Source organism: Shewanella sp. GutCb (genome assembly GCF_002836135.1).
Lineage (GTDB): Bacteria > Pseudomonadota > Gammaproteobacteria > Enterobacterales > Shewanellaceae > Shewanella.
The window spans coordinates 1-55,339 of record NZ_PJBL01000009.1; the positions used below are offsets into that span (position 1 = coordinate 1).

Sequence of the window (55,339 nt, forward strand, 5' to 3'; positions counted from 1 at the left end):
CTTCATTTATTTCAAAACCTAATACGTTAGAAGATACTATTTTGTCCTGTTTGGGATCGTATACGGATAAACCTTTATCAGTTCCAATGTACATGGATCCTGACTTGCTAATGTAGAGGCTGCGAATGAAAGTGCTGGCTAACTGGTTGCTATCTGAAGGAAAGTAATGGCGGAAGGTTTTACCATCGTATCTGTTTAGCCCATTAAGGGTACCAACCCAAACATAACCATCAGCATCCTCAACGATGGATGTAACGTTACTTTGAGATAGTCCTTCAGGTACACCTAGAGAGACAGAGTTTAGCGTGAATGCTAAAGAAGACTGCATCGACGAGAAGAGCAGGAACAAAAATAGTGTAACTTTTAGCAGTGTCTTAGGCATATTTATTATTTTATTTTTAACCAATGTCTTAAGGCAACAGTATCTAATGCTCACTTTTTCAGAAAGTGACGTCATTGTCAAAAGTCTTCGTGCATTTCGTAGCTAATTATCATTACTCACATCCTTTCAGTATGATATATGTCCACTTTGTGTTTTTTTATTGTCTAAACGGGTTAACTTTAATGTTTATCCGTTTAGACATTCCGTTTCTCATCGTTTCACTGTTTACCCAATATGCCGCGCTTTAGTAATCAAATTGTTCAGCTTTGAGTTTGAATGCACGGAGATCTAGGATCATATTATCGGACTTTAGCTGCGCTTGATCTTGATGGGACTCACCCGTGCTAAAGAGGACCAGTCGGTCACAATGTTTAGTCCGCATCTTCTTCATTATAAACTTGATTAAATCAGAGCGAGTTAACGTCTTTATTTGCTCTACAACATTTTCCCTTTGGTTAAAGGCATAGTCTTTGTTACCTATGCTAGACCAGTAACGTTGACTGCGCGTTTTAAGATTCGCATCATGTTCCATGACTTGGTTCACAAGGCCGGTTTTAGTTGATTCCCATTGCTCATTGGTGATTTGTAATATTGCATAGGTAAAATCTGCAATGAACTCGTCTATCGCCTGCAATAGAACCTGTGGTCCAGAGTTCGGTGATTGAATATAAAAAATAATACCAGGGTATCGATTCAGAGGCAGATAACCCGTTCCGACCATATAACCCAACTGTTTTTGCGTTCTTAACTCATGAAAAAACGTAGATGACATCGTGTGGTTTAGCAAGCTAAACAGCGCCATATTTTCTGGTGTCGCAGTATCAGATTGGTAGTAGACAATAATGCCACTGTCTTGATGAGAGGCTGAAACTTCTCTCAACAATGTGCCTTTATTTGAGAGGTCGATAAGCTCCCTTGAAGACTCTGAACTTGGGGAGGTGACCAAGGATAAAATTCTATTAAGCTTACAACCTAAGGCCTTAGCTTCACTTTCCAGCCAGTCGCCATAAACCAAACCTTCTAAATGTATTTTTTCATAGAAACTTTTAACATGTGCATGTAAGTCTTCTAACGTGATCTCTTCAAGTAACTCAGCCATCCGAGCGGGTTCAAAACTGCGCTTTTGCAGCGTCACCGTTAAACTGGTAAATAGCTGGGATATTGGCTTAGCTTGAGTATGATTATACCAGCTGCGTAAGATCTGCTTTTTTATCAATTCAAAGCGGTTCTGAGTAAACTTGCGCTCGCGTGCTTTTTCAATAACAAGTGAGAGCAGTGCTTCTTGTTTGCCAGAAAAACCGGTCAAATGTAAGGTGATCCCACCTTGATGAGGATAAATGTTGTAGCTCAGGCCTGCGACCTCTGCTTGATAGGTATACTCGGTGAGGTAATCAAGCAGCATTTCTACATACAGTCGTGTTAATGCAGCATGTTTGGGTGATGCAGCAGTTTGAGCTGAGTCCAAGGAAAGATAGAGATGCCCTTTGGGCACGTTAAATTCATCATCTTTTTTATGCCAAATTCGATAGCCAGGTTCTTGTGATACCACTAGTGGTACTGGCCCGTTACTTTTATCTGTTCTTGCGACGCAATGGTCAATAATGAACGGGTTAGGCGAGGGTAAGGTGAGTTCGGAGCGCACTTTAGGTGCTAACCAACGAGTGATATCTTCCGTGGAAATTTTACGGATCTGATACGGTGAGTGATACCAAGCGGCTTGTTTATCGGTCTCTAACTCAGGAGCAATAAGTTGTAAGCGCATATTAGCCGGAGTCATCATCGCTAATAACTGCTGGGTTTCGATAACATCAAGACCATCCATGCGGTAATCACCAAAAACCACATCTTCAACATCATAATGATGCATGTTGATGCTCAGATGACTTGCCAAATCCAGTGCCTTAACTTGTTCCTGATATTGAAAAGCAACTTTGAGTAAAGCAGCCCTTTCTTTGTATCGCCAGTCGCTTAACCCTGTCTCTCTGATTAAAGTAATGTACTCAAAAGTACAATCAATAACGTCTTTAAGCTTGTTCAACCCTAGATCTGTAAGTTGGATACTAATATTATAATCTTTGAAATTGTAACCGTTTACACCACCGCCAGCCGATAAGTTGTTGGCTAGTCCTCGTTCTTTTAAATAGGAGAGCAAGCTACCTTTGCCTTCGTAACCTAGAAGGTGACTAATAAATGTCAAAGGCTTACGCTTATAAAAGCGTTCAAGCGCAGGCAAAGCAAACGTAATCGCAATTCGTCGCTGTTCTTTGAGAGGAACGATGTTGATTTTTGCTTGTAATTGTTCTGCTAGATAAATTGGGGTATCTGGATATTGAGTAGGTTCTGGATGGTGGGTAATCGCAGCAAAATAAGTGTGAGCAAGCTTGGCCAAATCATCCAAAGAGGTGGGAGCCACAATGCATAATGTCATAATGTTAGCACTGTACTTTTCGTTATAAAAAGCGATTAACTCCTCTCTCAAGTTTTGTTGTTCGCCAGCCAATGTTTCTAGGTTACCCACTGAAAACTTGGAAAAGGGATGAGCCGGGTTAACCGTTTCTTTTTGCACCTGATAGACGCGTCGAATATCGTCTTTTAACTTCATACTGAATTCAGATTCGATAGCATGACGCTCGCGATCAACTAACGCTACATCAAATAATGGTGCGATGAAAAATTGACTAAAACGGTCGAGCGAAGCTTCAAATTGTGCGGCGTTGATGCTATAAAAAAAGTTGGTGTGCTCAGTGCCAGTCCAAGCGTTATTACTTCCGCCATGCTGGTTGATAAAGGCTGAGTATTCTCCTGAGTCAGGGAATTTTTCAGTACCAAGAAAAAGCATATGTTCAAGAAAATGTGCCATACCAGGACGAGCAACCGGGTCGTCAAAATGACCTACGGCCACAGCCATTGATGCTGCCGCTTCTGTTGACTGCAGATCTTCAACCAATAATACCGACAACCCATTTTCTAAGGTGATATTACGGTACTTGCGATGGTCATTTGGACTGGTGATAACTTTTTTGTTTTTTGGCAAAAGCATGGCTCCAATTGATCGAACAGCATCTAACCTAGATACTTACTTTAGTAATCACTTGTCGATAAAGCACGTAAAAAAACCAATTTACATCTCTTGGTCGGCTTGTGGGATTGAGTCGATAGGCTAGCGATGTAAATGATTCTAGGTTGCTGTAATAATGTAACTTGCCATTATTTCTACTTATCTTCAAACACAAGATCTCCAAACGGTAAAATAATCTGTCGTTTGGCTGATTTTGGTTCAATTTGATGTTCAATTAACCTTTTGACTCTTTTATGGTTAGTATCTTAAAACCACCACAAGTTATATTCGACTAATTAATAACTAAAAAACGGTATGTTGCTGTTAAGATTCAGACTACAATTAGTTAATAAGAATAAAAAGTTGGGAGTAGCAAAGCGGTATGCAGCTATTTTTAATGCGACATGGTGAAGCGGGCTTTAATGCCCATTCAGATCGAGAACGCACATTAACGGATACTGGTCGCCAGCACACAGGCTTGATGAGTAATTGGCTAGGACAGAGCGTTACTGAGTTTGATTTAGTGCTTGTCAGTCCGTATCTGCGAGCGCAACAAAGTTGGCAAGAAATGCATCAGCATTTTCCTGAACCTCGTCAATGGTTAACATTAGATGAACTGGTACCTTCGGGAGACCCTGCGACAGTTGCGGAAACCGTCCTTGCTTATGCTGAACATTATAAAGCTGAAAATGTATTGGTTTTGGCACATATGCCACTGTTAGGCTATTTGGTGAGTGAGTTGGTACCAGGCTTTGAGCCGCCATTGTTTGCCACTTCAGGTGTTACGCTTATTAATAAGCAAACGACGCAAGCTTCTGTAGAATGGCAATATGCACCTCATATGATCTGCTAGCATCGTTTAGGGTTTAGGGTTTAGGGTTTAGGAAGGAGTGAGTCCCAAAAGACTCACTTTTTTTGTGTGCGCAGCCTTAGTCTGTATTAATTGCACTGCAAGACTACACTTAACGTCGGTACGGTTGGTCGCCAATATCAATTAACACCAGTAATGCCGCGTCGCCGCCCCATTCTTTAGTCGCTTGATGAAAGGCCTTTATGTGAGGGTGCTGCGCTAACCACATTGGAATATTCTGTTTCAACACCCCCGTACCATGGCCATGCATAATGCAGCAGCAATGGCTTTGCTGTTTAATGCAGGCTTGGATCAAAGCGGCTAGCTCAAGTTTTGCCTCTGATTGGCGTAGACCATGCAAATCCAACAATAGATCTGGCACGTAATCTCCGCGGCGCAGACGTTTTACTTCATAGCTATCAACGTCATCTCTTGCCCACTTCATCGGACCAATTTCGGGCAGTAGTGGTTGATAAGTATCAGAGAAGAAGCTGTCAGCATGTAGCTGTTGCTCTTTTTCCTCAATCACTTTGCGGTCTTTAGGGGCTGATTTAAAGTGGCGTTTGTTTTGCTCAAAAGGTTTCATTCCTTTTGTTTGCTCTGCAAATAGTGCCAAATCATCTTTATCGGTTCTTTTATTCATAAGGGTATTTTATTGAATCCGATGCCATATGAATAGAGTTCAGTTACAATGAGTCGGAATTAAAATGTTGGAGTGAATTTTGGATAAGATTTTTGTTGATGAAGCCGTTACTGAATTAAGAACAATTGGTGATATGTTACGCTGGGGTGTCAGTCGTTTTAATGATGCAAATATTTATTACGGACACGGTACCGACAATGCGTGGGACGAAGCCATTGCTTTGGTTTTTCATGCGTTGCATTTACCAGAAGAGCTCGGCCAACAAGTCATTCACTCTAATCTGACTATTAGCGAAAAACATAAAATTGTTGAACTCATTATTCGCCGTGTCAAAGAGCGTTTACCTGTTCCATATCTAACAAATAAAGTGATGTTTGCGGGTCTAGAATTTTATGTTGATGAGCGGGTATTAGTTCCTCGTTCGCCAATTGCTGAGTTAATCGCTAACCGTTTCAGCCCTTGGTTATATAACAAACAAGTTAATCGCGTAATGGACTTGTGTACAGGCAGTGCGTGCATCGCCATCGCTTGTGCTTACGAATTTGAAAATGCTGAAGTCGATGCGTTAGACATCAGCGAAGATGCCTTAGACGTGGCGCAGATTAATATTGAAACTCTTGGGGTTATGGACCGGGTGTTCCCAATGGAATCTGATCTGTTTTCTGCCATCCCTAAAGGCCCACACTACGACTTAATCGTCTCTAATCCTCCTTATGTTGATGCCGAAGATATCGGTGATATGCCGGATGAATATCATCATGAGCCTGAAATTGGTCTTGCTTCTGGTCGTGACGGTTTAGATCTCACCAAGCGTATCCTTGCCAATGCAGCTGATTATTTGACTGAAGATGGCCTGCTGGTGGTTGAAGTGGGTAATTCAATGGTGCATTTAATCGCGCTATTCCCGGATGTGCCATTCACATGGGTAAGTTTTGAAAATGGCGGAGACGGTGTTTTCATTTTAACGCGTGATCAACTTGTTGAGAATGAATCATTATTTGTTATCTATAAAGATAGTGAATAATAGAAACTAGCCACAATGCTGGTTGTATTGAGGCCATTTAATTTGTGTATCTACTTTTTAGTTGTAGATGCTCGTTTAATTTGCGTAATTGAGGTGTAGAAAGCGGATGTCGGGAAACAGTATTGGTCAAAATTTTGTAGTCACTACATTTGGTGAGAGCCACGGAGTTGCCTTAGGTTGTATTATTGATGGTTGCCCTCCTGGGATTGAGTTAAATGAAGCGGATATGCAGCATGATCTAGACCGCCGTCGCCCAGGGACCTCTCGATATACCACCGCTCGTCGTGAGGCGGATGAAGTGCGCATTTTATCTGGCGTGTTTGAAGGTCAAACAACGGGGACTTCAATCGGTCTGTTGATTGAAAACACTGATCAGCGCAGTAAAGATTACTCGAATATTAAAGACTTGTTTCGTCCTGGGCACGCCGATTATACCTATCAACAAAAGTATGGTTTAAGAGATTACCGTGGTGGTGGTCGCTCTTCTGCGCGTGAAACAGCAATGCGAGTCGCTGCTGGTGCTGTGGCCAAAAAATACCTAAAGAAAGTTCATGGTATTGAGATAAATGGCTATTTGTCACAACTGGGTCCAATCAAAGCAGAGTCTGTTGATTTTGCCGAAATTGAGAAAAACGCATTCTTCTTCCCTGATGCGTCGAAGCTTGTGGCTTTAGACGAATACATGCGCGATCTTAAAAAAAGTGGTGATTCAATAGGCGCTAAAGTGACGGTGGTCGCCACGGGCGTTCCTGTTGGCTTGGGTGAACCTGTATTTGACCGATTAGACGCTGAAATTGCCCATGCACTCATGGGAATAAATGCTGTCAAAGGTGTTGAGATTGGTGATGGCTTTGAAGTTATCAATCAAAAAGGTTCTGAGCATCGTGATTTAATGTCGCCAGAAGGTTTTGCTTCTAACCATGCGGGTGGCATTTTAGGCGGGATTTCTTCCGGCCAACCTATCGTCGCTCATATTGCGATGAAGCCGACATCAAGCATCAGTGTGCCGGGCGAGAGTATGACTGCCCAAGGTGACATTGCTGAAGTAGTGACCAAAGGTCGACATGATCCTTGTGTGGGCATTCGTGCAGTACCCATCGCAGAAGCAATGTTAGCGATTGTATTAATGGATCACTTACTGCGTCACCGCGCACAAAATATGGATGTGAATAGCAGTACACCTGTCATTGGAATGCGTTAATGTTTCAGCCTAAAAACACAGAGCAGCAATTACGCTGGCTCTGTGCTTGTTATTTCTTTTTCTTCTCTATTCTTGGCGTCATGGTACCTTATTTAGGTGTCTTTTTTGATAGCCGCGGTTTTAATGCTCAAGAGATTGGTTTTTTATTAGCCATCCTCATGGGGACTCGCATTATCGCCCCAAATTTGTGGGCAATAGTGGCTGATAGAACCGGAATGCGCTCTGAGCTAATCAAGATAGGCGCAGGCGCTGCTGCAGTCTCTTACCTCAGTTTTTTCTATGATGGTAGCTTGATGTATCTTGCTATCAGTCTGGCGGTATATACCTTTTTTTGGAACGCTATCCTTGCCCAGTTAGAAGTGATAACACTTGAAACACTGGGGGAGAATACCACCCGTTATGGCGCAATACGGAGTTGGGGCAGTGTTGGCTATATCGTTCTTGTGGTGGGTGGTGGTTTTGCCATCGGTCATTGGGGACCACAGATCCTGCCCTATATTGGTATGGCATTATTTGTCGGTATGCTGGTCAGCGCACTCCCACTACCCGCTAACAGAGCTAAGGTGCAGCGGGATGTTAAACGTCCACCGTTAGTGTTTAATAAAGCCGTTATTTGGTTTCTTATCTCAGCGATGTTATTGCAAATGAGCGCAGGACCTTTCTATGGTTTCTTTGTTCTATATCTCAAGCAAGCGGGATATACCGAAGCCGTTGCGGGTATTTTTGTTGCCTTAGGCGTGGCGGCAGAGATCATTATGTTTATGTATGCGCCGCGACTCCTTGGACGTTTTGGGGTGAAATTTTTACTCTTTATCAGTATTGCGTTAACCGCTGTTCGTTGGTTATTACTTGCGTTTGGGGTCGACAGCTTATTGTGGCTCAGCCTAAGTCAAATATTACATGCGTTCACTTTTGGGTTAACCCACGCCGCTTCAATTCAGTTTGTACATAAGCATTTTGATATCAGTCGTCGTAGCCAAGGGCAGGCGCTCTATGCCAGCTTGAGCTTTGGTGTTGGCGGTGCATTGGGTACTTGGTTATGTGGAATAATATGGGGTGACGGCTCAGGCGCAGTAACAACGTGGATTTTTGCTGCATTCTGCGCCGTGCTTTCAATGATTGCAGTGTTATTTATTCCGTCATCGCAGCGCCCGCCGGCTAGATCGGTCACTACGGCCTAAACAGCTAATGAGTCCGTCTCTAACTGCTTTTAAATGGAGTCAATGAAGTGAGCAGGTTTCGTCTTGGTTTAATTATTAATCCACTTGCGGGTTTAGGTGGCAGTGTTGCTTTAAAAGGCAGCGATGGTGTGGCTGACTTAGCTATCGCTAAAGGCGCAGTCCCTAAATCACAGTTGCGAATGCAACAAGCTCTGCAAGTCATTTTACCCTATAAAAATCAGCTTGAGATCATCACCGCATCAGGTGATATGGGCGAATCGTTAGCCCGTAAAATGGGGTTTAATGTGCGTGTTGTCTATCATGCGCCCGCGCTCACAGCGGCGCAAGATACTCAATTGGTCGTTGAGAAGCTGCTGAGTGAAACACTCGATTTGCTTTTATTTGCAGGGGGGGACGGCACTGCAAGGGATATTTTTGCCATCGCTGACGATAATATCCCAGTGTTAGGTGTGCCCGCTGGGGTGAAGATTCATTCAGGGGTTTACGGGATAACGCCCCATGCATCAGGCGTGGTGGTCAAGATGTTGTTAGAGGGTGAATTAGTCAGCCTGATGTGCGCTGATGTGATGGATATCGATGAAGTTGCCTTTAGAACCGGCGTAGTCAAAGCCAAGCGATTTGGTGAAATGCTGGTTCCCGCTGAGCCGCGTTATGTTCAAGCGGTAAAAATGGGTGGCATAGAAACCGACGAACTCGTGCTGGCCGATATTGCTGCTGAAGCGATTGAACTCATGGAAGATGATGTCATTGTTATAGGCTCTGGCAGCACCGTTGCGGCTGTGATGGAAGAGCTTGGACTCGACAATACCTTATTGGGTGTCGATCTCGTTCAAGCGCGACAATTAGTCGCCAGTGATTTGTCGGCTGATGAATTACTAAAATTAACCGAAAACCAATCAGTTAAGCTATACATTACCCTTATCGGCGGCCAAGGCCACATTTTAGGTCGAGGTAACCAGCAGTTATCCCCCGAGCTAGTAAGACGGGTGGGTAAGAACAATATTGTTATTTTAGCGACAAAAACAAAGTTAAAAGCACTTGAAGGACGACCACTAATTGTGGATAGTGGCGACCCAGAATTAGATAAAGAACTTACAGGCTATTACAAAGTGGTGACCGGCTATCATGATTATGTGATGTATCAGGTTGCGAATCCAGATTTAGTCGAGTAATCACGACTGCAACTACTGAGTCTGTTAACTGTTATTAATTAAATGTTGGAATGATTCCAATAGTTTTGAGTATGTGGAGCCCTCAATGTTAGAGAAGTATGAGCAAACACTTCAGGATTGGATTGAAAGTATTGTTGCTGACGGTGATGATGACGCCTTATTCGCAAGCGGATATCTTCAAGGCCATTTTGCCGTTGTGTTATCGAAGTTAGAAGCCGAACATGATCAAGGTGCACAAGCACTCGAATCTAAAATGGCTGATTGTCTAGCACTTGCTAGAGAAGAGCTCGATGATAACGACTATGCATTGGTTAACGATGCTTGGTTACAGCTAAGCTGCAAGTTAGCGGCTTAACGAGTTAGGTGTTATGCCGTGGTCTTATTGCGGCAGTTAGTTTTTCGATTGAGTGATTAAGTATGAGTAGCAAACGATATAGCGCAATAGGGTTAGTGAATCCTAAAAGTCCAACCAATGTCGGTGGCGTAATGCGCGCAGCGGGATGTTATGAAGCCGAGGATGTGTTTTATACCGGCAAACGCTACGCATTGGCAGCCAGCAACGGCAATTCACAATATAATACTGATACGCAAGCCGCTAGCGAAATCATAGCGCTAACAGGCGTAGAGTCTTTAATTGATGCAGTAGAGCCTGATGTCAGCATTGTGTGCGTTGATCTTGTAGAGGGGGCAATACCACTGCCTTCATTTGAACATCCAGAAAAAGCGCTTTATATTTTTGGGCCAGAAGACGGCACTATTAATCAGCAACTTATCAATAGAGCTGACGCAGTAGTGTATGTGCCGACTGTCGGCTGCATGAACCTAGCGGCTTCAGTTAACGTGCTGCTTTATGACCGACTATCAAAGTCGAAAGCGATGATCATCGGTGATGATTTGATCCGCTCTAGTCGTGACAAAAATAATCGTATTAAAGTTAAGCGTAGTTTCAATTTCCCCAAGTGATTAACGCTTTGAAGCTTACGCGCGCTGCTAAAGGTGCGTAGGTTACAAGACTGCGTCAATTAAAGGCCACTTTAAAAAGTGGCCTTTTTTATTTAGTCAATTGCAGCTTTAGTAAATGTTAATGAGCGTATATAAGCGTTGCAGGCTGTTTTGGTGAAGTGCTTGCTCTGAAAATAAAAAATTGTGCCGATTATTTAATTGACGTATAGACCATCGCTACTCATATTTACTAGGACCATTTTAATTAAAGGATTGATTCAATGCGACTATTAAGACAACAACAAACCGTATTGCTGGCGCTATTGATAGGACTAGTAGGCTGCTCCTCAGCGCCTCCTTCAATGCAATCGGGGCCTGATGCACAAGTGACTAAAGAGGGCTTGGTTAAAATTGACAACTCGGTGTTAGATATCTCTTTCGCTAGGCCAAATGTCGATTGGAGTCAATATCGAACACTGTATTTTAAACCCGCCACGGTGACTAATGATCATCCGACTGATTATACACAGCCACGTATCGACCGAAGAGCTGATGGGCTTAATGCAACCTACGATCTGCCTGATGAAGCCCTCAAAAGAATGTCCGCTGAATTTGCGACAATGGTTGTCAGTGTGTTCAATGAAGATCAGCCGTTTGAGCTTGTTGATAAAGCAGGACCAGATACCTTAGTCATTGAAGTTGCGGTAACCGATATTCGGCTGAGTGCACCGATAGAGTCTTCAAGACGAAGCTATAACTCAATGGGAAAAACCTATACTCAAAACTCAGGCTCCATGATGTTACTGGCAATGATTAAAGACGGTCAGACCGGCGAAGTGTTAGCAAAAGCGGCTGATCGGGCTGAGGGTTTTGACCAGTGGCAACTAAACACCCAAGTATTTAACTGGGGGGATGTTAAAACGGTTTATCGTCGCTGGGTCAATGACTTTAAAAATGCTTTGATGGCAGCAGGGGCTAACTAGCATCGCAACACTGGCAGAGGCTAAATGACATTATTAGAGCCACTGCAGTAGTTTGACCGCAGGTCATTGGAACCATTTAGTCTGAGGGTAACTCACTTTAGCCGCTTTCTTTGTTAGAGCTGTTACTCTTAGCATTCCTGATATGGGTCATTTACTCATTTTTATTAATGCTCTAATTAAATGTCGGCTAATTTAGTGGATCTTCGGTAAAAAATACATCGTTTTTCAGTGCCTTTATTTTTTCCACAAACCAGGCTAGTGCCTTGCCTTTATTCTCTTTTCGCCATGCTGCACACATGTCATGATTTCTGTTGTCAGGTTTTTCCAGCGTTAACGCCACCAATTGTCCGCTCTTTAATTGTTGCTGTATACGATGAACAGGCAAATAGCCGACTCCTAAGCCAAGTAGCTGAACTTCTATTTTTTGGTCAATACTGGGCACCGTAATACGCGGCTGGCCATCGAGTAAGCCTGCTGAACGTGCTGCTAGCTCTCTTGAACTATCTGCAACCACCACTGAGGGATATTTTTTAATCACTGTATTACTTAAAGGTTGTTGCTCTTGGCAAAGAGGGTGATCTTTAGCGACTGCAAAAATAAACTCAATGTCACCTATCGGATGAATATTAAAACTGTTGTCACGAGCAGTGCCCGCAGCACCAATAACGAGATCACATCGCCCCGCACTTAGCGCATCCCAGGTACCACCAAATACCTCTTCAGTGACTTTAATATCTATCCATGGGTGCGAAATCTGAAATTGTGCAATCAGTGAATAGATCGGCTGAAAGTGTAAAATACTATCGACAGCGATGCGTAACTCTAACTCCCAACCACTGGCACTCTGTTTAGCCATGTAGGTGAGTTCATCGGTGGCCTGTAAAATAAGTCGGCCCTGTTCAACAATTAAGTTGCCTACGGCAGTTAATTCCGCCTTGCGTTTACTGCGATCAAACAGCGCAATATCTAAATCCTCTTCAAGCTTATTGACGGTATAAGAGATCGCTGAAGGCACACGAAATAATTCATCGGCGGCAGCTGCAAAACTTTTTTTACGTTCAATGGCATCAAGCACCTTTAATGCATCTAGTGTGATAGGAGAATTCATTAGTTCAATCCTTTTGAATTGGTTGGTCAGTTATTACCGTTATTCATTCTTTTGGCTATTAAATATAATAGCTCCAACATTCAAAAACAATGAACTGAAGAGAATAAAATGTCTACATTACTACTGAATAAATTAACTACATCTAACCCGCACTGGTCATCGTTAGTATTGCGAATTCCAGTCGGTCTTATCTTTATGGCTCACGGTGCACAAAAATTATTCGCTTGGTTTGGTGGATATGGCCTAGAGGGTACGGGTCAGTGGATGGAATCAATTGGATTAGGCCCTGGTTATTTAATGGCATTAATGGCTGGCAGCGCAGAATTTTTTGGTGGGTTACTCCTCATTATCGGCTTGCTAACGCGGCCTACTGCACTTGTTTTAGCGTTTACCATGATCGTTGCTATTTTGACAGTGCATTTAGAAAACGGTTTATTTATGAGCAACAACGGTTACGAATTCGGCTTATCGTTAATTATCATTAGTCTTGCATTAATGTTGCAAGGTGGCGGACGTTTATCACTCGATAATATTATTGCCGACCGCACTCAATAGTATTGCTAACTAATACATCATTATTATACGCCCGGCACAGGGCTCTTTATAAACAGTGGAGTAAATCATGGGTTTAATCGTCAATGGTAAGTGGGTCGATCAATGGTATGACACAGAAAGTAGTAAAGGTGAATTTCAGCGTCAGGAGAGTCGCTTTAGACACACTATTTCAGCTGACGGCCCTTTTAAGCCTGAAGCCGGACGCTATCATCTGTATGTATCGCTGGCATGTCCTTGGGCACACCGCACGCTTATTTTCCGTCAATTAAAACAACTACAAGATATTATTACTGTCAGCGTGGTTAGGCCTGAAATGAGAGAAAATGGTTGGGAGTTTGGCGATGCGGATAGTGAATATACGGATTCACTGTTTGAAAGTGAATTTATGTATGAACTCTATTTAAAAGCTGCACCCGATTATCAAGGCCGCGTAACAGTGCCTGTTTTATGGGACAAACAAACTAATAAAATCGTTAACAACGAATCAAGTGAGATCATACGCATCTTTAATACTGCTTTTAACGACTTAACAGGTAATACAGATGATTATTACCCAGCAGCGTTACATAGTGAAATTGATACGATTAATGAGCGAATTTATCACCAAATAAATAATGGTGTATACCGTGCCGGTTTTGCAACCACTCAAGCGGCTTATGAAGCAGCTTACGATGAACTTTTTACAAGTTTAGACTGGCTCGAGGGGCACCTTGGTGAACACCGTTATTTGGTGGGCGAGTCTTTAACTGAAGCTGATTGGCGTTTATTTACTACCTTGCTTCGTTTTGATGCAGTTTACCATGGCCATTTTAAATGTAACCGTAACCGATTAAGTGAATTTCATAATATTAGCAATTACGTACGAGAGCTTTACCAGTTTGGGTCTGTGGCAGAAACAGTGGATTTGCCTTATACAAAAATTCATTACTACGCGAGCCATGACACCATTAACCCAACGTTGATTGTGCCAAAAGGGCCAGAGTTAGACTTCACTGTCAAGCATGATAGAGAAGCGCTTTCAACAAATAGTCAACGAGGATAACAACATGATCAAACATTACCCTTTTGATGAACTAGGTAAAGCGAGTCATGGTTGGTTAACCTCTAGCCACCACTTTAGTTTTGCAGATTATTACAATCCTGCGCGTATGGGGTTTGGTACGCTGAGAGTGATTAATGATGATTGGGTTAAACCAAACACAGGCTTCCCAACACATGCACACCGTAATATGGAAATTATTAGCTTTATTCGCAGTGGCGCCATCACACATAAAGATAGTAAAGGTAATAAGGGGCTAACACCTGTAGGTGAAGTTCAGGTGATGAGTGCTGGGACTGGCATCAGTCATTCTGAATATAACTTAAGCAAAGAGCCACTGACTTTTTACCAGATTTGGATTGAGCCTAATAAACATAATGTAGAACCTCGATGGGAAAGTAACCTCTATTCTAAGGACGGTGATAATAACGAGCTACCACTAATAGTCTCGGGCTACCCTGAAGATAAAAACGAAGCATTATACATAAACCAACTTGCCCGAATTTATGGAGGGAAACTGAAAAAAGGTGTTCAATATATTCAAAATATTGATCATCAAATGTATGTGTTAGCATCATCCGGGAAAATTAAAGTGAGCGATAACCAAACGTCTATAGTGATGCATAAAGGCGACGGAGCAGAGGTTACGGAGCAAAAGCTAATCACGATTGAGGTACTAGAGGACAGTGAGTTCATTTTGATCGATTCTCCTGCTCATTAAGCTGATTCCGAGAGGTGAGAGCGATCCATTCAGTTCTCAGCAAATTTTATTCAACTTGCTTACCTTTCGCAGCAAGATTTGAATTACTCATCGCTTGTTGTAGCCCTGTCATCGTACCTAATCAGAATCGAGAGGCGTTATACTCAAGGTCATACGAACGTTAAACCTTGAAGCTAAAATACAACTCGTTTTTGTCTAGAAATGTCTGGTACTTTATGACTTAGCTTATGGTTGTTGATGAAGTCTAGATTGTTTAGGGAAGACTGTCTTTCTTCCCAACATAAACATTTTTTCAAATGTTAAACTCGGATCGCAGATAGGCTCATTTATTCTGAGCCGCTCTCTACGGATTTCCCCTTCAACAGTTTACGCATCCACATTCTGTTTGGGTTTAACAGTGCGATGAAGTCAGTGCTTATTGGCATCACTTCTCCACAAATTTGAGCGGCTAGCGCTTCAGCCGCTAAAAGACCTGAACTTAATCCTCTAGAGCCCAATCCGCCTAATAAATAGAGTCCGTTATGAACGGGGGCGGCATTACTTTGCCAAAATTTTCTACTTTCTGGTGTGAGCTGATGTTTATCGTAGAGCGCCATAATGGTCTCTAGATCGGGAACGGGCCCCATCATCGGTGCGTGATCGCGAGTTACCATCCGCACGCCGACTCGGGCGCTGTGCTTGGATATATCGATATCACGATTCCAGTCCTTATTTAAATAACTCTGTTGGATCTTGTGTAAGTTATCAACTTGCTCTTGCGGACTATAATCCAAATTGGCAGCATCTTTGATATAACTGGCGCCTAAACAATGTAGGGCGTCATTCATCGGGGTCATATAGCCATTAGCACACAAAACCGTGCTTAGTTTAGACAATTTTGCTCTCGTTGGCGCATGGCTGACTTGACCTCTAAACCCGGTAACTTGTAGATGCTTAGTCTGTTCAAACCGAGTGAGTGACTTACCGTTGGCTACCACCACTGTTTTGTATGGGCCTAAACGTTGTTTATTACTGACTAAAAACCAGCCAGCATCACTTTTTTCAAGTGCTGTTATTTGGGTGTTTAAATGGATTGATACATCCGATAATCGGCTTGCTTGTTCAAGTGATGCTCTGCAGAGGTCTTGCGGCGCAACCCAACCGCCTAATGGATAGAATATTCCAGTTTCGTCAATGTCTATACCAGCTAGCTCACTCGATTGCTGTGCAGTAACGGCGTGTGCAATATTAACGCACCAATGGTGACCGTTAACAATTTTCAGCACCCGTTTTCTGCTACGCTCATCATGACCTGTGTGCAACACACCACAAAGATCAAAGTCGATTGCATGATTTTGATTGGAGAGTGAAGTTAATCGATGCAAGCTAAAAAGATAGGCCTGTTGAAAATACTGACTTAAGGTATTGTTATCAGGCGTGAGTAGTGGATAAATAGCCCCTTGTCTGTTGCCTGATGCAGCTTGGGCTAAATCACTGTCTTCACAAAATACTGCGGTTTTTTGTTTACGCTCAGCGAGCGACAACACTAAGCTTGCGCAAGCAATGCCGCCGCCAATGACAGCTATTTCATCAGCGCTATTGACTGCATGAATAGGATAGGGGGCTTGTTGACTTAATTGTTGTGCTCTAAGTGCTTGACGCTCCATCAGAGGCACATTATCGGTGTTGCTTGAATTTAAACCGTTAAAACCGACCAATTGACTCAGTTTGTATAGTTCTTGTTGAATATCGACCGGTAACTTATCTGAGATTAAGCAATCGCAGCTATCGTTACTGTGTTTGGCCATTTGCCAGAAGAGGGTCTCTTCAATGCTGTGTAAATTGATTGCGGCGGCGCAAATCCAATGCGCTATTAAATGTGTGCTGCTAACGGAGATCTGACGTAATTGCTGTTCATAATGACCAAGATGAAAATCAATGATTAGGGCACCTTGGTTTAATTTGACACGCTGACAACCTTCGATAGCCACAAGCTGAGTTTCGGGACGAGTCTGCAACAGATCTCTACATGCTTGCGATGAAAATAGTTGCTCAATATGCTCATCAATAGCGCAAAATATTTTAACTGTTAACCTGGATTTTGATGCAGATTGATACTCAATGAGATCCGTTATTGTGCTTACTGAGTCCAATCCGAGTATGGCTATGACGGCGTCTTTAGTGTTTTTAATGGCTAAGATAGACTGAATAATTTTACTCACTGTCATGATTACGTCTTTAATGTTAAATTAAACCCTCATAAAAACAGGGTAGGATTTGCTGAACTTGGGTTAAATTGTACATTTTAATCCTACAATTTAGGCAAGGATTTTACTCAATATCCCATATTAGGCATTATTTTTGTGTTCTTTATGGAAAGCTGACCACTTAAATGGAATAAAAGCGCTACCATTGGCTCAGCAAAATGGGTACTACCTGTATAGAATGGATCATTAATAATGAAAAGAGTCGTGATCACCGGACTTGGCGTTGTCTCAAGCATCGGTAATAACAAGCAAGAAGTCACTGAATCATTGAAAGCGGGTCGTAGTGGTATTACTCACTCCGATCAGTTTGAAGAAATGAAGCTGCGCAGCCATGTTTGGGGCGATATCAAGTTAGATCCTAAAGAGCACATTGATCGTAAAGCACTTCGTTTTATGGGCAATGCTGCGGCATACGCTTATATTGCAATGGCAGAAGCGATTAAAGATGCGGGTCTAACTGAAGAACAATATTCAGATCCTCGGGTCGGTATTATTGCGGGTACGGGTGGAGCATCTTCAGCCAACCAAGTACAAGCAGCTGATATTTTGCGAGAAAAAGGTGTGAAGCGCGTTGGGCCGTATATTGTGCCGCGCATCATGTCGAGCACAGCAAGTGCTTGTCTTGCAACACCATTTAAAATTAAAGGCATGAACTATTCAATTAGTTCTGCTTGTGCAACTAGCGCACATTGTATTGGCCATGCGGCTGAGCTTATCCAAATGGGTAAGCAAGACATGGTGTTTGCTGGTGGCTCAGAAGAGGTCGATTGGACGCTGACAATGGGCTTCGACGCGATGGGTGCATTGTCAACTAAGTACAATGATACACCTGAGAAAGCGTCACGCACATATGACGCAGACCGCGATGGTTTTGTTATCTCTGGTGGCGGCGGAATCGTTGTCGTTGAAGAGCTAGAACACGCGCTTGCACGTGGTGCAAAAATATACGCAGAAATTGTTGGTTATGGCGCATCATCAGATGGTTATGACATGGTTGCTCCATCAGGTGAGGGCGCTGTACGTTGTATGCAGATGGCTTTAGCTGATGTTGATACCCCAATCGATTATATCAACACACACGGCACTTCAACGCCTGTTGGTGATATGCGTGAGCTTGAAGCATTACGTGAAACATTTGGTGAAGATTTACCTCCAATTGCATCAACTAAGTCTTTGACTGGTCATGCACTCGGTGCTGCGGGTGCTCATGAGGCTATCTACAGTATGATCATGATGGAAGAAGGCTTTATTGCACCAAGCATCAATATCGATACCCTAGACGAAAAAGCAGCTGGTATGCCAGTAGTGACTGAATACCGTGAAGCTGAGCTGAACACTGTGATGAGTAACAGCTTTGGTTTTGGTGGCACAAACGCAACTTTGGTTATGCGAAAGTATAAGTAAGCCAAAGGTTGTCATCTAAAAAGGAAGCTTAGGCTTCCTTTTTTTGTATCCGACTTTTATGAAACTCAACAAGCAGTCGTTTATTATTGCGATGTCCAATCTCATTGGACTTGCTAACACGTTGTCCTCGTCGTCTATCCATAAACCGAGTAAGACTAACGGCCAGTATAGTGTCTAATGCATCAACGATGCGAGCAATGAGCCAACAGTGCATATGAGATGAATACTTGACTGACGTCCTCAATAATCTACCATTACGCTGTTGTTGATATTGAATTGCTCATATGAAGAGGCTCGAAATTTAGCACCCAGCAAGATGGTTAATCTTAGTGCGCTGTAAACTGCTTATGACATGCGGTGCTGACTCATTTACGGCAGCCTTCTTGAAACCTGCCACTCATCCAAAGTATGCTTTGGATGAGTGGCACTGAGCGAAGATACAATCTATGTGGGTGACACTTCACTCTTGGTCATTACGCGATGAGTTTTTTGGTTGGCAGCACATCTCCAATGACAAAGTTTAACAGATCCTCTTTTGATAGTTCATCAAGCCCGAGTGATGCTAATGTTCTGCCTTCTGCAAAAAAGTCTCTTGTTAAAATCCCGCCACACATCTCAATCAAACGGTTACATTCAGGCATATTAATCCCTAATTTGTCACCTAATGATGATAACAAAACTAGCCCCATAGGCACATCTTCAGTTACGTAGCGGTTATCGAAACTATACGGTCCAGGAGGCGATGAAATTTTATAACTTTCAAAAACGGCTTTAGGATTTTGGTTAAGATCTTCTTCATTCCTAAATAAACAGGCTTTTAGATAGGGGATAGGTTCACAGCCCAAGGCTGTTAACACCGCCATTTTTTCAGCGTCTAATTTGTCAATCATCAACCATGCCATTTCAGTTGAAAGCGCATCCCGGTACATATAGGGGACTTCATCAGGATGATGTTTTGCACAATACTCAAGCATTGGATACATCACATACAAGCCTATTGTGTGAACAATGATATTGGGATTATGCAGTGCTGATTCAAATATATGCTTTCGAACGCTGTTCATTTCAATGTCGTAGGCCGGGAATAAGCGCGATGCTATGGTCATGCCTTCAGCTGTTCTTGTGGCGGGGAAAAACGATAGTGAGTTTCTAGCATTTTTGAACAAGACTTTCACTGTGCCAGGTGCAACAATTCTTGCATCGTTAGGAGTCGATTCTCCTTCGGCAAAGATAGGGTTATTGGTGCAATATTTTTTATAAAAGATACTACCAGCGTATCCAGGTATTAAGATAACAAGCTGATCATCCTGAAAATACTTTGCGATTCTTTCTGCTAAAGCTGGATGGTATGTGGTTTGAATAAAAACCATTACAACATCAGCTCCGTTAATCGCTTCTTTGGGATCTCGAGTAATCAATTCCAGTGGTTGAAAAGTTTTTTCGGCATCATCAGCGCTATCGGTAAAATGGCCATTTTTGGTGTTATCGATACAGTATATGCCCTTGTTTTTGACCATTGCTTCAAAATGATCATCATGAGTAATACGATTCGAAGTTTTCAGTAGTGTTACTTTATGTCCTGCCTCAGCAGCCATAAACGCACAAGCAGAACCTGCATTGCCTGCTCCAACTATGGTGATTTTCATTTTATTCCTTTGTCTTTATGTTTTTATTCAAGATGTTATTAAATTTAAGCCTCTTGAAAATATAAGCCCTTGGAAATATGAAAGCATGGAGATGTGGAAACATGGAGCTGTGGAAACATGGAGATGTGGAAACATGGAGATGTGGAAACATGGAGATGTGGAAACATGGAGATGTGGAAACATGGAGATGTGGAAACATGGAGCCGTGGAAACATGGAGCTGTGGAAACATGGATGTATCAATCTTCTATGATACTAATTAGTATGGTCATCAAGCTAACCAACGAATTTTAACTATTGAGTTGTTGATTTTACGGGGGATATTATAGCTTATATGAGCGCCACCCTGTCAGGATAGTTGTCTGTTTTTTGAGTTATGTTAGCAAGATAAGTCGGCGGAGGATGTTTTTGTAGGTTTAAATGTTGTAAAGGAATATGGCAAGTATCAAATCTAACTTTTTAATCTTATGTTGCCACTTGTGAGGGGGTTTGTAATTAAGGTGTAAGAATGTATAACAAGTTAAATCCCAAGAAATACAGGTTCACAGCATATTTTACCGTGCTATCCAAATTTGATCTCATATAGCGAATGTTTCACCAAAGCTTCAGACTGTGCAAGCGATATCTGAGGTGGCTAAGGTATATTGAACCAATCAACCAATCAACCAATCAACCAATCAACCAGTCAACCAACCAATCAATCAGTTGATTAGTCAACAAGCGAAACTCGGAACAAGTCGCGCCTTATTTCCTAGCGTAATCGGCTCGTTGGGAGTTAATTCGCAAGAAAAGTAATCGAATAGTGGTATTTAGCCGTATAGGGAACTAACAGACCTGATTGAGACTCGTAAATGTTTTCTATATTTAAATCAAATCCAACAAAAAAATTGAATAAACTTCTCTCTATAAAACTTGAACAAGCTATGCATGCTCAAAGAAATGGAGACATAAAAAGTTATTCTCAACTGAGTTATGAAGCAGACCAAATAGATAAACAAATATCACTAATAGAAAGAGAAAAATAGCGAGTAAACAATGAGTAAACTGTAGATTACCATATGCTGATATGACCTATTTCATTTCGCCATCTTCTCTATTTCGGTATAACGTTAAGATAGAAAGTTCGGAGCTACCCCTTCGGCTTTGCTATTTTTACCCTTTAGCGAGGTTAAAGAGATAGACAGCGTAACTGTATTACTACAGATGTTGAGCCGTTACTGTGTGACTCAGAAAAATAGCATTTTTATCAGTGCTGTTGACTCCTTTTAGCCGTTCGGCAGCTCTCCTAATATTTAGCTTGAATAATGACGATATTAATAACCTTTTAACGTGGCTAAACCAAACCTTCTGTGTTTGTTGTCACTTTCTCGGGTGTTGGTAATGCTTATGATTTTCTGTGTCAACCTTCTGAGCGTAACGTAACGTAACTGAGCTGAGAAAGGCTATCGGGAATAAGCTAAACCAGTCAATTAAGGGTTTTGGTAAAACATGTCTGAAAATACCTTCGGCTCGATATTCAAGTTGCAACCATCTTGCTAGAATGCACTCCTTACGGATTCAGCACACGTTTTAGGAACCATTATGAAGATCCTTGCCGATGAAAACATGCCTTATGTTCAACAGCTATTTGGCCATTTAGGCACCATAGAAACCGTTAATGGCCGAGAGTTAACTGCAGAGCAAGTTAATAACGTGGATATATTGTTGGTGCGTTCGGTTACTCAGGTGAATCAAGCATTACTCGCAGGGAATAACCAACTTAAGTTTGTCGGTAGCGCAACAATTGGCACTGACCATATTGATTTAGACTACCTTGCCAGCCGTAATATTCCATTCTCCAATGCGCCTGGCTGCAATGCGACTGCCGTTGGTGAGTTTGCTTTTATAGCCATGTTAGAACTTGCCCAGCGCTTTAAAAGTCCTTTAAAAGGTAAAGTGGTAGGGATTGTTGGCGCAGGGAATACCGGTACTGCCGTTGCCAAGTGTCTAGAAGCTTATGGGATTGAAGTATTGCTTTGTGATCCTGTACTCGAAGCAAAAGGCGACCCTCGCAGTTTTGTTTCTTTAAACTTCCTCATTGATAAATGCGATGTGATTAGTTTGCATACGCCGATTACTAAAACGGGTGAACATAAAACATGGTATCTATTCGATGAGGCTCGTTTAAATCGTTTGCGTGAAAACACTTGGCTGCTTAACTGCTGTCGCGGTGAGGTGATTGATAATCGTGCGTTACTTAAGTTTAAACAGCAACGAGATGACATAAAAGTTGTACTTGATGTGTGGGAAGGTGAACCTCATCCAATGCCCGAGCTGGTGCCTTATATCGAATTTTGCACCCCGCACATTGCCGGTTACTCATTAGAGGGTAAAGCGCGTGGGACTTACATGCTGTATCAGCAGGTGGCTAAGGTACTAAACATTAAGGGTGAAAATAAGATGGACGCCTTGTTACCCGCATTGTGGAGTGAACAAGTGACAGTGACTGAAATCGCTACCGAAAGAGCGTTATTACAGCTGGCGAGATTTGTATATGATTTGCGCGATGATGATGAGTTATTCAGAAAAAACTTTCTTAATAACCTGGGGTTTGATCATATGAGAAAAAATCACAAGCATAGACGTGAATTTAGCGCATTAAAGGTAAGCAATATGGGACAAACTAATGTAAATTGGTTATCCAATTTAGGGTTTTCAGGAGTCGGGCTGTAATTATGTCGCAGGAATATAATGTTGTCGTATTAGGTGCATCGGGCGCAGTGGGTCAAGTTATCATTGAGATCCTCGAAGAGCGTAATTTTCCGGTTGCAAAGTTGTACCCTCTAGCCAGCAGTCGCAGCGCCGGTAATACGGTCAGCTTCCATGGTAAACAGGTCGAAATTTTGGACGTGGATACCTTTGATTGGTCGAAAGCTCAGATCGGTTTCTTCTCCGCGGGTGGTGATGTGTCTGAAAAGTGGGCGCCAATTGCTGCAGAGCAAGGCTGTGTTGTTATCGATAACACATCGCACTTTAGATATGACATTGATGTGCCACTTGTTATCCCTGAAGTTAACCCAGAAGCGATTGCCGACTTTAGAAATCGCAATATTATTGCGAATCCTAACTGTTCAACGATTCAAATGTTGGTTGCACTTAAACCGATCCATGATGCTTTCGGGATCTCGCGTATTAATGTCGCGACATATCAGTCTGTATCAGGTTCAGGTAAGAAGTCAGTAGAAGAGCTAGCGACGCAGTGTTCTAAGTTACTGCAAGGTCTGCCTGTTGAACCGAAAACCTATTCAAAACAAATTGCGTTTAACGTATTGCCGCAAATTGATAAGTTTATGGACAATGGCTACACCAAAGAAGAGATGAAAATGGTGTGGGAAACGCAAAAGATCTTCGGTGATGAAAATATCGTAGTGAACCCAACAGCAGTGCGTGTACCAGTATTTTACGGTCACTCAGAAGCTATCCATCTTGAAACACTACAACCTGTCGATGCTGAAGAGGTTAAAGAAGTGTTGCGCGGTGCTCCTGGCGTTGAACTGTTTGAGTCTGATGAAGATTATCCGACTGCAGTCACCGATGGTGCGGGCTCAGATCCTGTTTATGTTGGTCGAGTCAGAAAAGATATTTCTCACGACAATGGCATAAACCTTTGGGTTGTCTCTGATAATATTCGTAAAGGCGCTGCCTTAAACAGCGTACAAATTGCAGAAGTGCTTATCAGAGATTATTATTAATCTGATCCTGCATTGAACATAATTGTTTAAAAAGCCCGCACTATGCGGGCTTTTTATGTTTTAGAGTTGTGAACAGTAGCAGGGCAACTTAATCTAGTTTATAGTAATCTCAATAAATACAATTGCCTAAAGCTTGTCACTAAACAGTGGCTCCTACGCTTCAAAGGGAAGGATTGATGAATTTTCGCACTTCACATCTTGTTGGCATTTTTGCCGTCGTTTTAACTGTCTTAACTGTTGGCCCTTCGATTAATTTTGCAGTCGCAGAATCATTAAAGATCACCGGCCCTGAAGGCCAAGTTCAGTCGGTCAAGCGACAATATGGTCCTACTACATCATCTGATACCTTTTGGAGTATCGCGCAGGCTGTAAAACCGGATAATAGCGTAACGGTTTATCAAGTGATGTCGGCACTATTCGATGCTAACCCTCACGCCTTTAGCGGAAAGAATTATAATAGCTTAGAACGCGGAATGATCTTACTGGTGCCGTCAAAAGACGTCATGCAGCAGGTATCAACAACAGATGCTAAAAAACGTGCTGAATATAACGATCGTGGTTGGTCGTCAACGGCGCAAACGAAAGAGAAACCCACCGAGAGCATAGTTAAGCAACGGGTTACCCCGGCCGTCAAACCTGTCATCAAAGCAATTAAAACACCCACTGAAATTAAATCGCTCAGTGATAAACTTGAGCAAGCAGAAGCACTTAATTTAGCACTGACAGATGAATTGGCTCGGGCTACAGATGAAATTACCATCAGCTCAACTGATACTGAATCCTTTCAGGAAAAGATCTCAGAGTTGAAAGCAGAAAACGCACTGCTAAAGCAGGCGTTGCAAGATAAAAATTTAGAAAATGACGCGCTTAAGAGTGACGTTATTGCTAAGCAAGAAAAGATTGATTTACTGAGTCAAGAAAAAGAGCAACCAACATCAACACTTTGGCGCTCTTTGATGGATAACCCCTTGTTGCTGATCTTCGGTGCAGTGGTTCCAGCGCTTCTTATGCTCGGGATTTTCTGGATGTTTATCCGTCGCCGTAATGACAGTGACACCCCCTTGGAAGCTAATCCAGAAACCAGTGACGCTGATGTATTGACTGAGAGTGCTGCGAGCGATGAAGCGTCTGATACCGATGATAGTTTAGCAATACATTTAGATTCTGAGCAGGCTGAAAATTCAGTTGACTCAATGGATGAGATTGAACAGCCAAAGTTGAACGACTCAGCTGAATTTGTGGTTGAAGAGGCAGCAGATGAAGGGCAGTCGTTAGATGATTTGTGGGCGGAGGCGATGGGTGAGCAAGATGGCGAAGTTGAAGCCCTTGATTCACTAGAGCAACCCTCGGCAGAAAACGAAGATGACCTTGATGCCTTGTTAGCGGGTTTTGACGAAGAACCAAAAACGGTTGAAATCGCAAAAGAAGACGATCTCGATGCATTGCTAGCGGGCTTTGATGAAGACACTAAAAGTGAACCAATCGCTGATGAAGACGATCTCGACGTATTACTAGCGGGCTTTGATGAAGACACTAAAAGTGAACCAATCGCTGATGAAGACGATCTCGATGTATTACTAGCGGGCTTTGATGAAGAGACTAAAAGTGAATCAATCGCTGATGAAGACGCTCTCGATGCACTGTTAGCGGGATTTGATGAAGATAGTACCAATGAAGCGCTTAACCGCGAGCCTGAACTTGATGAACTAGACTTGCTTCTGGCGGCCAACAGCCCAGCGATAAAGGAAGACGTTACTCCTAACGATGATTTAGACTCACTGCTTGCAGAGTTTGATATCACAGCTGATGAGCAAGATACATTGGCCAATGATAGCGATATTGATGCATTGTCTGACGAAATTGCTGCTGAGCTTGAGCTGCCTTTAGAAATTGCCGCCGAGCTTGATCTTGGTGTTGATGATATAAGCGTGAATGAAGCGGACTTAGATAATGAACTGGATGCGTTACTCGCCGATTTAGACGCTCCGGTTGATGAACATGCAATTCAACTCCCGCAAGAGTCAAAAGCATTAGTTGATGATATTGCTGCAGAGTTAGCGACAGAAGTGCCAGAGCAACCCGTTGAAGAGGGTGAACTTGATAGCTTATTGGCAGAGTTTAATTTGTCAGCAACATCTGCAGATAATGTTCTTAGTGAGTTACATAGCAGCGAAGAGACCAAGAGTGTAATGACGGAGGCTGCCGATGTTGATTTCAGCTTGGATTTTGATACCTCTGCGCTAGATGGGACTGAACTTGCTGAATTCAAAAACAATGTTGAAACTGATGTCGACTCAAGCATTGATCTCAAGATAGATGTAGATGAACAGCCAGAAGCTGCAGACAACATGCTTGAGTTTACTTCTACACCGATAGAGCCAAGCGTAAAAGTTGAAAAAGACAGTGGTTTCTTTGATGATCTTAAAGGCACTAAAAAAGCTGAACCTGCAGCACTTGATTGGGATGCAGCATCCGCTGAGTTAACCAATTCGACACTAACCGATGATGAATTACTCAGTGCACTTGCTGCAACAGGGGCATCAGCTGTCGAAGGTGAAGACGAAGAGGACATTAACTCGTTTATCATCGAAGATGATAGCAAGCTAACCGTTGATCAAGCATTGGCCGCACTTGATGCTAATGAAGGAAGTGTTTCCGCGAGTCATATTCCAGAGCATGACTTAACGTCTTTCCAAAAAGATAACGGCTTTATTGATATCGATAGATTACTCAATGAAGCAGACGAAGATAGTGTAGAAACGGATCTTTATAAAGAGTTAGACGTCGACATGGGCGAGCTTGATACGTTTATGGGCAATATCTCGATGGTTGACGTTGATGATGCGGAAAACTCAATCAATGCCAAACTCGACTTAGCGCGTGCTTATATTGAAATCGATGATAATGACAGCGCTCATGCTTTGCTTAAAGAGGTTGAACTCGATGGCAATGAAAGGCAGCAAGAAGAAGCGGCAGGATTGATAAAAGAGTTAGTGTAAAATAATCAGTTAAAAACGGCGCTTAAGGCGCCTTTTTTATGCTTATCGTTTGGCACTGTTATGCTAGAATCGCCGCCTATTAAATGATTTCGTTTAGCGATACTGTCGATTAATCTTTTTGACGTTGTCGTTCAAACATAGTTGAACCGAGTTAAGAGGTGTGTGATGCGGGTTGCGTTAGGTATAGAGTATGATGGTAGTCAGTATTTCGGGTGGCAACGCCAACTCGATGTCGACTCTGTGCAAGCCCAGTTAGAGAAAGCGCTCTCTATTGTTGCGAATGAACCTATTACGGTCCAATGTGCGGGAAGAACGGATACTGGCGTGCATGCAACTGGCCAAGTGGTGCATTTTGAAACGAATGCTATCCGCAAAGATACAGCTTGGACATTAGGGGTAAATGTTAATTTACCTGATAATGTCGCAGTGCGTTGGGTAAAAGTCGTGGACGACGAGTTTCATGCTCGTTTTTCGGCGACCGCAAGACGCTACCGCTATATGATTTATAACCACCAATTACGTCCGGGCATTTTAAGAAGTGGCGTTAGCCATTACCGTGGCGAAATTGATGAGAACAAGATGCACCAAGCGGCGCAGCTATTTGTCGGTGAACATGACTTTACTAGTTTTAGAGCACTTCAATGCCAGTCAAAAACACCATTTCGCAAAGTACATGAAGTGAATGTGACTCGCCAAGGTATGTATATCTGTGTTGATATCAAAGCCAATGCCTTCTTACATCACATGGTACGTAATATTGTTGGCACCTTACTTGAGATTGGTAAAGGTAAGCAGCAAGCTGAATGGGTTAATACCTTGCTCGCATTGAAAGACAGATCCAAAGCAGCAGCCACAGCAAAACCTAATGGTTTGTATCTGGTTGATGTGACTTATCCGGACCAATTCGAATTGCCTAAGTTGGCCCTAGGCCCGCTATTTATGTTGGACTAACGCTGTGATTGAATCCATGAAGCCTCTAGCCCCCAAAGCACAAGCCTCATTGAAATATTGGCTCGATTATCTGTTGGCGATTCATCCAACTGAAATCGATATGGGTCTTGAACGCGTATCTGAGGTCGCGACACGTCTAAGACTCACAGAACTGGGGACGACTAAGGTTGTTACCGTTGCGGGTACTAATGGCAAGGGGACGACCTGCGCCATGATAGAAGCGGCGTTGCAGCAGACGGGTAAAACGGTAGGGGTATACAGCTCACCCCATTTACTCAAATACAATGAGCGAGTTAGGATCAATGGCATTGATGCCACAGATGAAGCACTTGTTAGTGCATTTGAAGCTATCGAAGCCGCTCGTGCTGAGATTTCGTTAAGTTTCTTTGAATACGCAACACTCGCAGGACTGGTGCTGTTTAAGCGTGAACATCTCGATGTGATTTTACTCGAAGTGGGCTTAGGCGGACGACTCGATGCGACTAACATTATTGACGCCGATATTAGCGTCGTCACCTCGATAGACCTTGACCATCAAGAGTATTTAGGCGACACGCGCGCATTAGTGGCAGCCGAAAAAGCAGGTATATTTAGAGCGGGGCGACCTGCAATTGTGGGTGAGCCAGATTGCCCGTCAACCCTGATTGACTATGCACAAAGCATTTCGGCCGACCTGTACCGCGTTGGTCATGAGTTTAGTTATCAGTGTGATGAATCAGATTGGCACTATAGCGGTCAACTTTTCGAATTGAGTTCCTTGCCATTGCCAACGTTACCGCAACCCAATGCAGCAACTGCCATTGCGGTACTAGAGCATTTATGTCCTGAAATCGATAAAGCTTATATTGCTGATGCTGTCGGCAAGACTCAGCTTGCTGGGCGTTTAGAGCATGTCTGTGATAAGCCATCAGTGATGGTTGATGTGGCACACAATCCTCATGCCGCAAAGTATTTACGTTCTCGATTAAAAAAAATCAATAAGCAGCGCTTATTTGCTATTTGTGGCATGTTAAAGGATAAAGATGCTTTAGCTGTATTGGCTGAGTTGTCATTAGACATCACGCATTGGTATCTTATTGATTTAAATGTTGCACGTGGCTCAACGGCGTTGGCGTTAAAAGCGTTGTTACCCGCCGATAGCCAAGCGAGTTGCTTTGCGAATATAAGCGCGGCCTGGGATGCTGTTAAACAAGATGCTAAAGCCGACGATATGGTTATTGTGTTCGGTTCATTTTACACCGTGGCCGGTTTTAAAGAGTTACTAAAGGGAGAGAGTTTTGTCTAGTCATTTTCAAAATCGTCTAGTAGGTGTGATTGTCATTGTCGCGTTAGGAGTCATTTTTTTACCCGATATTCTTGACGGTAAAAAACAGCGTCAAGAAGAACAGTTTGCCGAGATCCCGTTACGACCTAAGGTCGAAGACGCAGCGTTACCGCAGCAAACCATTGGAACGTTAGAGCTCAATAATGAAGTGTCAGCGACTTCAAATGGTGATGACAGCTGGCAAATTGAGCCAGCACAAAAACAAGATCAAATAGCGGTTGCCGTTGAGCCTAAAACGGAGACAAAAAAAGCCGTTGTCAAAGCGGAAAGCTCCGTTGCCACAGCGAGTAAAAAAGTGGCGGCGTCTAACGCCAGTGCGTGGACAATTCAGCTGGGTAGTTTTAACAATGCCGCTAATGTACAGGCTTTAGTTAAACGCTTACGTAGCAAGGGCTTGACCGCTTATACCTTGCCGACGAAACCCATTGATGGCCAGCTAACCAAAGTGTTTGTTGGACCGAATATTTCAAAAGAAAAATTAGTCGTAATGCAGGCTGATATTGAAAAGCTGACGAAGTTGAAAGGCCGCATCGTGGCGTACAACCCCGTCGAAAAATAACAAGGTGTGATTGTCCTTATCCGAGAAATAGTTATTTCGTGCCTAAAGCGTGTGAAATAACTCTGTCTCTGTTAGAATCGCGCCGTCTTAACCCCTATGCCGGATATACTCTTCAATGGTTTGGATTGATTACGCCATAATAATCGTTATTGGACTGTCTACGTTGATCAGTTTAGTACGAGGCTTTGTAATAGAGGCGATGTCTCTCGTCGTGTGGTTTTCCGCATTTTTCATCGCCAGTCAGTTTTACCTCAAACTCGCCACTTATCTTACTCAGATACAAGATGAACTCGTTCGTAATGGCGTCGCAGTCGCTATTCTATTTGTCTCAACACTCATTCTGGGTGCATTAGTTAACTATTTAATTGGCCAATTGGTCTCAAAGACCGGTTTGTCTGGCACTGATAGAGTGCTTGGCTTGTGTTTTGGTGCGCTTCGAGGCGCACTCATCGTAAGCGCAATACTATTTTTCTTGGATGCTTTTACCGGAGCGCCCAATGCAGATTGGTGGCAGAGTTCAACGCTTGTGCCCGAATTTGGAGTTGTGATCCAGTGGTTCTTTGACTACCTGGAAAATACCTCAAGCTTTGTACCTAAAATATAAAATGCACTAAAGCATTATTTGGCCTTTAGCTAAGTTAAAGCTTAACTAAAGCAAAAATATTTAAATAATAGAACATCTTACAATGAGGAAGCTTACCCATGTGTGGTATTGTCGGAATAGTTGGTCAGTCATCGGTTAATCAAACCATTTATGATGCATTGACCGTGCTTCAGCATCGTGGACAGGATGCTGCTGGCATTGTGACCGTAGACGGCTACGCGTTTAGATTGCGTAAAGCCAATGGTTTGGTCAAAGACGTATTTGAGCCAAAGCATATGCAACGCTTGCAGGGAAATGCAGGTATCGGTCATGTGCGTTACCCTACGGCAGGGAGCTCTAGTGCATCTGAAGCTCAGCCATTTTATGTTAACTCACCTTTTGGTATTTCATTAGCGCATAACGGTAACTTAACCAATACGGTTGAGCTGCATGAGCGTCTTCTCAAGCAACGTCGCCATGTTAATACGACTTCTGATTCAGAAGTGTTATTAAACTTGATTGCCGATGAGTTGCAACATACTACAACGCAACATCTCACTTCTGATGAAGTGTTCAATGCGATCACTAAAGTACATGAGCTTACACGTGGTGCTTATGCTGTCGTCGCTATGGTCATCGGCCAAGGTTTAATGGCATTTAGAGACCCATTTGGCATTCGACCATTAGTGATTGGTAAGCATGAAACTGAAACCGGTACTGAGTACATGGTTGCTTCTGAAAGCGTTGCGCTGGATGCGGTTGGTTTCGAGTTTATGCGCGATGTAGCACCTGGTGAAGCGGTTTACATTACCCTAGAAGGTGAGTTGTTTACCCGTCAATGTGCGCATACTCCAAGCTATGCACCGTGTATTTTCGAATTTGTCTATTTCGCGCGTCCTGACTCCACTATTGATAATGTTTCTGTGTATAGCAGCCGTGTTAACATGGGGACTATGCTGGGCGAGAAGATCAAGAAAGAGTGGGAAGATCATGATATTGATGTGGTTATACCCATCCCGGAAACATCTTGTGATATTGCACTAGAAATCGCACGTAATATGGACCTTCCATATCGTCAAGGCTTCGTAAAGAACCGTTATATCGGTCGTACCTTTATTATGCCAGGGCAACAAGAGCGTAAGAAGTCGGTTCGTCGTAAATTAAATGCGATTAAAGCCGAATTCAAAGATAAGAACGTATTGCTGGTTGATGACTCTATTGTTCGTGGTACAACCTCTGAGCAGATCATTCAGATGGCACGCGATGCTGGCGCTAAGAAAGTATACTTTGCTTCTGCGGCACCAGAAATTCGTTTCCCTAACGTTTACGGAATCGATATGCCGACCACTAACGAGCTTATTGCTCACGGTCGTGATGTTGAAGAGATCACTAAGCTAATTGGCGCAGACGGCATGATTTTCCAGTCGTTGCCTGATCTGATCGCAGCGGTGCGCCAAGAAAACCCCGCCATTAAGCGTTTTGAAACATCGGTATTCGACGGCAAATATGTCACCAATGACGTTAACCAAGAATACTTAGATTATATTACCCAGCTTCGTAACGATGATGCCAAAGCTAATCGCAGCAAAGATGTTGGTACTAACTTAGAGATGCATAACGTTTGCCATCCATAAGTTAATCTAGATCTTTGACAAAAAAGCCGAGCAATAGCTCGGCTTTTTTATGCCGTAAATAGAACTTATACCAATTGCATTAAAAGTTTGACCATTCGCGGGAATTCAAAGCCCTGTAGGCAAGATGGGGGATTGAAGCTAATCGTAATTCTCGGCTCTAGCATCCTCGGTAATTGCTCCATGCATGACTCTCGATAATTGCAGCTGCATTATTCTACCTCCGTCCATCCGTGGACTGGTACCTCCTGCACTTGACCGCCATATAGGATGGGAATGTCTTATTTTGTATGGAACAAAATAGACCATTTAGTCGTAAAGGGCTTTGCCATTTGCTTTAAACGTCGGCGCTCTGAATGGGTCAAATACTTAGTGCATTGGTATTAAAAGCTAAACAGCTGAGTTACCCAAACAGCCATCCAGCTGATAAACAACAAAGAATAGGTATTTCTGCTGAACCCATGTGCCATTTTCAAGCCAATCAGGGTGCTGATGCTGGTAAGAAAAATGACCAAACTACTCAACACTAATGGTTCGACACTCGGGCTTTGCGCTAATAGCGGGGCGCATAAGATGACCCAAGCAGTCACGAGTAGAAAGTGATAGAGCAGTAACCTGTCGAGTCTTGTTGCTGGGTTGCTTAGCGTCGTCAACATTATCGTTCCTCCGAAGTAGAGTAAAGATTAAAGCTCAAATGAGAATCGTTCGCAATAAACTTTACAATCTTTGAGCAGTTAGCTGGCTTTTTATTGCACCTATGCTCCCCTCAGGTTACAGTTACTGTTAATTTATACAGTGATAGTAAATGTACACCGATGATCTTATATATTGCAGAAAAACCCAGTCTTGGTAGAGCCATCGCCGACGTGTTACCTAAACCGTTAAAAAAAGGCGAGGGCTTTATACGTGCTGCGAACGGTGACTGTGTTTCCTGGTGCGTTGGACATTTATTAGAGCAAGCAGAGCCAGATGCGTATTCGCCAGAATATAAGTCTTGGAAGTTTGAACATCTTCCGATAGTGCCAGATGTGTGGAAGATGAAGCCAAAATATAAGATGCGTGGTCAAATAGCCGTGCTGAGAGGGCTGGTTAAAGAGGCGACTCAACTGGTGAATGCCGGCGATCCTGATAGAGAAGGCCAGCTGTTGGTCGACGAGATCATTGCTCACTTAGGCGTTAAAGGCGCTAAGTTACAGCAAGCCAAACGGCTGCTCATCAGCGACTTAAATCCCCAAGCCGTGACTCGTGCCTTAGGGCAATTACGCTCAAATCGTGAGTTTATCCCATTGTCGACTTCAGCCTTAGCGCGCTCTCGCGCTGACTGGCTTTATGGGATGAACATGACTCGGGCTTACACCATCCAAGGTCGTAAAGTCGGTTATCAAGGCGTGCTCTCCGTTGGACGAGTACAAACCCCGTTATTGGGGTTAGTGGTCAGGCGTGATGAAGAGATTAACGATTTTGTATCAAAACCATTCTATGAGGTTGTGGCGCATCTAACCACAGACGCTCAACAAGCATTTACCGCCAAATGGCAACCCAGTGAGGCGTGTGAGCCTTATATGGACGAAGATGGGCGAGTGCTATCCAAAGGCCTCGCGCAGAACGTGGTCGGGCGTATAACCGGCAAAAATGGCACGGTTGAAAAAGTCACGGCGCAAGATAAAAAATTAAATGCACCGTTGCCTTACAATCTATCCTCATTACAAATTGATGCCGCTAAACGCTTCGGCATGAGCGCTAAAACGGTACTAGATACCTGTCAGTCGTTATATGAACGTCATAAACTGATCACCTATCCTCGTTCAGACAGCCGTTATTTGCCTGCAGAGCAACACGCGATGGCGCCTAGCGTCATCGCGACGGTTAATAAAGGTGCAGCAGAGCTGACGCAAGGCATTGATGCACCCAATGCTAAACTTAAGTCAAAAGCGTGGAATGATAAAAAGGTCGATGCCCACCATGCGATAATTCCCACAGAGAAAGTCGCCAACTTAGCTAGCCTCAGTCCAGCTGAAAAGCAGATTTATTTGCAAGTTGCGCGGCAATATTTAATGCAGTTTTATCCTGCGTATCTCTATAAAGAAACAGTGGTAGAGATTGTCATCGCCGGTGGATTATTTAAGACCAAAGCCAAACAAGAAAATGCGATAGGTTGGAAGCAGTTGCTGAAACAAGCTCAGTCTAATGCTAACAATGGCGCTAACTCTGTTGAGAAAGGTGATGACGAGGAGTTAGCCACCATACCGCCATTAACCCAGGGGCAATCGTTACTGTGCCAACGTGGAGAGTTATTGGAAAAGCAAACTCAACCCCCAAAGCACTTTACTGATGCGACGTTACTTGGTGCGATGACGGGGATAAACCGCTATGTTACCGACCCTGAAATTCGTAAGATCCTTAAAGACACCGATGGCCTGGGTACTGAAGCGACCCGTGCTGGCATAATTGAACTTCTATTTAAGCGCAGTTTTTTAGTGAGACAAGGTAAAACCATTATTGCGACGGATGTGGGCAAAGGTCTGATCAATAGTTTGCCGCTCAGTGCAACGACGCCAGATATGACGGCATTGTGGGAAAATACCTTAGATTCTATGAGCCGTAAGGAAACCCAGTATCAAGCCTTTATGCAGCCGCTTATCAGCAAATTAGATGAATTAATTACCCAAGCGGGCTCAGTGTTACCCACCGCCTTGCAAGGGGTTAAAAGCCCGACGCCGTTTAAGAAGAAGTCCTACGCGCGTAAGAGCACTAAAACAGCATCAACGCCAAAAAAAGCGGTTAATAAGCCACGCACGACTAAAAGCAAAGCTTAACCCTAGGATGGGTTTGCTGATGTTGACGGCTATCAATGCTTTAGACCGCGGTCATGTTTTTTAAATGTTTTGCCTTGAGCACTATTTACCTGAGATAAAAGCGGTTATCATCTGCCGTTAATAAGTAAGTCATTAGTTAATCTGTTTTAGCTTTTAGGAATATGGTTGTTTAACTCACATTTATCAATGCAGATGTTTCAGTCTAAATTGACACTAGTTTTATTACTGGTGGTATTTGTGTCGCAATTATTTCCCACTTGTGTAGCTGCAGACCTTCACAGCACTGAGCTTCACTATGCAGAGATGAGTCTCAGTGAGCCTCATCACTTAGAAAACAGTTTGGCGCAAGAACTGCAACAAGACTGCTGTCACACAGGCGTTAACAACTGCAGCCATATGGTCGAAGTGAGTGATCAAGATGAACATGATAACGACTTCCATACTGCTTGCCATCCTCCTGCCCAGTTGAGCTTTTTCGCCCAATCAAATGGTGTCAAAGACAAGAGTCAGTTCCTTATTAGCTATCAAGACAGAAGCTACGCGCCACCCATTCCTCCTCCGTACTGTTAATTCCTGTTCCATTTCATTAAATCAATTTTGAGTCATTAGGTCATCGAGTGTGTCGTGCGCTGTGTGCCTTTGTGTAAAACCATTTCAAGTTAACCTTTGTTTACTGATGATGGATTACCAAGGCGTTTACTAACGTACATTACCTTGCCATACCTCCGCTCAAGTCAATAAGCCAATACGCTGTTGAGCGCTGCATGTTATTGCAGTGGCAATATCTATTGACTGAATTCACAGGAGTTTAATCTCGTGATGAGATATATAAATATCTTCTTAGTGGCATGCCAACGGGCATTAGTCACTTTAGCTATCTGTTTCTTGGGCGTGTATAGCGCTCAAAGCATGGCAGCATCCAAACCACAACAACAGGATACTGATGCCACAACGGCTGACAATGGTATCCAGTTACCGTGGGCATTAGAGCAAGCCTTACTGCATAATATTTCGCTGCAAGCCTATCCATACTCGCTTCGAGCAAGTGAAGCACTCTCGCTGCAAGCAGGGATCACGCCTAACCCTGAGTTATCGGTTAATGTGGAAAACATTCTCGGTACTGGTGATATGCAAGGGGTCGACAATGCTGAGATCACCTTAGCGTTGAGCCAACTTATTGAGTTAGGGGATAAGCGCCAACGTCGCATTGATTATGCTAGTGCGAATCAAAGGCAAGAATTATCCCAGTACGAAATGCTGCGGTTAGAGGTGCTGGCGCAAACGACCGAACGCTATTACCAGTTATTGCGACTACAAGCGTTACAGCAGTGGATTGAACGTCGAATCCAACTGGAGCATAAGTCACTGCAAGCGATTCAAACCCGCGCTAAAGCGGGCGCTGTTATTCAAGCCGACGTCAGTAAAATGCAGCTGCGGTTATCGCGCTCAAAGGTGATAAAGCAACGTATTGCAGGCGACTTTAATGTCGCTAAACAAAGGCTAGCGGCAATGTGGTCGAGCGATGTTCAGTTCTCAATGGCTAATGACGAGCTTAATTCGCTGCATATACTGCCGACCGCTGCGAGTGTGCTCAATGCCATCGAAACTGCGCCGCAATATTTACAGTTGCTCAGTGTTGAACGCATGCTCATCGCCAAGCGTCGTATGGAAGAATCAAAAGCGAGTGCCGATATCACCGTTGGCGTAGGCCTTAAAAGCTACGACGGCTTTGATGACGGTGCGTTAATGGTTAACTTCTCAATGCCGCTGCAATTCTCAAACCCTAATGAAGGCAATATTCTGGCGGCTAAAGCTGAAGAAGACAAAGCCAACGAGCAACAACGCTTAGCCAGAGATCAGTTAAGACTGACCTTGTTAGAGCTGCATCAGTCTATGGTTAACAACGCCAAACAAGTGCAACAGCTCAAGGTGCAAGTGTTACCACTGGCCACACAGTTACTTTCCCACACGCAAACCGCCTACCAAACAGGACAAGCCAATGTGCTGCAGCTTGCTGATGCTCAATCTGAGCTCTTTAGTATTGAACGAGAGTTGATTGAAGCTAAAACAGCCGTTTATCTGGAGCTGTTAGCGATAGAGCGGATCACAGGGCAATCAATGACGGTTGCAAACACCAATATTAAGCCTGTTGTGGCAATGGAAAATAAATAATGAATATCAATGTTAACGCATTACAAGCAAAACTCATTGCCGCCGCAATGTCTCTATCGATACTGGCTGCGGGTGCTTTTATTCCGTTCAATGCGGCTCAAGCTAGCGGTGATCACGGCCATGAAGAAGAGGAGGATCACCATGATGATGAAGAAGGCCCACACGGTGGTCGTTTGCTCAAACATGATGACTTCGCCTTAGAAATCACCATGGCTGAATCTGGGATCCCACCAGAGATGCGGGTTTACGCTTTTTATAAAGGCAAGCCAGTGTCCCCTGAAAAGGTTGCTTTATCGGCATCGTTAACCCGTTTGGGAGGCGTTATCGACAGTGTGAGTTTTGTAGCTGAAGAGATGTACCTTGTCAGCGATAAAAGCGTCAGTGAACCACACTCTTTTGATGTTGAAATAGACGCGAGCTTCAAAGGTGAAACATATGATTTTCACTATGAGAATCATATGGGGCGAGTCACTATTAATGACCGTTTACTGGCATTGTCAGGTGTAAAAACGGGCTTCAGTGCGCCAGCAAAACTTACCTTTGTTGATAGACTTTTTGGTGTGATAGCCCCCATTTCCGATAAGCAGTTTAGTGTCTCTGCGCCCTATACCGGGGTGATTGAGCAACTTAATGTCACTATTGGCGATACCGTCGTTAAAGGCCAAGTGATTGCCACGGTTCGTAACTCAGCAACCTTACAAGGTTACGGTGTAAAAAGTCCTGCGAATGGCCAAGTGACCGCACAAATGTTAGCGGTTGGCGACAGTACTTTTAATCAAGCTCTGCTGCAAATTAGCGACCTTTCGAGCGTGTGGATTGATATGTCGGCGTTTCCAAAAAACTTAAGCAGAATCGCCTTAGGGCAGGCTGTTACGATTGGTGATGACGACCATAGTAATAGTGAAGAGGCTCACAGTGAAGGCCGTGCCAGCAGCACTATTAGTTATATTGCACCAGTAATGACCGGTGGTCATATTGCCAGAGTGCGTGCCGTTATTGCTAACCCTGAGGGCCATTGGCGTCCAGGCATGCATATTCAAGCCAACATCGAGACACGTACCAAGCAAGTGCCTTTAGCGGTGCGCGCTGATGCATTGCAAACTTTCATGGACAAACCAGCAGTGTTTGTTAAATACGGTAATACCTTCGAAGTGCGTTTGCTGACATTAGGCGAGACCGATGGCGAATTTGTTGAGGTGCTCGATGGGCTTGAGGCGAATGCCGAGTACGTCACCGAGAATAGCTATTTGTTGAAAGCTGACATCATGAAAAACGCTGCAAAGCACGTACACTAAGGACGAACTGATATGGATACAATTATCTCTTTCGCCCTCAAACGGCGATTACTGGTATTAGCAATGACACTGTTCATTGCCGCGCTGGGTGTTTATAACACCCTTAAACTGCCGATTGATGCAGTGCCTGACATTACCAACGTACAAGTACAAATTAATACGGCCATCTCTGGTTATTCACCGCTCGAATCAGAGCAGCGGCTGACCTATGTGATTGAAAATGCCATGGCTGGGATCCCAAGCCTTGACTACACCCGCTCAATTTCCCGTTATGGCTTATCGCAAGTCACGGTGATTTTTGAAGAGGGCACTGATATCTATTGGGCTCGTCAACAGATCACTGAGCGCTTGCAAGGCGTGCGCAGTGAATTGCCTGTTGAGGCAGAGCCTGCACTTGGGCCTGTGAGCAGTGGTTTAGGGGAAGTGTTTACTTACTCTATTCGTGCACTCGACGGTGCGCTAAAAGAGGACGGCAGCGAATATAACGCCGAAGACTTACGCACCATACAAGACTGGATCATTCGTCCACAGCTGGTCAAAGTTAAGGGCGTGACTGAGATTAACAGCCTCGGCGGTTATGAGCGTGAGTACCAAGTAGCGCCAGATCCGGCGAAGTTGCTGGCTTATAAAGTGACAGTCAATGATGTCATCAAGGCATTAGAGCTTAATAATCGTAATGCTGGAGCAGGTTATATCGAGCGCAGTGGTGAGCAGTGGCTCGTTCGTTCACCAGGTCAGCTCAAAGATTTGCAATCAATTCGCCAAGTGGTAGTCACCAAACGTGATGACGCTCCAGTGCGTATTGGTGATGTCGCTGAGGTCTTTTACGGTAAGCAACTACGAACAGGTGCGGCCAGCCAAGACGGCGAAGAAACCGTGCTCGGTACCGCGTTTATGTTGCTCGGCGAGAACAGCCGCGTTGTTGCCAAAGAAGTTGGCGAAAAGCTTAAACTGGTTAATGCGAGTCTGCCACAGGGTATTGTTGCTGAAGCGGTTTACGACCGCACCACTTTAGTGGATAAAGCGATAACAACAGTACAGAAAAACCTATTTGAAGGCGCTGTGTTAGTTATTGTGGTGTTGTTTGCACTGCTAGGTAACTTCCGCGCAGCCTTGATAGCGGCATTGGTTATTCCTCTGAGTATGTTGTTTGCCATTACGGGGATGACAGCTAACCGTGTTTCAGGCAACTTGATGAGCCTTGGCGCCATTGATTTCGGCATCATTGTTGATGGTGCGGTGATTATTGTTGAAAATGCGCTGCGCCGATTAGGCATGGCACAACATCAACACGGTCGATTATTAGTTCTCGAAGAGCGCATCAAGGTGGTTTTTGACGCCACTAAAGAGGTGTTCCGCCCTGCAGTATTCGGTGTGTTGATCATTATGTTGGTGTACTTGCCTATTTTTGCGCTCAATGGCGTAGAAGGTAAGATGTTCCACCCAATGGCCTTTACCGTGGTTGCAGCGCTTATTGGTGCATTACTGTTTTCAGTGACTTTTGTCCCTGCAGCAATTGCCATATTCGTTAAAGGCAAAGTGAACGAGAAAGAAAACTGGTTGATGGCAAGTGCACGTAAAGCTTACGAGCCAGTGCTGTTTTTCTCGCTTAAACGTCCTTTTATCATTCTTGCAGGTGCAGTAGTCCTCATCATAGTCACTATTGTGCAGCTAAGTCGATTAGGCTCAGAGTTCTTACCTAAGCTCGATGAAGGTGATATCGCCATGCATGCAATGCGGATCACCGGCACCGGGCTTGAGCAATCGATTGAGATGCAGAAAAAGCTCGAAATTATCATCGGCGAGTTAGATGAAGTGCAGCGGGTGTTCTCTAAAGTCGGTACTCCCGAGGTGGCGACCGATCCTATGCCGCCAAGTGTTGCTGATACTATCTTGATCATCAAACCGCGTTCAGAATGGCTTGATCCAAGTAAAACTAAGGCGCAGTTCATTGACGAGCTTCGTGAGCATGTTGAGCAAGTACCGGGTAATAACTATGAGTTTACCCAGCCGATTGAGATGCGCTTTAATGAGCTTATTGCTGGTGTGCGTGCGGATGTGGCATTAAGGATCTATGGCGATGACCTTGATACCTTAAAAGATGCCGGCGATCGCGCCGTTGGATTATTCCAAGGTATTGAGGGGGCAACGGATGTGCGTGTTGAACAGATGTCGGGATTACCGACATTATCTGTCGAGCCCAATCGCGACCATTTAGCACTGCTCGGTTTGACCATTGTTGATGTACAACAAGCGTTGCAAACAGCTGTCTCTGGTGTGCCCGTTGGTCTTATCTATGAAGGTGATAGGCGTTTTAAATTAGTCGTCAGAATGGCCGATAGCATCAGCCAAGATCTCGACAAGCTCGCCAATATCCCGATAGCGCTGCCAACGGAGCTAAATCCCGATCTAAGTTATGTTCCGCTGGGAGAAGTGGCTGAACTTAAATTCAAAATTGGCCCCAACCAGATCAATCGTCAAAGTGGCAAACGCCACGTGGTGGTGACCGCTAACGTTGATGGCCGCGACTTAGGTTCGTTTATTGACGATACTAAGCAAGTGATGTCCGAGCAACTCGCACTCCCTAGTGGTTATTGGAGTGAATATGGTGGCACCTTTGAGCAGTTAGAATCGGCTTCAAACCGTTTAATGATCTTGGTACCGTTGACGTTACTGTTAATTTTCGGCTTATTATACAGTGCCTTTGGCTCTGTTCGTGATTCGCTGATCATCTTCAGTGGCGTGCCCTTAGCACTCACTGGCGGCGTGCTGGCATTGGTGCTGCGCGATATGCCATTATCAATATCGGCAGCGGTTGGCTTTATAGCACTATCGGGGATTGCAGTTCTCAATGGTGTGGTGATGTTGAGCTTTATTAAGGAGCTTAAACAGCAAGGTCTAGAGCTGATTGAGGCGATTAAGCAAGGGGCAAGTCAACGTCTTAGGCCAGTGATGATGACGGCGCTAGTCGCCAGTCTCGGTTTTGTGCCGATGGCGCTTAATGTTGGTACTGGCGCTGAGGTGCAACGACCTTTAGCTACAGTGGTGATTGGCGGTATTATCTCATCGACGTTACTGACCTTAGTGATTTTGCCTGTGCTTTACGCATTGGTGTATCGCTATACCCGTAAGGACAGACCCGACTTGGCATAAATAGTCCGCTTAAATAGCTGCTTATAAAATATAGAGTCGCACTGGTAGCACAGTGATATTCAATTCCATATCAATAGACGATAGGGCCTTGCGCTTTATCGTCTATTTTAGGTTTCGATATTGATTGCTTAGCGCACTATAGTGAAAGCCTATGTCGGCAAGTTTAGACTCTAATAACCGTTTATCGATATCGAGTTCATAAAAGAGTGCGGCTTGATCCGCACAGGTTAAGCGCAACTTTTCGTTGACGATCCCTAGCAGTGTTTCAGCACTAAGCTGTTCAAGATGAGTAATGTCCATCAGCGATGACCGAGTAGAGGAAGGTCTGTTAAATATGGATTTCTAGGCAAAAAAAAGCAAGCCTTAAAAAGGCTTGCAAAAGGTGATACTGGGTGAGGAACAGATTACATTATGTCGTGGTAATCTTAAGTGTTTCTTAATTAACGCAAGTTTTCCCCACGATTAATTGTAATTAATCTATCTAAAATGTGCTCTCCATCCATCCGAATACCATTGTGTTCATATTCCGATGTTAACCAGTACTTTAAGTTCCCCACTTTGGCGGCAGTTTCTAGGCTGTAACGCATCTCAACAAACATATCTTCACTATAGATCGCCGCTGCTACAGGCACGGTATTTTCTGCTAATACCGCCTGTTGATATAGTGCAGGCCAATCGTCCTTCATTGCGAGCGTTGTCGCGGCTTCTTTTAATGGTCTTAGATTGCTGAACTGATCAAACATCCACGGGTAGATCATCTCTCCAGTAAAGAGGAAAGGCTTATCAGACGTGTAGTTGAACTGTGGATATTGCGCTCTAACGCGATGAGCAGACCAATTTGAAGCATTATTCTGACAATAAATAGACTCATGCAACAGCGCAAAAATGGGGTTGCTATTATAGTCTAACATTTGGCAGAAATGGGCCAGAAATAGTGGGTTAACTATAGTGCCGCTAGCCGTGGTAATGAGTGCTTGTTCTAATAAGTAGTAGACGCTCTCAGGGCCTTGCTCCATGCCGATGTTGATCCCCAGCAGTTGTAACATTTCAACAGTGAGTTGCTCGCCTGTCGCCAGCTTTACATCATGTTCGCTGATATGTTGCGCTACGGCTTTAATTAAACCTTGTGCGTCACTAAAACGGCTGAAAAAATCATTATTCTTAGCAATAACACGTTGATAAGTGGCTTGGTAGACCTCATCAGCGCTACGAGTCAAAGAGGGTATACCACCCGTAATATAGGCTTCTTTAAGGCCTTGTGGTGCATCATTGAGGTACTTTAAGACACAAAAACCACCAAAGCTCTGCCCGAGAATAGACCATTTCTCATCGCCAACAAGCTGTTGACGAATAGCTTCGGCGTCGCGAATGATGTTGTCTGCACGAAAATGGCTTAGGTACTGGCTTTGCTGCGTTGTGGATAAATGTATAAGGCTAGCTGAGCTCACAGGGCTCGACAGTCCGGTGCCGCGTTGGTCGAGCAAAAGCACTCGAAACTCTTGCAGAGCTCGCTTTATCCAGCCGCCATTAGCAGCAGGTCTTACCGCGCCAAATCCGGGGCCACCTTGAAAAAAGACGATGAAAGGCAGCGCTTTATGTTGATTTTCAGGACTGACAAGCTCGCGCGCAAAAACGTTTATTGTCTCACCGTTAGGTTGCTGGTAATCAAGAGGGAGTGTGAAGGTGTGTTTACGAGCAACCATGCCTGCAAAGGTGAGATGTGTTGTCATTGAATAAGCCTTAGTTTTTTGAGTATTTTTAGGGGCAACAGAGCTGAAGATTATATACCCATCTTACCTGAAGGTGCAGGACTCAGTGGAAACCTTGGTAAAAGCAGTAACACAGACTAATGCGCCTAGAATTGAACGAGCACAAGGCCTCTGAAACGAACATCTTCTAGTCGGATGGGTATAGACCGAAATAGTCACTAGGTGAATGGTTTCAACTTATGGCTAATCAGCTTGGATCTTGTAAACGATAAATATGACATTTTGTGAGCGTTAGTTCATGTTCTATCATTTATTAATAGAGGAAATGGCCAAGGTGGCGTAATCTTTAGCCATTCCACGGCTAAATAACCTTTAGGTGAGTAACGATGAAGTATCAGTTAATACCCGTCACGCCATTTCAACAAAATTGCAGCTTAATTTGGTGTGAGCAAACCTTGAAAGGAGCTGTGGTCGATCCCGGTGGTAATCTAGAGCGTATTTTAGAAGAAGCAGCCAAAAATAATGTAGTGGTTGAGCAGGTGTTGTTGACTCACGGACATATCGATCATGTGGGCGCTGCGCAAGCTCTTGCGGAACAGTTAGATATACCGATTGTTGGCCCACACGTGGCGGATAGTTTTTGGTTAGAAACGTTACCAACACAAAGTAAGCACTTTGGTTTTGTACATTGCGATCCATTTACTCCCACTCGTTATTTAGAAGAGGGCGATGAAGTCAATGTCGGTAATCAAGTTTTATCGGTACTCCATTGTCCTGGACACACTCCTGGTCATGTGATCTTTTTTGCCAAAGAGGCAGACATTGCATGGGTTGGCGATGTGTTATTCAGAGGCTCAATAGGCCGTACTGATTTCCCTCAATCTAATCATCAAGATTTAATTAACTCTATTACTAAAAAACTCTGGCCTTTGGGTAAAGAAGTACAATTTATTCCCGGTCACGGTCCGCTGTCTACCTTTGGGGAAGAGCGGGTACAAAACCCATTTGTTGCTGATCAGCTCTTTAGTTAATGACATTTACGATTTAGTAAGCTGATGAAAAGTAAAAATCCGAGTCCTATCTCTAGGTCTCGGATTTTTTATGTCGGTTAGTACTAATACTATCGGTTTAGTTCGGCATTGAAGCGGTCAAATGCGGCGTCGAGATCGGCAATCAGATCATCGACGTTCTCCAGACCAATATGCAGCCTAATAAGCGGCTTGCTACTGTCCCATTGAGTGGCGGTACGTATTTTATCGATACCAAACACACCCAAAATAAGGCTTTCAAAGCCGCCCCATGAAAAGCCCATCTTAAAGTGCTGCATGTTTTCAACAAAAGCAGTGACGGATTGCAGGTTTCCCTGTTTTAATACAAATGAAAACAAACCATTAGAAGCTGTAAAATCACGTTTGAAAAACTCGTGACCAGGACAAGTGTCAAAAGCTGGATGACGCAGATGGTCAACTTCTGGTCGGCTATTAAGCCAGTTAGCGACTTTTAATGCGTTCTGCTCATGTTGAGCTAGACGAATACCTAGGGTACGCAGACCACGACTGGCAAGATAGACATCATCAGGTGAGGTGCATTGGCCTAAAAGGTAGCTGTTTTCGCGTAACTGTTCCCAATGTTTTTCATTGGCGGTGGATGTGCCCATCATTACATCGGAGTGGCCAACAATATATTTAGTCGCCGCTTGAATCGAAATATCGACGCCCATCTCAAATGGACGTGAGTTGATGGGGGATGCCCACGTATTATCCAGCATCACCACAATATCATGTTCATGTGCAATACGGCTTAGGGTTGGCACATCTTGAATCTCCATGGTGATAGAACCAGGAGACTCTAAAAACAACACTTTAGTGTTTGGTTGAATAAGATCGCGGATGCCTTCACCTACCATAGGATCATAGTAAGTGGTTTCAATGCCATAGCCTGCTAATAACTTATTACATAAGTCGCGGGTAGGTTCATAAGCACTGTCGACCATCAGCAGATGATCGCCCGCTTTTAAAAATGACAGCAAGCTATTGCTGATAGCTGCGCTACCTGAAGGGTAAAGTGCGGTGCCTACGCCACCTTCAAGTTCGGCAATTGCTGCTTGAAATGCAAAATGAGTCGGTCCGCCACGGCGACCGTAAAACATCTCGCCATTGGCCTTATTTTTAGCAGCAAAACGCAGTTCATCCATCGTATCAAACACCATGGTTGATGCGCGAAAAACGGGTGGGTTTATTACACCTTGGGTCCACTTTTTGTCACGGCCAAGACTAATTATCTGCGTTTCTTTTTTCATAGGGTTCTACTTCCACAATAGGGCTTTTTAGTTTTAGCCATCTTAACATCTAAACGGCTAAAGTGAAGTGTCAATATGTTCATACATTTCGCTATGCTGGTTTTTCTTTACTGATAGGCAGTTGGATTAAAATCTCAACCCCAAAAACAGCGCCTTGTTCATTGACTCTATTTTGTGCGCTGATTTTTCCTTTATGGAATAGGCTGATTAATCGAGCAATATAAAGTCCAAGTCCTAAGTGTGGCTTATCTTGGGCTTTCTGAGCCCTGACAGAGACCATAGATTCAAAGATCTGCTGTGACATATTGTCAGGCAAGGGCGTGCCATAGTTGGCTACCGATAAATGGGCAACTTTATTGTGTGCTTTAAGGCTCACTTCGATAGCACTGTCTGGGGTGCTAAATTCCAGCGCATTCGCAATAAGCTTATCCATTAGCTGCGCAATGTATTCTGGTACGCCTTCGACATACATAGCTTGTGAGTCGACATCAATCTTGAAAAGCTGATTAGGGTAGGTCATTTGATACCCTTGCATACAGCCACTAATCACTTTCTCTAGTGGGAACAGTGACTTTTCAGCATGGGTTAAACTCTCTTCGAGTCGTGTGGCTTCGCTCATATTATTGAGGATCATATTAAGGCGGTTAACACCTTCCTGTGCCCGGTCAACATATTTACGGCTATCAGGGTTAAGCGTTTGCAGACTCAGATGCTCCAGTGACGATCGAACCACAGCAACAGGCGTACGTAGCTCATGAGATAAGCGCGAAGACATGTTTTCTAGATAGTGAGTATATTCGCCTAATCGACTTACAATACTGGCAAAACTACGAGACAGATCGCCAATTTCATCACGGACCTTCGAGCCTTTAATTGCCTTTTTAATACGTCCTTGATTATCAATTGCTCGCTCGGCTTCATCACGCAGTTTACGTATTCTGCTAGAGATGTTGGACGCAAAAAAGAACAGTGCCAATGTCCCCATACTCATAATCGTTAAAATCACATTAAACAGCTTCTCTAAGGCTTTATTGCGAAGGGTGCGGATCCCATGAGTGGTTTCTTCTGCAATGACCACACCCATGACTTTATCATCGATCCAAATAGGGCTGGCAGCGGCTAAAACCACTGCTTTGTTATCGGGTGTGAGTCGCCATGTGGAGCCCTGTTTGCCCTTTAATGCTTTATTGATGTGACTGCCTTGCAGTACGGTTGAGTCTTGTAATGAATCGATAAAGTCTTTAGCAGGGATAGTTAAAATTTTATAATAAAGCGGGTATAGGTATTGCTGCTTAAACCTGTCCCAGGTGCTCTTACCCTCTTTTTCGACTGTGGAGCGCGCCCAAACACTATTGTCGGAGCGGATATCACCAGACTTGGCCAGTACTCGCCCATGCCTATCGACGACCCAGATCCTTGAGCTATTGTGGGCCATGCCCTTAATGATGCTTTCGATTTCTGGCGAAGGCACTAATACCGTGCCGAGCTTATTCACATCATCAATCGCTGAGGTGCCGACAATCGCTTCTAATTGTCGAGTATTACTGTCGTTTACATCATAGATGGCAAATCCGAGTTTACTGCCGACCATCTCGAGTGGGATCCGCAGTTCGACGTTGTAGCCTTTAGCTGATTTAAGCCATTTACCCTGAATTTTGACTTCGGGTGTCACAGGCGTTGTCAGTGCTGGATCTTCTGGTAGCTCAAATGCGCTGATCCAACCATCTTTAGTGGTGGCAACAACATAGCGGCGAAACTGTCCATCGGGGGCTAAAGTTGCAATGGCGATATGATCATTGCGGTCAATGCTTAAGCTGTTTTTACCGCGATAGATAACCTGCGGATCGGTGACTTCAAAAAAGCCATAAAGGTAACCAGCATATTTGCCCACCATATGAGTAAATTCGATGCCTAATGGCTTGGCTGGATCGTGCTTATATACTTGATAATCTTCACCATAGTGCAGTGAGCTGTGACGGTACGGCTGCCAGTCACCTAACTTGCCATCAAGTTGAATAGGGCCTGCTAATGGATAAGCGTATAGATCGCGACCTTTCTCTACCTGAGTTAGGAAGCTTGCTTGACTATCAAATAGTTTTGGCCGCTCGTGTAATGCAGTGGCAAGTGCTTGAGTGGTGCCTTCGAGGGTTTTTTCTTGGCCAAGGCGTAAATACTTTTCCATCTCCCACACATATTCGTAACCGAGCCATGGCAGACACAGCAAGAATAGAGATAAGACACCGACTTTGGCACGTAGGCCTATAGGAAGATTAAACATATATTTCTCGATATAGAATAACTATTAGCTTTGTGCGTCCCATCGATAACCCATTCCATAAACCGTATCAATGCAGTTGAACTGCGTGTCTTGGGCGAGAAACTTTTTACGGATCCGTTTTACGTGAGAAGTAATGGTTGAATCATCGACAAATATCTTAGCCTCTTGCATTAGCTCTTGGCGCTGCCTGACATGGCCTGGTCGCCTCGCAAGTGCATGCACCATCCAAAACTCGGTGACCGTCAACTCAATCTGAATGCCTGACCAATACACTTGCATGCGGTTGATATCAATCGACAGCAAACCATGTTCGACCAATGGATTATTGTCATTGCTGGTATCTTTAAGCTCTGAGCGTCTAAACAGCGCTGCAAGTCGAGCAATTAAGTGCGGAAAGCTAACATCTTTACTGAGGTAATCATCAGCGCCTAGTCGTAGACCACATACGGTATCAAAGTCACTGTCTCTAGCGGTCAAAAAGATAATCGGTACTGTACTCGACATTGCTCTAAGTGACTGGCAAAGAGTGAATCCACCGTCGATCTCATACTCCAAGCCGATATCAATAATGGCTAAATCAGGTAGTCGAGTATTGAAAGCGCGCATTGCCTCAGGTCGATTAGCATAAGCCTGAACGCTATAACCTTGCTGCTGCAAAACATCTTTGTAGTTTTCTCTAAGGGCGGCTTCATCTTCTACTATCGCGATTCGTTTCATGGCTTGTTACTTATAGCGTTATCTCTGTAATTGATTGTGACTATACAGGATTTTATCTGCGTTTAAAGGCAGTAGAGTCGATTGCCTTTTTGTTGCCACATTTGATATTTAAATTGCCATGTTTGCTCCCTTTTGAAGACATTTGGCTGCGGTTTAATAGCGTTATTGAAATGACGCCGTATCTCGGCAACTGAATATGAGTTAACACTTAAAAGGGACATATTATGAAAAAGCATATTATCGCATCACTGGTTATTGCCGCTATCACACTTTCATCTCACGCTAGCGCCGCTGAAACGGCAGAAAGCACAGAACGTAGTCATAACGAAGAGCTCATTGGGTTAAGTTCTGGCATTGTTGTTGGCGCTGTCGTCGGTGGCCCTGTCGGCGCCATTATTGGAGCTTTTGCAGGGAGCTTATTGGGCAAGTCTGTAGGCGATGATGATGAGATAAAAAACCAGCAAGTGATGCTAGATAGTAAGCAAGGTGAGCTCGCCACTCTTAATGAACAAAATGAATCATTAATCGCATTATCAACTCAATATGAAGCTGCTCAGCAACAGCTAACAACACTTAAAATGGCACAGGAGCAAAAGCTAACTGAATTAGCATTGGGTCTTAATGTGCAATTCAAAACGGGCTCATCATCTATCGAACCTCACTTTGCTCAGCAACTTGATGATGTGGCTTACGCGATGTCGCTGTCACCTGAGTTGACGTTAGATGTCACTGGTTATGCAGATAGACGTGGTGATAGCGATTATAACCAAGCGTTATCGGAGCAGCGTGTTGCTGAAGTGACAAGCTATTTAGTGAAACAAGGTGTCGCTAATGACCGTTTGCATTATCAAGCTTATGGCGCGACATCGCCGTTAACGGCGGAACAGAACTTTGAAAATGACTTTTTTGACCGCCGCGTCACCCTAAAACTGCAATCACATGATAGCGAACTAGCAGCCAATCCTGCTCGCTAACCCATCTAGAGTCACGCTGATATAGCAGTCTGAAGTCTCTGTTCAGATTGCTTAGCGTTTATAAGGAGATAAAGATGGCTAGGCAAATGATATTGGTTAACAAACGCCAAGGAGTACGGCATTGGCAACGTGCTTTGTTACTGTTAGTTTCGACGATGTATACGGCAGCAGTGAGCGCGACAGGATCTACTGAACCCGCTGGATTTGAATCAGCCGATAGTGCTTATCGATTAAATGATGAGATCCAGCAAGGTAGCTTGATTACTTTTGATGCCATGGGGAACAAAAACGTGTCATTGCCAATGAAAACACAAGTCCATATGCAGGTCTCTGGCTGGACCAACCGAGTGTCTGTGCGGCATGAATTTCATAATGACCAACCGTTTTGGGTCAATGGTGAATATGTTTTCCCTCTGCCTAGTGAAGCAGCCGTCGATGGTCTCAGAATGCTGATCGGCGATAGAGTCATCGAGGGCGAGATAAAAGAAAAACGTAAGGCTAAAGCTTTATTTAATGAAGCAAAAAAGGCCGGTAAAAAAGCCAGTTTACTGGAGCAAAAAAAAGCTAATATTTTCAGCGCTCAAGTCGCCAACTTAGCCCCTGGAGAGACCTTGGTCGTGGAACTCAATTATCAACAGCTGGTCAATTATGACCAAGGTATGTTTAGTTTGCGTTTTCCTATGGTTGTGGCGCCAAGGTATTATCCCAAATCGGGATCCGCTGCAGCATATTTAAACTCAAACTCAAACTCAAACTCAACTTTCATTGCTACATCAGTTGCAAATTATGCCACTGCAGCAGTGGATGTTTGGAATAGTGTCAGTCAAAATAAAAGCCAAAACTGGATCAATAGCGTTGATATCGAAGTAGAGCTAGATGCGGGGTTGGCAATCAGTGAGATTGATAGCCCGTATCATCAAGTGAACATTAGGCGGAACGATGATGGTCAAGCCAATATTCATTTAATCGCCGCAAAGGCCAACAGTGACTTTGTATTAAATTGGCGACCGAGTGTCGGCAGTACACCAACGGCTGCAATATTCAGCCAACAGGGTAAAACCTATTTAGGTCATCAGCTAAATCAAAACACTAATCAAGCTTCAAAGTCACAATTAGACCCACAACCAAGCTCACCGTTAAGCCTGATCTCACACTCTAGTGATGACGCTAAGAGCGGAAAAAGACCGATAACACCACAAGCGCAATATGCACTGGTGATGCTGCTTCCGCCACAACAAGGGAGTATCTCTACAGTGGTCGCCCCAAGAGAACTCATTTTGGTAATAGATACATCTGGCTCAATGTCTGGAGAGGCTATTGAGCAAGCTAAATCTGCAATTATTTATGCGTTATCTGGACTCTCATCTCAAGACAGCTTTAATATTTTGCAGTTTAACTCTCGCGTGTATGCACTGGCAGAGCAGTCCCTTACGGCGAATGCTAAGAACATAGGAAGGGCTCAAGCCTATGTGAAAAGCTTAGAAGCTGATGGTGGCACAGAGATGTCACTTGCTTTAGATAAAGCGCTCAATCAGCAAGCTAGCTCAACTGGGTCTTTACGTCAGGTGTTGTTTATTACTGATGGTGCCGTGGGTAATGAACCGCAGCTATTCAACCAAATTCGTAATCAATTACAAGGTAGTAGGTTATTTACGATTGGCATTGGCGCCGCCCCTAATGGCCATTTTATGCAAAGAGCAGCAGAGTTGGGGCGTGGCACTTATACCTATATAGGCAAGCAATCGGAAGTGAAGAGTAAAATGGTCGCGATGCTCGATAAACTTGAAAAACCCACGGTCACCGATGTGGAGCTGCGCTTTGCTGATGGCAGTATTCCTGACTATTGGCCAGCCACTATTCCCGATTTGTATGCTCACGAGCCCATTATGGTTGCAATGAAGCTCCCCAGTTATAGCGAGAAAGAGTTCGTCGTTAGCGGTCAGTTAGCGGGCCAGTTTTGGCAGCAACAACTTTCAATAGAAAAGAGCACTGGCGCTAAGGGCTTAGACTTAATTTGGGCCAGAAAACAGATTGCAGCATTGGAGCTATCAAAAGAAGCGGCTAATAATGATCGAATTGAAAAGCAGATCACGGCCATCTCGCTTAATTATCATGTGATGAGTGCTTATACCAGTTTAGTTGCCATTGATAAAACACCAGCTCGACCTGATGGTGTCATGGTTGTTGACGGACAGGTTTCACCTCATATGCCAAAGGGATGGCAGCGTTTACCGCAAACCGCGACCAGTAGCTATGCTTGGTTAATATTGGGTAGCATGCTATTGGGTTTGTCGATACTTTACTCAGTGTCCTTTTGCGGTAATGGCAGTGGTACTCGCCGTCAAGTCACTAAGGTTATTACATGAGTATGGCTTATCGGCATGCAGCAGTGCGCTTCAGCTTTACATATCGGCGGCTGCATATTGGTTTTACCTGTTTACTGTTCATTTTAGGGCTAACGTTTGTTAGTCAAGGAGCTTATATGCAAGCCAAAGCCTACTTTGCACAATTCTTAATACAGCAAGCGTGGCAGAAAACACTTGATGATCAGCAGCAACATAAACCTTGGTCGTGGGCTGACACATATCCGGTCGCCAAACTTGAGTTTATTGCTTCAAACAGTGAGGTGACAGCAACACCTATCCAAAGGGAGAATGCATCAGTCACGAAAAACCGCAGTCTATACGTGTTATCGGGTGCATCGGGTCGTAACCTAGCCTTTGGTCCCGCTCAAGTATTGTCTTCTGCAAAGATTAATAGCCGTGGTAATACTGTCATAGCCGGCCATAGAGATACCCATTTTTCGCTATTAAGTGGTACTCAAATTGGGCAACTCATCACCTTACAAAATGCTGAGGGCATAGAAGTGTTATATCAAGTAATGCAGACTCAAGTTGTACATGAAAGTGACGTCTCAGTGATGGACAATGTCGGAGAGACGAAGTTAACATTAGTGACTTGTTATCCGTTTGATAGTGCTGTGGCGGGTGGGCCACTGCGTTATGTGGTTACCGCAGTGCCGTTTGATAAAGTAGAAGCGATTTAGTCGGAATGGGGAAAAGCTTAATGAGTCATCGGCATCACTCTATTGCGACCAAGGCGCTTTGCTTCATAGAGCTGTTTGTCGGCACGTTCAATCAATGTTGAATCGGTATCTTTTTCTTGGTATTGAGCGACACCAAATGATGCTCTGACATTATCGACACGTTGATCTTTACGTTTATCCTTTAAAATTAATTTTTCAAGGCTACGGCGCATTGATTCTGCAAGTTGTCTCGCCCGACCTAATTGGCTCATTGGCACCAATAAAGCAAACTCTTCACCCCCAAAACGATAGAGTTTAATACCGTCATGACAACTTTCATTGAGCCTTCTTGCAACCGCTTTTAACACCTGATCGCCCAGCTGGTGGCCATAAGTATCATTAAAATCCTTAAAGTGGTCTATATCGGCAATGACTAGGCATAATCCCTCGGGAGTTTGCTCAATGAGTCCTTTGATATCCTTATTAAATGCTCTTCTATTTAGCGCGCTAGTTAACGCATCAAAATGCATGTCATGCTCAGATTTTTTCAGCTGAATTTTAAGCTGATTAATCTCTGACTGTGCATGGGCTAACTGATCAGTAAAGTGCTGGGTACTGTTTTTAATATCGTGTGCGTCGCTGGCGAGACTTTTAACCAGTGTCAGTACTTCTTCAATAGAGAAACCTTCGTTTTCAATTTTGTTTAGCTTATCAAAGTTGGTGTTAATCTTAGTTTGATATTGGTTTGCATCGAGATTGGTATCTTTCAATGATTGCGATAGATCCGTCACCATCGCATCGAGATTTTGACGCATTTCAATAACGTCTAACTCTATTGGATCTGAAAGGTATGCTTGATATAAGCGCTCGCCCTGACTCGGGGGGCAAGTACGGTATTGACTGATCACTTCATCTAACTGCCGATTGAGCTCTGGACTACTTTGACCGACATACGCATACCACAAAGCATAATTGGTCGGCGTGGTGGGAATTTGGTGTTTTAGCATCAAGGGGATGGCTTTTTTTAACTTAGCCGCGGCTTCCCTTAGCAATTGATTTGACATTTTCTTGCCTTAACTTTATTAATTGACTCACTTTGTCATTATTATGCGAATGAGAGATAGCATCATTGTGCATTTTATAAAGCCATTCTATTATGATTTACCTTTGTGGATACATCTCTTTAATGAAAATAAGCCACAAAGAAGCAAATAATTAAAATAAAAACAAGATTATAAACATTAAGGGATAATCAGTGAAAAAACTCATACTAGCAAGCGTGTTGTCTGCGTTAGCCATACCATCATTTGCCCATTCAGATAAAAGCCCTGTTGGGCTAGATCTTGATAAATATCGAACCCATGTTAAAACACTTGCTAGCGATGAGTACGGCGGACGCGCGCCTTTGTCAGCAGGAGAGACATTGACGCTAAATTATATTGAAGCCGAATTTAAGAAAATTGGCTTAAAACCTGGTTTTGGCGACCGTTATTTGCAGCCTGTGCCACTGGCAAAAGTTACAGCAGATCAGAATATGACCTTGAATATTGGTTCGTTAAACCTGACCAATGGCACCGAGTTTACCGCGCGCACACAGCAAATAAGCGAGCGCATTAAACTTGAAAATAGCGAAGTGGTTTTTGTCGGCTATGGCATAAACGCACCAGAGTATGACTGGAATGATTATCAAGGCATTGATGTAAAAGATAAAACGGTCATTGTATTGGTTAATGATCCAGGCTTTGCTACCCAGAATGCGGCACTATTTAAAGGTAATGCCATGACCTATTATGGCCGCTGGACCTATAAATATGAGGAAGCGGCGAGGCAGGGGGCAAAGGCCGTTTTTATTGTGCATGAAACTGCGCCAGCGGCATATGGTTGGGGCGTGGTGCAAAACTCAAATACAGGCAGTAAATTCACCTTAATTGATGATGATAACAACCTAAGTCAAGTGGGTGTAATGGGTTGGATCCAGCATCAAAACGCAAAACAGATTTTTGCTGAGGCAGGTTTAGATTATGAGCAGCAAAAGCAAAAAGCCGCTAAGCCCAATTTTAAGGCTGTCTCTTTAAAAACCACGGCTAACCTAGCGCTAAATAACACTATTGAACGTGCTCAGTCATACAACATTATGGCGTTACTCCCAGGGAGTGACCGTGCTGATGAAATGGTGGTGATGCATGCTCACTGGGATCACCTCGGTACCAGAACCGATAAAAAAGGGGTCAAGCATATCTATAATGGTGCGGTTGATAATGCCAGTGGTGTCGCTGGTGTACTCGAGCTTGCCAGAATATTTAGTTTACGTGCTAAAGAGCAACCCTTTAAGCGCTCAATACTGTTTACTTCATTCACCGCTGAAGAAACGGGCTTAATAGGTGCACAGCATTTCGCAAAACAACCGCCTATACCGACCAAAAAGATTGTCTCTTTCTTAAATATAGATGGCATGAACGTGAATAATAGCGTCGATTACATATTGCGTTATGGTGAAGGCGTATCAGAAATGGAGCATTACCTGAATGATGCTGCTAAGCATCAAGATCGTTTTGTAAAGGGTGATCCTCTGCCGCAAAATGGACTTATGTTCCGCTCTGATCATTTCGCATTAGCGCAAGAAGGCGTGCCGGGTTTGCTATTTATGAGCCTTGGTGACACAGATCCTGATTACATTGCCCATAAATACCATAAGGAAGCGGATGACTATGATCCGAATTGGACCTTAGGTGGCGTACGCCAAGATATCAGCCTAATTTCCGACATTCTTGCGACGCTTGCCAATAATGATGATTGGCCTAAATGGCTAGAAGAGTCTGACTTTAAAAATAGGCGTACCCAAGATGGGAAATAGCTTAGAGAGATAGTTAGCAACCAATAAAAAAGACACCGCAAGGTGTCTTTTTTATTGCTATCACAGAGGGAACTAAAATCAGTTTAATGATAATTAGAACTGATAGCTCACTGAA

At 43.7% G+C, this 55,339-nt stretch carries 44 protein-coding genes; 31 read left to right on the forward strand and 13 right to left on the reverse strand.

The annotated features are described in order from the left end of the window. Together CXF86_RS06275 and CXF86_RS06280 are read right to left on the reverse strand one after the other, a co-directional pair. On the reverse strand, positions 1–457 hold a 457-nt coding region (locus CXF86_RS06275; protein WP_374702327.1), incomplete at its 3' end, for a ligand-binding sensor domain-containing protein. 169 nt (positions 458–626) lie between these two features. Continuing rightward, positions 627–3,416, reverse strand: a complete 2,790-nt coding sequence (locus CXF86_RS06280) for an insulinase family protein (RefSeq protein ID WP_102038632.1) — start codon at positions 3,414–3,416, stop codon at positions 627–629. A gap of 406 nt (positions 3,417–3,822) precedes the next feature. Here CXF86_RS06280 and sixA point away from each other — a divergent pair, with 406 nt between their 5' ends. Next, entirely contained in the window at positions 3,823–4,293 is a 471-nt protein-coding gene (gene sixA / locus CXF86_RS06285) for a phosphohistidine phosphatase SixA (protein ID WP_101091480.1), read from the forward strand. A gap of 109 nt (positions 4,294–4,402) precedes the next feature. Here the strand turns inward: sixA and smrB are convergent, their stop codons facing one another. After that, complete coding sequence (gene smrB, locus CXF86_RS06290) at positions 4,403–4,933, reverse strand: endonuclease SmrB (protein ID WP_101091481.1); 531 nt, start codon at positions 4,931–4,933, stop codon at positions 4,403–4,405. A gap of 79 nt (positions 4,934–5,012) precedes the next feature. Here smrB and prmB point away from each other — a divergent pair, with 79 nt between their 5' ends. The 7 genes from prmB to CXF86_RS06325 all read left to right on the forward strand — a co-directional run bounded on the left by prmB (position 5,013) and on the right by CXF86_RS06325 (position 11,436). After that, positions 5,013–5,957 carry a 50S ribosomal protein L3 N(5)-glutamine methyltransferase gene (prmB, locus tag CXF86_RS06295; RefSeq protein ID WP_101091482.1) on the forward strand — a complete coding sequence of 315 codons (945 nt, stop codon included), beginning with the start codon at positions 5,013–5,015 and terminating at the stop codon, positions 5,955–5,957. Positions 5,958–6,063: 106 nt separating this feature from the next. Beyond that, entirely contained in the window at positions 6,064–7,158 is a 1,095-nt protein-coding gene (gene aroC / locus CXF86_RS06300) for a chorismate synthase (RefSeq protein WP_101091483.1), read from the forward strand. Further along, the gene (locus tag CXF86_RS06305) at positions 7,158–8,339 is read left to right on the forward strand and encodes an MFS transporter (RefSeq protein WP_101091484.1); all 1,182 of its coding nucleotides are present in this window, start codon (positions 7,158–7,160) and stop codon (positions 8,337–8,339) included. The genes aroC and CXF86_RS06305 overlap by 1 nt, the downstream gene beginning before the upstream one ends. A gap of 47 nt (positions 8,340–8,386) precedes the next feature. After that, positions 8,387–9,511: an ATP-NAD kinase family protein gene (locus tag CXF86_RS06310; RefSeq protein WP_101091485.1), complete on the forward strand. Its 1,125-nt coding sequence runs from the start codon at positions 8,387–8,389 to the stop codon at positions 9,509–9,511. An 85-nt stretch (positions 9,512–9,596) separates the two neighbouring features. Then, positions 9,597–9,866 (forward strand): YfcL family protein, encoded by a 270-nt coding sequence (locus tag CXF86_RS06315; RefSeq protein ID WP_101091486.1) that lies wholly within the window; start codon positions 9,597–9,599, stop codon positions 9,864–9,866. Between the two features lie 62 nt (positions 9,867–9,928). After that, positions 9,929–10,474, forward strand: a complete 546-nt coding sequence (locus CXF86_RS06320; RefSeq protein WP_102038618.1) for an RNA methyltransferase — start codon at positions 9,929–9,931, stop codon at positions 10,472–10,474. Between the two features lie 260 nt (positions 10,475–10,734). Further along, on the forward strand, positions 10,735–11,436 hold the full coding sequence (locus CXF86_RS06325; RefSeq protein WP_101091488.1) for a DUF3313 family protein: 702 nt from the start codon (positions 10,735–10,737) through the stop codon (positions 11,434–11,436). Positions 11,437–11,623: 187 nt separating this feature from the next. Here the strand turns inward: CXF86_RS06325 and CXF86_RS06330 are convergent, their stop codons facing one another. Further along, complete coding sequence (locus CXF86_RS06330) at positions 11,624–12,544, reverse strand: LysR family transcriptional regulator (protein ID WP_101091489.1); 921 nt, start codon at positions 12,542–12,544, stop codon at positions 11,624–11,626. 108 nt (positions 12,545–12,652) lie between these two features. On the opposite strand from CXF86_RS06330, the gene CXF86_RS06335 reads away from it, so the two are divergent. From CXF86_RS06335 to CXF86_RS06345, 3 genes are all read left to right on the forward strand, one after another. Continuing rightward, positions 12,653–13,099: a DoxX family protein gene (locus tag CXF86_RS06335; protein WP_101091490.1), complete on the forward strand. Its 447-nt coding sequence runs from the start codon at positions 12,653–12,655 to the stop codon at positions 13,097–13,099. 67 nt (positions 13,100–13,166) lie between these two features. Further along, complete coding sequence (locus tag CXF86_RS06340) at positions 13,167–14,141, forward strand: glutathione S-transferase family protein (protein WP_101091491.1); 975 nt, start codon at positions 13,167–13,169, stop codon at positions 14,139–14,141. A gap of 4 nt (positions 14,142–14,145) precedes the next feature. Next, complete coding sequence (locus CXF86_RS06345) at positions 14,146–14,859, forward strand: pirin family protein (RefSeq protein ID WP_101091492.1); 714 nt, start codon at positions 14,146–14,148, stop codon at positions 14,857–14,859. A gap of 326 nt (positions 14,860–15,185) precedes the next feature. Here CXF86_RS06345 and mnmC read toward each other — a convergent pair whose 3' ends face one another. Next, positions 15,186–17,066, reverse strand: a complete 1,881-nt coding sequence (gene mnmC, locus CXF86_RS06350; RefSeq protein ID WP_102038619.1) for an FAD-dependent 5-carboxymethylaminomethyl-2-thiouridine(34) oxidoreductase MnmC1 — start codon at positions 17,064–17,066, stop codon at positions 15,186–15,188. Between the two features lie 231 nt (positions 17,067–17,297). On the opposite strand from mnmC, the gene fabB reads away from it, so the two are divergent. After that, entirely contained in the window at positions 17,298–18,509 is a 1,212-nt protein-coding gene (gene fabB, locus CXF86_RS06355) for a beta-ketoacyl-ACP synthase I (RefSeq protein ID WP_101091494.1), read from the forward strand. 473 nt (positions 18,510–18,982) lie between these two features. Here fabB and CXF86_RS06360 read toward each other — a convergent pair whose 3' ends face one another. Beyond that, positions 18,983–20,155: an NAD/NADP octopine/nopaline dehydrogenase family protein gene (locus CXF86_RS06360; protein WP_101091495.1), complete on the reverse strand. Its 1,173-nt coding sequence runs from the start codon at positions 20,153–20,155 to the stop codon at positions 18,983–18,985. Positions 20,156–21,005: 850 nt separating this feature from the next. On the opposite strand from CXF86_RS06360, the gene CXF86_RS22580 reads away from it, so the two are divergent. The 9 genes from CXF86_RS22580 (at position 21,006) to purF (ending at position 31,935) form a co-directional block, all read left to right on the forward strand. After that, the gene (locus CXF86_RS22580) at positions 21,006–21,179 is read left to right on the forward strand and encodes a DUF6435 family protein (RefSeq protein WP_145991624.1); all 174 of its coding nucleotides are present in this window, start codon (positions 21,006–21,008) and stop codon (positions 21,177–21,179) included. Between the two features lie 556 nt (positions 21,180–21,735). Then, positions 21,736–22,866: a 4-phosphoerythronate dehydrogenase gene (locus CXF86_RS06365; protein WP_102038620.1), complete on the forward strand. Its 1,131-nt coding sequence runs from the start codon at positions 21,736–21,738 to the stop codon at positions 22,864–22,866. A gap of 2 nt (positions 22,867–22,868) precedes the next feature. Then, complete coding sequence (locus tag CXF86_RS06370) at positions 22,869–23,885, forward strand: aspartate-semialdehyde dehydrogenase (RefSeq protein ID WP_101091497.1); 1,017 nt, start codon at positions 22,869–22,871, stop codon at positions 23,883–23,885. 176 nt (positions 23,886–24,061) lie between these two features. Further along, entirely contained in the window at positions 24,062–26,884 is a 2,823-nt protein-coding gene (locus CXF86_RS06375) for a FimV/HubP family polar landmark protein (RefSeq protein ID WP_102038621.1), read from the forward strand. 165 nt (positions 26,885–27,049) lie between these two features. After that, positions 27,050–27,835, forward strand: a complete 786-nt coding sequence (gene truA, locus CXF86_RS06380) for a tRNA pseudouridine(38-40) synthase TruA (RefSeq protein WP_101091499.1) — start codon at positions 27,050–27,052, stop codon at positions 27,833–27,835. A gap of 16 nt (positions 27,836–27,851) precedes the next feature. After that, positions 27,852–29,120: a bifunctional tetrahydrofolate synthase/dihydrofolate synthase gene (gene folC / locus CXF86_RS06385; RefSeq protein WP_101091500.1), complete on the forward strand. Its 1,269-nt coding sequence runs from the start codon at positions 27,852–27,854 to the stop codon at positions 29,118–29,120. Beyond that, the gene (locus tag CXF86_RS06390; protein WP_102038622.1) at positions 29,113–29,718 is read left to right on the forward strand and encodes an SPOR domain-containing protein; all 606 of its coding nucleotides are present in this window, start codon (positions 29,113–29,115) and stop codon (positions 29,716–29,718) included. The genes folC and CXF86_RS06390 overlap by 8 nt, the downstream gene beginning before the upstream one ends. 115 nt (positions 29,719–29,833) lie before the next feature. Beyond that, positions 29,834–30,322: a CvpA family protein gene (locus tag CXF86_RS06395; protein WP_101091502.1), complete on the forward strand. Its 489-nt coding sequence runs from the start codon at positions 29,834–29,836 to the stop codon at positions 30,320–30,322. Positions 30,323–30,420: 98 nt separating this feature from the next. After that, positions 30,421–31,935: an amidophosphoribosyltransferase gene (gene purF, locus CXF86_RS06400; RefSeq protein ID WP_101091503.1), complete on the forward strand. Its 1,515-nt coding sequence runs from the start codon at positions 30,421–30,423 to the stop codon at positions 31,933–31,935. A gap of 380 nt (positions 31,936–32,315) precedes the next feature. Here the strand turns inward: purF and CXF86_RS06405 are convergent, their stop codons facing one another. After that, the gene (locus CXF86_RS06405; RefSeq protein ID WP_102038623.1) at positions 32,316–32,588 is read right to left on the reverse strand and encodes a hypothetical protein; all 273 of its coding nucleotides are present in this window, start codon (positions 32,586–32,588) and stop codon (positions 32,316–32,318) included. Between the two features lie 159 nt (positions 32,589–32,747). On the opposite strand from CXF86_RS06405, the gene CXF86_RS06410 reads away from it, so the two are divergent. From CXF86_RS06410 to CXF86_RS06430, 5 genes are all read left to right on the forward strand, one after another. Further along, positions 32,748–34,748: a DNA topoisomerase III gene (locus tag CXF86_RS06410; RefSeq protein WP_102038624.1), complete on the forward strand. Its 2,001-nt coding sequence runs from the start codon at positions 32,748–32,750 to the stop codon at positions 34,746–34,748. A 237-nt stretch (positions 34,749–34,985) separates the two neighbouring features. Then, entirely contained in the window at positions 34,986–35,318 is a 333-nt protein-coding gene (locus tag CXF86_RS06415; protein WP_257985305.1) for a hypothetical protein, read from the forward strand. Between the two features lie 249 nt (positions 35,319–35,567). After that, entirely contained in the window at positions 35,568–36,920 is a 1,353-nt protein-coding gene (locus CXF86_RS06420) for a TolC family protein (protein ID WP_257985307.1), read from the forward strand. Continuing rightward, positions 36,920–38,215 carry an efflux RND transporter periplasmic adaptor subunit gene (locus tag CXF86_RS06425; protein ID WP_102038627.1) on the forward strand — a complete coding sequence of 432 codons (1,296 nt, stop codon included), beginning with the start codon at positions 36,920–36,922 and terminating at the stop codon, positions 38,213–38,215. The genes CXF86_RS06420 and CXF86_RS06425 overlap by 1 nt, the downstream gene beginning before the upstream one ends. Before the next feature lie 12 nt (positions 38,216–38,227). Continuing rightward, a complete protein-coding gene (locus tag CXF86_RS06430; RefSeq protein WP_102038628.1) occupies positions 38,228–41,368 on the forward strand; it encodes an efflux RND transporter permease subunit in 3,141 nt (1,046 codons plus the stop codon). Positions 41,369–41,470: 102 nt separating this feature from the next. Here CXF86_RS06430 and CXF86_RS06435 read toward each other — a convergent pair whose 3' ends face one another. Further along, complete coding sequence (locus CXF86_RS06435; protein WP_101091510.1) at positions 41,471–41,668, reverse strand: DUF4250 domain-containing protein; 198 nt, start codon at positions 41,666–41,668, stop codon at positions 41,471–41,473. A 140-nt stretch (positions 41,669–41,808) separates the two neighbouring features. Then, positions 41,809–43,098 carry an alpha/beta fold hydrolase gene (locus CXF86_RS06440; RefSeq protein ID WP_102038629.1) on the reverse strand — a complete coding sequence of 430 codons (1,290 nt, stop codon included), beginning with the start codon at positions 43,096–43,098 and terminating at the stop codon, positions 41,809–41,811. 365 nt (positions 43,099–43,463) lie between these two features. Here CXF86_RS06440 and CXF86_RS06445 point away from each other — a divergent pair, with 365 nt between their 5' ends. Further along, on the forward strand, positions 43,464–44,108 hold the full coding sequence (locus tag CXF86_RS06445) for an MBL fold metallo-hydrolase (protein ID WP_101091512.1): 645 nt from the start codon (positions 43,464–43,466) through the stop codon (positions 44,106–44,108). 89 nt (positions 44,109–44,197) lie between these two features. On the opposite strand, the gene CXF86_RS06450 is transcribed toward CXF86_RS06445, so the two are convergent. The 3 genes from CXF86_RS06450 to pdsR form a co-directional block, all read right to left on the reverse strand. Continuing rightward, positions 44,198–45,376, reverse strand: a complete 1,179-nt coding sequence (locus CXF86_RS06450) for a cystathionine beta-lyase (protein WP_101091513.1) — start codon at positions 45,374–45,376, stop codon at positions 44,198–44,200. Positions 45,377–45,467: 91 nt separating this feature from the next. Next, complete coding sequence (pdsS, locus tag CXF86_RS06455) at positions 45,468–47,654, reverse strand: proteobacterial dedicated sortase system histidine kinase (RefSeq protein ID WP_101091514.1); 2,187 nt, start codon at positions 47,652–47,654, stop codon at positions 45,468–45,470. A 24-nt stretch (positions 47,655–47,678) separates the two neighbouring features. Next, the gene (gene pdsR / locus CXF86_RS06460) at positions 47,679–48,371 is read right to left on the reverse strand and encodes a proteobacterial dedicated sortase system response regulator (protein WP_101091515.1); all 693 of its coding nucleotides are present in this window, start codon (positions 48,369–48,371) and stop codon (positions 47,679–47,681) included. A gap of 224 nt (positions 48,372–48,595) precedes the next feature. Here pdsR and pdsO point away from each other — a divergent pair, with 224 nt between their 5' ends. From pdsO to CXF86_RS06475, 3 genes are all read left to right on the forward strand, one after another. After that, positions 48,596–49,345, forward strand: a complete 750-nt coding sequence (pdsO, locus tag CXF86_RS06465; RefSeq protein WP_101091516.1) for a sortase-associated OmpA-like protein PdsO — start codon at positions 48,596–48,598, stop codon at positions 49,343–49,345. 74 nt (positions 49,346–49,419) lie between these two features. Then, complete coding sequence (locus tag CXF86_RS06470; RefSeq protein WP_102038630.1) at positions 49,420–51,711, forward strand: marine proteobacterial sortase target protein; 2,292 nt, start codon at positions 49,420–49,422, stop codon at positions 51,709–51,711. A gap of 2 nt (positions 51,712–51,713) precedes the next feature. Further along, entirely contained in the window at positions 51,714–52,391 is a 678-nt protein-coding gene (locus tag CXF86_RS06475; protein ID WP_102038633.1) for a class GN sortase, read from the forward strand. Between the two features lie 17 nt (positions 52,392–52,408). Here the strand turns inward: CXF86_RS06475 and CXF86_RS06480 are convergent, their stop codons facing one another. Beyond that, the gene (locus CXF86_RS06480; protein WP_101091518.1) at positions 52,409–53,434 is read right to left on the reverse strand and encodes a GGDEF domain-containing protein; all 1,026 of its coding nucleotides are present in this window, start codon (positions 53,432–53,434) and stop codon (positions 52,409–52,411) included. 191 nt (positions 53,435–53,625) lie between these two features. On the opposite strand from CXF86_RS06480, the gene CXF86_RS06485 reads away from it, so the two are divergent. Then, positions 53,626–55,224, forward strand: coding sequence for a M28 family metallopeptidase (locus CXF86_RS06485; protein ID WP_102038631.1), 1,599 nt, complete (start codon positions 53,626–53,628; stop codon positions 55,222–55,224). The last annotated feature ends 115 nt before the right edge of the window (positions 55,225–55,339 follow it).

What these genes read in the sequence shown, in the direction of transcription:
- CXF86_RS06320 (WP_102038618.1), top strand. Translation starts at nt 9,929, where the DNA reads ATGAGTAGCAAACGATATAGCGCAATAGGGTTAGTGAATCCTAAAAGT.
- CXF86_RS06325 (WP_101091488.1), top strand. Translation starts at nt 10,735, where the DNA reads ATGCGACTATTAAGACAACAACAAACCGTATTGCTGGCGCTATTGATA.
- sixA (WP_101091480.1), top strand. Translation starts at nt 3,823, where the DNA reads ATGCAGCTATTTTTAATGCGACATGGTGAAGCGGGCTTTAATGCCCAT.
- CXF86_RS06450 (WP_101091513.1), bottom strand. Translation starts at nt 45,376, where the DNA reads ATGAAAAAAGAAACGCAGATAATTAGTCTTGGCCGTGACAAAAAGTGG.
- CXF86_RS06375 (WP_102038621.1), top strand. Translation starts at nt 24,062, where the DNA reads ATGAATTTTCGCACTTCACATCTTGTTGGCATTTTTGCCGTCGTTTTA.
- CXF86_RS06330 (WP_101091489.1), bottom strand. Translation starts at nt 12,544, where the DNA reads ATGAATTCTCCTATCACACTAGATGCATTAAAGGTGCTTGATGCCATT.
- CXF86_RS06345 (WP_101091492.1), top strand. Translation starts at nt 14,146, where the DNA reads ATGATCAAACATTACCCTTTTGATGAACTAGGTAAAGCGAGTCATGGT.
- CXF86_RS06440 (WP_102038629.1), bottom strand. Translation starts at nt 43,098, where the DNA reads ATGACAACACATCTCACCTTTGCAGGCATGGTTGCTCGTAAACACACC.
- aroC (WP_101091483.1), top strand. Translation starts at nt 6,064, where the DNA reads ATGTCGGGAAACAGTATTGGTCAAAATTTTGTAGTCACTACATTTGGT.
- CXF86_RS06480 (WP_101091518.1), bottom strand. Translation starts at nt 53,434, where the DNA reads ATGTCAAATCAATTGCTAAGGGAAGCCGCGGCTAAGTTAAAAAAAGCC.
- CXF86_RS06420 (WP_257985307.1), top strand. Translation starts at nt 35,568, where the DNA reads ATGAGATATATAAATATCTTCTTAGTGGCATGCCAACGGGCATTAGTC.
- CXF86_RS06445 (WP_101091512.1), top strand. Translation starts at nt 43,464, where the DNA reads ATGAAGTATCAGTTAATACCCGTCACGCCATTTCAACAAAATTGCAGC.
- fabB (WP_101091494.1), top strand. Translation starts at nt 17,298, where the DNA reads ATGAAAAGAGTCGTGATCACCGGACTTGGCGTTGTCTCAAGCATCGGT.
- CXF86_RS06405 (WP_102038623.1), bottom strand. Translation starts at nt 32,588, where the DNA reads ATGTTGACGACGCTAAGCAACCCAGCAACAAGACTCGACAGGTTACTG.
- CXF86_RS06370 (WP_101091497.1), top strand. Translation starts at nt 22,869, where the DNA reads ATGTCGCAGGAATATAATGTTGTCGTATTAGGTGCATCGGGCGCAGTG.
- CXF86_RS06340 (WP_101091491.1), top strand. Translation starts at nt 13,167, where the DNA reads ATGGGTTTAATCGTCAATGGTAAGTGGGTCGATCAATGGTATGACACA.
- pdsS (WP_101091514.1), bottom strand. Translation starts at nt 47,654, where the DNA reads ATGTTTAATCTTCCTATAGGCCTACGTGCCAAAGTCGGTGTCTTATCT.
- truA (WP_101091499.1), top strand. Translation starts at nt 27,050, where the DNA reads ATGCGGGTTGCGTTAGGTATAGAGTATGATGGTAGTCAGTATTTCGGG.
- CXF86_RS06435 (WP_101091510.1), bottom strand. Translation starts at nt 41,668, where the DNA reads ATGGACATTACTCATCTTGAACAGCTTAGTGCTGAAACACTGCTAGGG.
- CXF86_RS06425 (WP_102038627.1), top strand. Translation starts at nt 36,920, where the DNA reads ATGAATATCAATGTTAACGCATTACAAGCAAAACTCATTGCCGCCGCA.
- CXF86_RS06475 (WP_102038633.1), top strand. Translation starts at nt 51,714, where the DNA reads ATGGCTTATCGGCATGCAGCAGTGCGCTTCAGCTTTACATATCGGCGG.
- CXF86_RS06410 (WP_102038624.1), top strand. Translation starts at nt 32,748, where the DNA reads ATGATCTTATATATTGCAGAAAAACCCAGTCTTGGTAGAGCCATCGCC.
- smrB (WP_101091481.1), bottom strand. Translation starts at nt 4,933, where the DNA reads ATGAATAAAAGAACCGATAAAGATGATTTGGCACTATTTGCAGAGCAA.
- purF (WP_101091503.1), top strand. Translation starts at nt 30,421, where the DNA reads ATGTGTGGTATTGTCGGAATAGTTGGTCAGTCATCGGTTAATCAAACC.
- CXF86_RS22580 (WP_145991624.1), top strand. Translation starts at nt 21,006, where the DNA reads ATGTTTTCTATATTTAAATCAAATCCAACAAAAAAATTGAATAAACTT.
- CXF86_RS06305 (WP_101091484.1), top strand. Translation starts at nt 7,158, where the DNA reads ATGTTTCAGCCTAAAAACACAGAGCAGCAATTACGCTGGCTCTGTGCT.
- CXF86_RS06395 (WP_101091502.1), top strand. Translation starts at nt 29,834, where the DNA reads ATGGTTTGGATTGATTACGCCATAATAATCGTTATTGGACTGTCTACG.
- mnmC (WP_102038619.1), bottom strand. Translation starts at nt 17,066, where the DNA reads ATGACAGTGAGTAAAATTATTCAGTCTATCTTAGCCATTAAAAACACT.
- CXF86_RS06365 (WP_102038620.1), top strand. Translation starts at nt 21,736, where the DNA reads ATGAAGATCCTTGCCGATGAAAACATGCCTTATGTTCAACAGCTATTT.
- CXF86_RS06335 (WP_101091490.1), top strand. Translation starts at nt 12,653, where the DNA reads ATGTCTACATTACTACTGAATAAATTAACTACATCTAACCCGCACTGG.
- pdsR (WP_101091515.1), bottom strand. Translation starts at nt 48,371, where the DNA reads ATGAAACGAATCGCGATAGTAGAAGATGAAGCCGCCCTTAGAGAAAAC.
- CXF86_RS06360 (WP_101091495.1), bottom strand. Translation starts at nt 20,155, where the DNA reads ATGAAAATCACCATAGTTGGAGCAGGCAATGCAGGTTCTGCTTGTGCG.
- CXF86_RS06315 (WP_101091486.1), top strand. Translation starts at nt 9,597, where the DNA reads ATGTTAGAGAAGTATGAGCAAACACTTCAGGATTGGATTGAAAGTATT.
- CXF86_RS06470 (WP_102038630.1), top strand. Translation starts at nt 49,420, where the DNA reads ATGGCTAGGCAAATGATATTGGTTAACAAACGCCAAGGAGTACGGCAT.
- pdsO (WP_101091516.1), top strand. Translation starts at nt 48,596, where the DNA reads ATGAAAAAGCATATTATCGCATCACTGGTTATTGCCGCTATCACACTT.
- folC (WP_101091500.1), top strand. Translation starts at nt 27,852, where the DNA reads ATGAAGCCTCTAGCCCCCAAAGCACAAGCCTCATTGAAATATTGGCTC.
- CXF86_RS06430 (WP_102038628.1), top strand. Translation starts at nt 38,228, where the DNA reads ATGGATACAATTATCTCTTTCGCCCTCAAACGGCGATTACTGGTATTA.